Origin of the sequence: Psychrobacter piscatorii, from assembly GCF_001444505.1 — a bacterium.
In the GTDB taxonomy this organism is placed as follows: Bacteria; Pseudomonadota; Gammaproteobacteria; order Pseudomonadales; family Moraxellaceae; genus Psychrobacter; species Psychrobacter piscatorii_B.
On record NZ_LNDJ01000085.1, the window covers coordinates 1 to 57,671 of the forward strand.

Genomic DNA, 57,671 nt, shown 5'->3' on the forward strand with positions numbered 1-57,671 from the left:
CGAATGTTCAACACGCCCTAGTTATATCGTCGAATCTTGATCGTTTATTTATAGCGATTTGTCGATAGGACTATTTTTAATACTTCATTTAATATAGACAGCATATAACCATAACACAAGCGATAGCAATGACTCGAATGGCGCGATAATAGATAAAAGTTGACCTCATTTGTGATAAGTGCAACTATGATTCAGACTGGATAGGGTACAGAGGGTTTTATGGAGTTTTGGCATGGGTTTTTGCTAATCACTAGCGTTCACTTGCTGGCGGCCGCCTCACCAGGGCCTGATTTTGTGTTGGTCTCGCAGCAGACATTAGCCAAGGGTCGGCGTACTGGTTTGATTTGTAGTTTGGGTATTACCTTAGGATTATCGGTACACATTATCTATTCGGTGCTGGGACTGGCGACGGTGATTGCGCATTCGCAGCCAATATTGACCGCGATTAAATGGCTGGGTGGCGGCTATTTGATCTATCTAGGGTGGCAAGGCATTCAGGCCAAACCTAAAAAGCCAGTAGAACTAACAGCGTCAGTAACGCAAGAGAACGCACCTATTGATCATTTACAAGCAAAGCAAGACGCCTCTACTCATACCAAATTTACAACGCCTAACGATACTTTTACCACATTGCGTCGCGGGTTTTTCTGCAATGTCTTCAACCCAAAAGCGCCTGTCTATTTTGTGGCGATTTTTACCCTTGTGCTATCCCCAGACATCCCACTTTGGCAATTGGCGATTTATGGCGTCTGGATGATGGTCTTACAGATGGCATGGTTTAGCACCGTGGTGATGCTACTCTCTGTCCCTGCAATTCACCGCCGCTTTCAGCGTTTTGAGCATTGGATCGACCGTGTGTTGGGGTCTGCGATGATCGTATTGGGGCTCAACCTGATCTTGCGTCATCGATAACTCATTTGCGAGCGGTGAAATCTGCTACACTGCTGACTTATATCCATATATCGTAGCCTGACATTATGACAAGTAAGCCCATGACCCGTAATCCTGCCAATAGTAAACACAGAAACCGATCGCCTGCGACCGCCAAAAAACTCGGTCAATTGCATCCGCGCAATCCACATCAAGGTCGTTACGACTTTGCCGTATTGACTCGCGCGTTGCCTGAGCTTGCTGAGCATACCATCACCAACCCCAAAGGCGAGCCGACGATTAATTTCTCGGATCATCAAGCAGTTCGTGTGCTAAATAAAGCATTGTTGGCGCACTATTACGGCGTTAAGTTTTGGGATATTCCTGACGGCTATCTATGTCCGCCAATTCCTGGCCGTGCCGATTATATTCACTATATTGCGGATTTACTCGCGCAAACCACGCACGTGAATGCCGACAACACACCGCCAACCGGTAAAGAGATTCACGCGCTAGATATCGGTACGGGTGCCAGTGCGATCTATCCGATTGTCGGTAGTCAAAGCTATGGTTGGCGCTTTACCGCAAGCGATATTGATCCGGTTTCGGTCAATACTGCCGCCCTCATTTGTGACGCCAATCCTAAGCTAAAAAGCGCGGTCAAAGTAAAGCTACAGCCTGAGCCTAAGTTCATCTTTAAAAACATCATTGGTCGTCAAGATTACTTCGATGTGGTGGTGTGTAACCCACCGTTTCACGCCTCATTAGAAGAAGCGATGGAAGCCAATAGCCGCAAGCAGCACAACCTGCAACGCCATCGCGGTAAAAATGAAAGCGAGCAAATCAGCCGTCATTCAACCAAGTCAGGTAACGCGGCGCAAAACCTAAACTTCGGTGGTCAGCATAAAGAATTGTGGAGTGAAGGTGGCGAAATTGCGTTTTTGACCAAGATGGCAAAAGAAAGCCAAAGCTTTGCAGAGCATGTTGGCTGGTTCACGACGTTAGTATCAAAATCTGAAAATGTGAAACCTTTACAACTACTATTAAAGCAGCTTAATGTCGCGCAGATGCGTATCATTGAGATGAGCCAAGGTCAAAAGAGCACTCGTGTACTCGCGTGGCGCTTTGATACCGACGAAGAGTAGTCGTTGAATACATAATACGCCTAAGTTTCACGTGAAACAAAAAAAACACCGCTTTGATACTCAAGGCGGTGCTTTTTGCATAAAGGCTAAGTGAAACTCTAAATAGATTAGCCAAAGAACATGACTTTGATACCAATCGCAATCAGTACCACACCGCCCAATACTTCGGCTTTATCCTCTAGCCATGTGCCTGAGCGACGTCCCAAATAGACCCCGAGCCAGCCAAACACAGCCGTTACAACCGCGATAATCAAGCAGGCAAGCCATGCGTTTAACGCCAATAAATTGAGCGTAAATCCTGCTGCCATGGCATCGATACTGGTAGCAATAGCAAGGGTAAACATGGTGCGATGGCTAATGACACTACCGCCCACGTCAATATCTTCTTCGTCATCCTCACCACTGAGCACTTCGTACAGCATCTTGCCACCCAGAGCAATCAAGATGATACCGCCGATCCAAGGCGCGGCCGCCGCCAACCATCCCAACAGCGCTGCACCCAATAAATACCCAATGAGCGGCATCACACCCTGCGCGATACCGAAATATAATGCGGCATAAATAGCGAGATGACGTGCATATTGCTGGCTTTGTTTCTGTGACTTTGCGCCCATTCCTATCGATACTGCAAACGCATCCATCGCGAGTGCAATCGCGAGCAGCACTACTTCAATCATGGTATTTTCTCTTAACTCGAATAGCAGGTATGATTAACTTTATAAAAAAGGTTTCATGTGAAACAAAAATACCGCTTCGATAGACGACGCGGTATTTTTATACGTTGTTACTGATCAGTTTCAAAATTAGATATCTAGATTTGAGACGGTTAACGCATTTTCTTCGATGAAAACACGACGCGGCTCGACATGATCACCCATCAAGCAGGTAAACATATGATCAGCGGCAATCGCATCTTCGATAGTGACACGTAGCATACGACGGTTTTCTGGATCCATCGTCGTATCCCATAGCTGGTCGGCGTTCATCTCACCTAGACCTTTATAGCGCTGGATAGCCAGACCACGACGCGCGTCGAGCATCATTTGCTGCCAGAGATAATCGAAGTCACGTACTGGGATATCTTTAGTCGTGCCCGCACTTGCTTCACGGCGGATAAAGGCATCACTCTCAAGCAGGGTGTTCCACTCTCTTGATAGACGTAATAATTTGCCATACTCACCTGAGTTGATGAAGCTAGCATCTAACAGATAATGGTGCGCCAGTTGATGCACATATACCGTGACGCGTGGTAGCCATTGCGCCTTAGTAGATATAGCCTCATTGTCTGATGCTTCGCCTTCTGCGGTGCTTGCGGCCTCAGTGCCAATTGCAGGTGTCATACCCAATAGATCGGCAGCCGCTGAATCCATATTTTTTGGCTGCGGTGCATGAATATTGACCAACTCAATCTCAGGATTTAACTCACTACCAAAGACGTCAAGCTGAGCCTGCATGGCTTTTTGCCAGTCCTGCATCGCAGACTCATCATAAGTCATATCAACGGATAGCTTTGGCGTGTGCGTCAACGCATCCAGGATGACCGCTGGGAAGCGAATCTGCAAACGCGCTTTGATCAGCTGAGTTTGGTTATAATCATTAAGCAATGATTCAAGCGCTTGCCCAGTAATAGCGGGCGCATCAGCACTGATGTGTAGCTTGGTGTTGTCAATTGTTGACGACAATAGATACGCTTTTAGCGCCTCATCATCTTTGAGATACAGCTCTTGACGACCTTTTTTGACTTTATATAGCGGCGGCTGGGCGATATATACATAGCCACGATCGATCAGCTCAGGCGTTTGACGGAAGAAGAACGTCAGCAGCAGGGTACGAATGTGTGAGCCATCAACATCGGCATCGGTCATGATGATGATTTTATGATAGCGTACTTTATCTGGATTATACTCATCAGGGCCGATACCACAGCCGAGTGCGGTAATCAGGTTACCCACTTCAGCAGAGGATAGCATTTTGTCAAAACGTGCACGCTCAACGTTCAAAATTTTACCTTTTAGTGGCAAAATCGCTTGAGTTTTACGGCTACGGCCTTGCTTTGCTGAGCCACCTGCAGAGTCACCCTCCACAATATATAGCTCAGATAGTACTGGATCTTTTTCTTGGCAGTCAGCAAGTTTACCAGGCAGACCTGCAATATCCAGAGTCGTCTTGCGACGAGTCATTTCACGTGCTTTACGAGCGGCGTCACGCGCCCGTGCTGCTTCCATAATTTTGTTGGCAATGGCTTTACCCGCCGCTGGATTCTCTAGCAGGTAGTCATTGAACTTATCATGCATCGCTGATTCGACAGCAGATTTCACTTCACTTGAGACCAGCTTGTCTTTGGTCTGGCTTGAGAATTTTGGATCAGGCACTTTCACCGAGACAATAGCCGTTAGACCTTCACGAGCATCATCACCAGTCGCAGCGACCTTTTCTTTTTTGAATAAATTCTCACGATCCATATAGCTATTTAAGCCGCGTGTCAGGGCTGAGCGGAAACCCGATAGATGCGTACCGCCATCTTTTTGCGGAATATTATTGGTAAAGCACAGCACTTTTTCGTTATACGTATCGGTCCACTGTAGCGCGACTTCGACACTGATACCATCGTCTTGCTGACTGGTAAAATGGAATACTTCATTGATACCGTCTTTGCCTGCATTGATATAGCTGACAAACTCTAGTAAGCCGCCTTTGTGCTCAAACTCATGACGCTTATCAATACGCTCATCGGTCAGAACGATACGCACACCGGAGTTCAAAAATGACAGCTCGCGTAGGCGTTTTGCCAAAATATCATATTCAAAAACCGTACCGGTGAATACGTCGCTACTTGGATAAAAGCGGATTTGCGTACCGGTTTGATCGGTCGCTTCCATCTGCTGAATATCAGCGTCAGGTACGCCATCAGTATAGGTCTGATGGTAATGATAGCCTTCACGCCAGATATTCATCTCAAGCTTTTTAGACAACGCATTGACGACCGATACCCCAACACCGTGCAGACCGCCTGAGACTTTATAACTGTTATCATCGAACTTACCGCCTGCATGCAGGACTGTCATGATGACCTGCGCCGCTGATACCCCTTCCTCTGGATGAATATCGACTGGTACACCGCGGCCATTATCCATCACACTGACAGACTCGTCTTCGTGAATGATGATATCAATCTGATCACAGTGACCGGCCAGCGCCTCATCGATAGAGTTATCCACGACCTCAAAGACCATATGATGCAAGCCTGTGCCATCGTCAGTGTCACCAATATACATACCAGGGCGCACGCGTACAGCCTCTAGCCCACGTAGTACACGGATATCCTTAGAACTATAATCAGAAGGTAATACTTCTGAAACTACAGTAGACACAGCGGCTTCAGTAGCACTGTCGTCTATCAATTGCTCGTGGTCAATAGGTAATGAATCACTCATTTACATTCCTTAATCTAGCCATAATCAGCCGTTTTTATCAGCGCACTTATAAAAATGCACCTCATGATGGCATCTTAAAACCAACTTCTATTATTCATCACTTAGAGTGCATATGAGCGGCTAAACCACTAACCACTGCTAACCTCAAAAAGGCTGCATAGAGATAAAATTGGCAAATTACTTATTAGTAATAGTCTTTGTTTTTCTAGCCATTGTTAAAACTATTGAAATAAATAAAATATTTAATTATCAATTACTTATAAAGAAATAAAAAATAGAAATCTGTTATATGATGCTATCGAATAAATTGCTGAGAACAGGACAAAAATAAAGGGTTATTTTAGCATTTTTTTGTCTGTAAGTCACTGTTTACTGGGAGTTTTACGACTTATGAGTCAGTGTCTTTGCCTAATAGCTAGTATAAGTAATAGTTGTGACTGTGATACTCAGTAAAGGACGCATAAAAGGAGTTATAAGTACGCAGGAAAATGCTTAAAGTGATGATAAGCGACTAAGAATTAATCAGCAGGAATTAATCAACAGACAGTATCTGGCCTTGTTTCACGTGAAACAATCTAGGTTTTGACCACAACTCATTAACCAGAGGTACGATATCATCCGTCAAGCTGGTCATGAACACCTGACAAGGCAGCTGCGCTAATGTTGATAAAAGAATACCTATCGCTCTATCATCTAACTCTGCGGTGATGTCATCTAGTAGCACGACAGGGGTCGCTCTCGATGTTGAGCTATTATCGAACGAACCACTATCTTTATTATCATTGAGCAGTAATGGTAGTTGTGATAAGCGTAGCGCAGTAATAAGCAGCTTCTTTTCACCGCGGGACAATACATTGGCGGCTTGTTCTTTTAAAGCGGGTAATTTACTGGGTGTCTCAGGGTCTGAGGATGACACTTTTTTATTGGTAGGTTGGTTATCTATAGTGTTGTCAGAGCGCCAATGTACGTGGATATCAGCCCGATGATTGCCTATACGGGTATATCCTAACTGTAAATCCTGCTCTAATCGCTCATTAAGCTGTACATCAAGCGCAACATGAGTGTCATAGCCAGCGTTATAACTTAGGCTCAATTGCTCAGCATAAGACGGCAACAATTGCAGAACACTTTTAGCAAAATAAGGCTGCCACTCAGTAAATACTTGCTCACGATAATGATGTATCAATGCCGCATGATTACTTAGTCCTTTATCCCAAGACTTTAGCTCAGCTAGCTGGACTTGCGTCAATTGACGAGTCTTTTTTAGTAAACTATTGCGCTGTTTTAACAGGCGTTGATAGGCGACCCATTGTGGGTGAAAACCTTGTTTCATGTGAAACACCAACCAATCTAATAGCTGGCGACGACTGGCACTACCCTGCTCTAACATATCCATCGTTGAGGGATCTATCAATAGCGTGGGCAGTTGCTCGGTCAATATACTTTGATTGTAGACAGTAGCTTGATTAAGACGCAGAATGGTTGTCGCATCTGTTTGTTTTTGAATGGCTAACGTACGACTATCATTGAGCCTAGCATATACGGTTGTATTATTCTGATGGTGCTGTATATAACGTTTTGGCTGGTGATGGCGAAAGCTTTTGCCTCTCGATAATAAGAATATCGCTTCAAGTAAAGAGGTTTTGCCGCTACCATTTGCACCGATGACAACGTTGCAAACGGTCGACTGCAAATTAACTTGTGTGAGGTTGCGCAGATTTGATATTTGTAGACGTTCAATCATGATATCGATAGCCGCCCATTATTTTCAGCTTTCAAAGCAAGCAAAAGTTTATTTAAATTTAAGCTGTCCACGTAAATACTTAAAAGATGCTAGCGCGGTTCAATGCTGTATGATGTGCAAAAAATCAGACTATATACGCATCGGCATGATGACGTATTGATGGAATTCATCATTAAGCTGATTGACCAACACTGAAGCATTCGATTGGCTCATATGCATCTGCAAATCACCTTGAATAACACTTAGCACATCTTGTAGATACGCAGCATTGAATGATAACTCCATTGGTTCGCCCTGATATTTGGCTTGTATCATCTCCACGGCTTCATCTTGCTCAGCATTATTGGCACGTACCTCTACCATACCATCACTGGCAAAATTAAAGACCACACCGCGCGACTTCTCATTACTCAAAATCGCAACCCGGCGTAATACGTCAGTCATTTTTTCTTGACTAAATAACGCGAGCTTATCTGTATTGCTTGGCATGACGCGGCGATAATCAGGGAATTTGCCATCAATCAAACGGGCAGTAAACGTCACCATTAGGTTTTGGCTGACTTGCCCTGCACTATCTACATCGCCAAATGGTAAGCTCACTTGCAAAAACTCACGCCCAAAACTCAGCGTAACTGCATTGTCCTTATCCCCTAGCATTTTGCCAAGCTCAGTCGCCAAACGCTCAAGCTCGATCACTGCCTTACGTGGCAAGATAGCCTGCATGCTCAGATCAGCACTCACATCTATAACGCTACGTGCCAAGGCCAATCTATGTCCGTCAGTCGCAACGGTCGTCAGCTGCTGCTGTGAAACATCAAACAGCATACCCGTCAAATAATAACGTACATCTTGAATTGCCATCGCAAACTGAGTTTTGTGAATCAAATCTGTCAAGCGACTACGGCTGATGTTCAACGGCGTGATATTTTCAGGATTGCCCAAGCTTGGATAGTCTTCACTGGGTAAGGTACCTAGCGTGAAACGGCTCTTGCCACTGGTAAGTAGACAACGCTCATTCGCTTGAGTCGCTAGGTTAACTTGGGCTTGTGCAGGTAAAGACTTACAAATATCTTTTAGTTTTGTTGCAGGTAGCGTCGTTGTTCCTGCTTCAACACAAGCACCAGCAGGCAATTTCAAGGTCGATGTCAGCTCCACTTCTAAATCTGAGGCTGTCAAGATAAGCTCGGACTCTGATAACTGCAGCTTAATATTACCCAATATCACCATATTATGGCGTTTATCAGCGGCTTTGGCGATCAAGTTGATAGCTTTTAGTAACGATTCTCGATTGATCGATAATTGCATGCTTAGTTACTCTTATTTGAATGATTTTTTATAAAAATTTGACGTAATCGTCTAATAATACCTTGTCTACCGACTATAATCTACAGAGCATCTATCTGCTTATATTTTCAATATTATAAACGATATTTTCTCCCTAAAATACAGTGAAGACTTACTCTACTAACCTGCCTGTAACATCAACGCTAGCGTCTTATAATCCTTGTCAAACGCTGGATCTGCTGCTCGTAATTCATTTACTTTATCGCAAGCGTGCATCACTGTAGTATGGTCACGTCCACCAAATGATTGACCAATTTCAGGAAAACTATCACCTGTTAACTCACGCGATAAGGCCATCGCTATTTGGCGAGGTCTGGCGATGCTACGCGTACGTTTACGCCCCATAATGTCTTTCACCGTTACATCATAGTATTCAGCGACTATTTTTCGGATATTATCCATATTTACGGCTTGTACACGCATAGCGACGATGTCTTTTAACGCGTATTGCACCATCTCAAGAGTAATCTGTGCACCTGTCAAATTAGCATTTGCAAAAACTTGATTGAGAGCACCCTCCAAACGTCTGACATTGGATACCACGTTTTGAGCGATAAACAATGCACATTCTTTAGGCAGCACCATGCCATAAGAAGCGGCTTTTTTCTGCAAAATTTGCACGCGAGTATCAATCTCAGGAGGGTCAACTGCGACTGTCAATCCCCAAGAAAATCGCGACCTAAAACGCTCATCAAATTCCGTCATTTGTGATGGATGACGATCAGAAGCCAAAATCAGTTGTTTGTCACCACTGGTAAAGTCTGCAAATAACGTCAAAAACTCATTACTACTTTTGGTCTTTCCGGCTAGTACATGGATATCATCCACAATCAATAAATCTACTTTTTTTATTTTCTTTTTAAAATCTTCTATTTTATTATTTCTTAATGAATAAACTAATTGGTTTATAAATTTTTCAGAAGTAAAATAATAAAAACTTTGATTATTTTTTAGATATCGATGTGCTACAGAATGCATTAAATGCGTTTTTCCTAATCCAGAAGGTCCATATATAAATAAAGGATTGTGCCGATTTTTTGATTGTTTTTTACCAAGCTCGTAACAAGCTTTGTAGGCCAGATTGTTCGACTTACCAGTGACAAATGTCTCAAAAGTAAAGTCAGGGTTGAGATAGCTCAGTGATTTAGCATCAGCCGAGTCGTTTAGTTCTCCCTGACGCATATTAGCGTCGATATCTGCTTTTGAATTATTGTGGTGAATAGATTCAAATTTATGTTCAGGCAGGGTAGGGGAGGGATTATCTTCTACAAATAATGAGCCTGATTGAGAGTGATTACCACCTTCTACATCACGTCCAGCATTATCAACGCGTACGACAACTTCCTCAATGCTCCCTTGACTGTGCTTAGCGACCAATTGCTGAATATCTTGAAGATGGTTCTTTTTGATATACGTCACAAAATAATCATTAGGTGCAAGAATGACCAGAGTCTGTGCTTCTTGATGAGCTGACAGAGGCCTCAGCCACATGGTGAACACGTTGTCTTTAACGTTATAGCGCAAATCGTTCAGACATTTATCCCAAATATTTGCTGTGTCTATCATGAAAAATACTAACCCTGTAATTTGAAATAATAGTTATATGTAGTGGTCTGAGCACTCTACTAACTCTAAGCTCTCATAGCAGTTATTTGTCTCAAGAACTAAGTAGAAATGACATACCAGATCACGTATTTAGATAGGGGCTAATCTAACACAGATACCCTGTGGATAAAACCTTGTTTTTTGGGGATAAAACTGTGGATAGTTTTGGGGATAACTCAACAAGGCAAGTTATCCATATTTAACCCACAGGTTATCCACAGTCTTACCCATAGCGTAGTAAATTGATAATGAAAGAGAAAACTAAGTTAACCACAGATATATAGGCGCCCAATAACAACAATACTTATATATATTAATTAATAATTATTATAGAGCTCACTAAAAACTGTGGATAACTTTAAAAACTACGGTTATTTATCTGACAAACTGTAACAGTAAAAAAGAGTGTTTATCAGCAATATGTATTAATCTGATAACAGAAGACTTAGCCTTTGAAGACAGCTAAAATTAGTTTATTGACCATAAGTATGCAGAATGGTATAATCCTCCGTTATTACGAATTTAGTCCATTATTTTGATAGGTGAGTTATGAAACGTACATTCCAACCAAGCGTGATCAAGCGTAAACGTACTCACGGTTTCCGTGCTCGTATGGCAACTAAAAAAGGCCGTCAGGTCTTAGCTCGTCGCCGCGCTAAAGGACGTCATCGTCTAACTGTATAATCAGTAAGTAGCGATAAGCATGGCTAATGGTGCTTGTTGTGTTCTTATTGTTTATAGATTGCAATAGTCAATCATCACAACTGACATTTAGCCATATATTAAAAGCGCCCACATCGGCGCTTTTTTTGTTTTTACATTTTGCTATTATCTCTAATATCTCTAATATCGCTACTCCCTATCATATTAGGTCATACTATGCCCCAGTCTACTTCAGCGACACCTACAGCCAATTTTACTAAAGAGCAGCGCTTGCTAACGCCACAAGCATTTCGTGAAGTGTTTGACGCACCTGAGCGTAAGATACATCAGAGCCATTTGATGGCTTTTGTGAGACACAGTCCCTATGATAAGCCACGTATCGGTATGGCAATTACTAAGCGTAAAGTGCCTACTGCTGTCGTTCGAAATTTGATTAAACGACATATCCGTGAGCAGTTCCGTACAAAAGCTTTTAAATTAGAAAATAAAGATATTGTTTTTATAGTAAAAAAATCGATAAAGGATATTGATAATAAAGAATTAAAAAATGAAATAAATAATATTTTTAAAAAAATAGAAAAAAAATAAAATGAAAAAATTATTAGTTTTAATGAATAAAATAATTTTTAGTTTTGTATTAAATGTAATAAAGTTTTATCAAAAAATAATTAGCCCTATCATACCTGCTCGCTGCCGTTACTATCCCACCTGTTCAAACTATGGTAAACAAGCTTTGGCGTGGCATGGCACTCGTGTAGGTAGTTGGTTGCTGTTAAAACGTCTTAGTAAATGTCATCCGCTTGGTGGACACGGCATTGATTTTGTCCCGCTCCCTTTATCTTCTTATCGGTATCAATACTTGTCCTTTACTGATATATCTAATAGTACCGCTCAAGGACTGGGCGTTTACCGAGATCGTCAGGGGTATGTGCCACGTCTTAACTACTTAATGAAGACAACATAAAAATCATAACTTCGGGCTTTAGATATCATCTTCAATGACTTACCCACAAGTTATCCACACTCTTGGTATCATTTGAAGCAGATTTTTAGTAAAATGATGCACATTTTATGTAAATGACTCTCAACGCAGTTATCGATCATGGAGATAACTATGCAGTACAGTCATGACACATGCCCTAATTTTTAATCTAGGAAAGGTTTATGCAAAAGATATTTCGGGTGATGATCATCATTGCGATGCTAATTACCGCTTATCTGCTGATTTTGGCATGGCGAGATGATTATGCCGATGCACCAGCTGTAGAAGCGGTGCCAGAAACTACAAGTTCAGTAGGTGCTGACATTCCTTCTACCACTGGTGCCGCAGGTGATATTCCGGTTCAGACCCTACCTGTGGATAACGCAGCTGTGACAGCGACCCCTGCAAAGGATACAGGATTAATCACGGTAACGACCGATCGCTATGATATTAAAATCAATCCAGAAGGCGGTGATATTGTCTATGCTGCGCTCAAGCAATATGACGCGACGCTCGATAGCGATAAGCCTTTTGTATTGCTAGAAAACAACAGCAACCGTGTATACGTGGCTCAGTCTGGCTTGATTGGTCAAAATGGTATTGATACGGCAGAGGGTCGTGCGATTTATAGCCACACCGCCAACAATTATGTGATGGAAGCAGGACAACAAACACTGTCAGTACCACTTACTTACAAGAAAGATGGCGTGACAATCACCAAGACCTTTACCTTTACTGAAAATAAATATCCGATCGATATTAGCTACAAAATTCAAAACGCCTCCACCAATGCGTGGCAAGGTCAGATGTTTGCGCAGCTAAAACGTGACGATAGTAAAGATCCTGGTATGTCTGATAAAGGCGCGCTGAGCATGGCGACTTATCTTGGTGGTGCTTGGGGTACGCCAGATGATCCATATAATAAACTGAAGTTTAAAGACTTCAGCGATGGCGAGCTAACGACGACCAGCGATAAAGGCTGGGTTGGCATTGTACAGCATTATTTTGTCTCTGCATGGACGCCTGAAAACTTCACGGGTAAATTCTTTACCCGCGAGACTGGTAACGACTACTTTATTGGCTTTAACAGTCAGCCAGTCAATGTCGCACCAAACAAGCAAGTGACATTGGACGCCACACTGTACGCAGGTCCAAAAGTACAGTCTGAGCTAAAAGATGTGGCAGTGGGTCTGAATAAGACGGTTGATTACGGCTTATTGTGGCCAATCTCGAAGGTCTTATTTGCTATCTTAGAAGGTGTGCATAAAGTTGTGGGTAACTGGGGTTGGTCAATCATTATCCTCACCATTTTAGTCAAAATTGCTTTGATGTGGTTCTCTAATAAGAGCTACTACTCAATGGCAAAAATGCGCGCTATTGCACCGAGACTAAAAACGCTAAAAGAAGAGCATGGCGACGATCGTATGAAAATGTCGCAAGAAATGATGGCCATCTACAAGGAAGAGAAAGTCAATCCGATGGCGGGTTGTCTACCTATCTTGATGCAGATGCCAATTTTCTTAGCTTTGTACTGGGTGCTCGTAGAGAGTGTCGAGCTGCGTCATGCGCCTTGGATTTTGTGGATTCGCGACCTTTCTGCAATGGATCCGTGGTTTATTTTGCCGCTATTGATGGGTGCATCAATGTTCATACAGCAGCAGTTGAATCCGCAGCCAGCAGATCCAATGCAAGCAAAAGTGATGAAGTTCCTGCCAATTATCTTTACCGCATTCATGCTGTTCTTCCCAGCAGGTTTGGTATTGTATTGGACAGTGAACAACTTGTTCAGTATGACTCAGCAATATATTGTAAATAAGAAAGTCGAAGAAGAGCAGAAACGTCGCACGGTAAAAATAGTTGACTAATTGACGCTCTATCAGAAGGATAAAAACAAAAACCATCGCGCAAGCGGTGGTTTTTTTATAAGTGCTAAAATGTTATCCACAGCTTATCAACATCAAAGAGAAAATATCAACGATTAGGACGCGTTTCAAAGTTTACTTTGTCACTATGAGCACAGACGTCTATAATGGGATTTTTAGTTATTGAGAGTTATTGTGGATTCCTTAGAGATGGCATTAGCCACACCTAATTCTTCTGAAAAATCTAATACATTGGGACTCGCCACGATTGCTGCGATTGCAACGCCACTCGGGCGAGGGGGTGTGGGAGTTATACGTCTGTCAGGTAGCCGTGCTTATGCCATGGCCTGCGCGCTGACGGGTAAATCTGCTTTTACGCCGCGTATGGCTAGCTTCTGCCGCTTTTATCAGGCGGATGGCACCGTTATTGATGAAGGGCTCGTACTGTTCTTTAAAAGTCCGCACTCATTCACGGGTGAAGATGTGATTGAGCTGCAAGGGCATGGCGGCGTTATTTTGCAGAACCAGTTGCTTGCACGTGTATTTGAATTGGGTGCCAAACAAGCGAGTGCCGGAGAGTTTTCTTATCGCGCTTTTGATAACGATAAGTTGGATTTGGTGCAGGCAGAGGCGATCGCTGATGCGATTGATGCGACCAGTGCGGCGGCCGCGAGTAGTGCGATTCGTTCACTAAGTGGTGAGTTCTCCCAAAAAATAAACCAGCTATTAGAACAGTTGATTCATTTGCGCTTGCACGTTGAAGCTGCCATTGATTTCCCTGATGAAGAAGATGTCGATTTTTTATCTGACGGCGTGATACAGAGCAAACTTGAGCAAACGCAAGATAAGATACAGCAAGTCTTAGCCACAGCAAAGCAAGGTCAGCTCTTACGTGATGGTATCCATGTTGTCCTAGCAGGTAGGCCAAATGCTGGTAAATCAAGCCTGCTAAATCGTCTAGCAGGGCAAGAACGTGCTATCGTTACCGATGTCGCTGGCACCACGCGTGATACGTTACAAGAGACGGTCGTGCTCAACGGTTTAACACTACATCTTACCGATACGGCAGGCCTACGTGATACAGAGGATACCGTAGAGCGTATCGGCATTGAACGTGCCCGTACCGCCATTACCCAAGCTGATATGCTGCTGATGGTTTACGATGTGACTCGCGATGTTGAAGAAGAAAGCACACCGTTGCAATTGGCTGAGCAGTTATTCGGCGAGCTGCCAGATGCCAAACGATTACTCATCATTGCCAATAAAAGTGATCTACTGAGCGATGATAGTAGCGAAAAATCTGCCTCTACGATGCAAGCCGAAATCAAAGATAGAGGCTACGAACAAGTTAATGTTTCATGTGAAACAGGCGCTGGTATCGATAATTTAGTCGAAGTACTATGCGCTAAGGTAGGTTTTCATCCACCAGAAAATAGCTTAATCGCTCGTACTCGTCATATAGATGCTCTCAGACGGACAGCCAACTATTTAACAGAGGCGCATGAGCAGTTAACGGTATTCCAAGCAGGTGAGTTGGTTGCTGAAAGCTTGCGTCAGGCCCAGCAGAGTTTGGGTGAGATTACAGGTGAGTTTAGTGCTGATGATTTGCTTGGCAAGATATTTGGTAGTTTTTGTATCGGTAAATAACGGTTGAATAACTCTATCTATTACTCAATACATTTGTCTATCTCATAAGTTTTGCTTTTATTCTTAGTCGTAAAATAAGGAATTGCTATGCACTGCCCGTATTGTAATGCATCAGAGACAAAAGTGATTGACTCACGTCTTGCTGCAGAAGGTGCGCAAGTGCGTCGCCGCCGTTCATGCAACAGTTGCCAAGAGCGTTTTACAACGTTTGAGATGGTAGAAGTGGTGATGCCAAGGATTATCAAATCCAGCAACAAGATTGAACCTTACGACAATGAAAAGCTGCGTCGGTCTATCTTGTTGCCTTTGCAAAAGCGCCCCATCACTATCGATGAGCAAGAAGCAATGATCAGCCGAGTTGAAAAACGCGTCAGACAGATGGGTGAGCGTGAAATCAGTAGTAAAGTCTTGGGCGAAATCATCATGAGTGAACTAAAAACTTTAGATGATGTTGCCTATGTGCGCTTTGCTAGCGTCTATCGCGACTTTCAAGACATTGATGCTTTTCATCAGGAAATTGCCAATATCCGTCCAAATGACAATTAAGCTGGTACATCAATAAATATGTCTAACTATTAAACTGATTTTGAGTTCAAAGCGCCTAAATTATTAAATAAAATTCTCTGTAATTATAACCAATCATTTATAAGCCTACTGTTATGCCAACTATAAATCACTCTCAAGATGCGCAAGATCGCTACTTTATGATGCTTGCTATCGAACAAGCTAAGCTCGGTTTATATACTACTAGGCCAAATCCAGTAGTAGGTTGTGTCATCGTCCAAGCTGAAGAAGTGGTCGGTCAAGGGTTTCATCCGAAAGCTGGTGAGCCACATGCAGAGGTATTTGCGTTAAAAGAAGCAGGCGATCGAGCAGTGGGCGCAACGGCTTATGTGACTCTAGAGCCATGCAGCCATACAGGGCGTACACCGCCGTGTGCGTTGGCACTTATTAAAGCTAATGTAAATCGTGTTGTGATTGCCGGTCTAGACCCCAATCCACAGGTGGCAGGTCGCGGGGTAAAGCTACTTAAGCAAGCTGGTATTGAAGTGACGGTTGGCATACTGACGGAGCAGGCAGAAGCATTAAATCGCGGGTTTTTAAAAGCCATGCGGACTCAGATGCCATATGTCAGATTAAAAATAGCGACTAGCCTAGACGGTCGTACCGCGATGGCATCTGGTGAGTCAAAATGGATTACATCAAACGCAGCCCGCGAAGATGTGCAAAAGATACGCGCACGAAGTGGGGCAATCATAACCGGTAGTGAGACAGTGATAGCTGATGATCCGCAGCTCAACGTGCGTTCAAATCAACTAGGCGTATTACCCGAAAAAATACCATCACCTCAGATTGTAGTGCTCGATAGACGTCAGCGTTTAGAGCACAGTGCTCAGTCTGATTATCAATTGTGCCGCCGTACAGATACGATTTATTGGCGCACAGATGATCTCACTGATTTACTAGCAACATTAGTCAGAGACCATCAGTGTTATGATGTCTTGGTGGAGGCGGGTGCTGGCGTTGCGGGAAGTTTTTTGAGTCAGCAGCTGGTCGATGAATTGATTGTTTATCAGGCGCCTTGTCTACTTGGTGATCAAGCGCGACCAATGGTCAATTTCAACCCTATCTCACTGGCTCAACAGTTGCGCTTCGATATTTATAATTATGAGAAACTTGGTTCTGACCTTAAATTAACGCTATTGCCTTTGTAGGTTTCTTATTTGTGATTTTGTTATCCGCAAAATGCTTATAATGTGAACTATATGTGGATAAGTACGTTACTATTTTAAATGTTCCACATGAAACTGTGTATAACTTTGTTTCACATGAAACATGAAAAGCTGATTATTTTTGTGTCTTTATGATAAATTATATATTAATCAATAACTTATATTTTTTAAATCTTGCGTTGCGAGCGCTAAACTAAATTTAGCATCATTGTGGATAACTCTATAATTAATAAAGACTTTAAGAATATTCTATTGACTTATACTTACTTATCCACAATCTATCCTATGACCGCCTGCATTTCCCGTGTGTTTCACTGCGAAGTGTACTCAGAAAGACAGTACTAAGAAATTTGGTTAAGTATTTGATAAATAAAGTGATGTGTTTATAGCAGCATTATAATAACGAGATGAGGATGATATGTTTACTGGAATTATAGAAAGCGTTGGAACCGTAAAATCGATGCAACCAACGGGCGGTGATATACGCTTAACAATAGAGTCTAACGACCTAGATTTTAGCGACGTAAAGCTCGGTGATTCTATTGCATCGAACGGTATCTGTTTGACTGTTGTAGAGCTAGGTAATAACCATTACTCTGTTGATGTTTCACGTGAAACTATTGCTCGAACAGCGCTAGAAGCATTAAAAGCAGGTCATACGGTCAATTTAGAAAAAGCGATGCTACCAACGACTCGTTTTGGTGGCCATATTGTTGCCGGTCACGTGGATGGGGTAGGCGTCGTCAGTAAACTACAGCAAGACGCACGTTCTATTTATATTGAGATTGAGATACCACAAGAGTTGGCGCACTATACAGCGACCAAAGGTTCTATCACGGTAGATGGGATTAGTTTGACTACCAATCTGGTACGTGACAATATCGTTTCTTTAAATATTATCCCGCATACCGCTCAAGTGACCAATATCGCTAAGCATTGGTTGGTGGGTAACAAAGTCAATATCGAGGTGGATATCGTTGCACGCTATTTGGAGCGTTTGCTAAATAAATCACAATCTGGTGGTATGAATACTGCAAATCCTCAAAGCCAAATTACAGAAGCTTTTTTAGCAGATAATGGCTTTATGAAATAACGTTTGAGGCTGTACTTACCTGTTTAGATATTCACCCTGTCCATATTACGAAATCAAAGTATAGTCAATCCACTATAAAAGCGTTATACCGTTAACCTCGCTTGAAGTATGACATATACATCTGCACTCGGTTGCCTTGTACCGCTCTTATAGTGGATCAACTATAATGTTGAGAGGGTGATTTTTTTATTAACGTTTAGGGTATAAAGCTTTGTAGAACGGTGTCTAGATCCTTTTTACGGATAGGCTTGGATAAAAACTCATCCATTCCCACTTGCATGCACGCCTTGCGATCCTCTTCTGTATTATTCGCCGTTAGTGCGACAATAGGTATATCGTCGCCTTGTGCGCGGATTGCCTGAGTAGCTTGTAGACCGTCCATGACTGGCATCCGGCAGTCCATCAAAATCAGGGAGATCTCTTCACGCTGGCTGGCTAATATATCAAGCGCTTGCTGACCATCTTCTGCAACGATACTTCGATAGCCAAGTTTACTCAGCATTTTGCAGGCTATTTTTTGATTGGTTGGGCTATCTTCCACCACTAAGATAAGGGGTGATAATGGCTGCGAACTTTCTTCTTGAGCAGTTGTCTCGCTAATGTTCTCTTTAATATCTTGTGTTTGTGTTAGCTTTTTTCTAGCTGGCATTGTCAAGCGCAGGATTTCAGAAAGTAATAGCGCACTATCTAAAGGTTTTGCCAAAAAGCCATCACATTGATCGAGTAACATAGAGGGTATACGGCGCTCAGATTTCATACTAAATAGTATTTTAGGTAAGGATGTATTAGCGAGTAGGCTATTTAATGCCTGCCGTCTATCGATGCTAGTGACTATGTGATTGCTGTGCGTTAAATGGGGTTTTGTGAGGTCAGCCTGCTCTTGTGATAATGAGTTTTGATATTTCGCTGAGCTGTCAGTATCGGGCTTATTACCAACTAAGATCGCGCTGGTATCATAGTACTCATAATCTAGTAGAAGTATGGGTGCCAAGCTTTGCTGATCTTGACTTAGGCGTTCTGTTAATTGCTCTATAGTCGCTAGGTCTACAGCAGTATAAATAGTGCTAGATATCGCTAAGTGCTCACAAAGCCGCTGTAAATGTTGCGCGACAAGCGGCTGGTGGACGACCGCGATTAGGCAAATATGATTTAGGTGCTGACTAGGATGATATACCGACTGATAGTTTGGGCGTCGGCAAGGCAAATAAAGGTTGAACACGCTACCTTCATTCACGGTACTGGTTAGTTCTATAAAGCCGCCTAGTAATCGCGCAAAGCTATTGACGTTTTTCAGTCCCAACCCTGCATCGATAGCATTTTGCGCTACTGGGTTGATATCTTGGCTATGGGGTTTATTTAAGTACGACAAGAGCTGATGCTGTTTGGCAGATGTGATACCGATACCAGTGTCCTGCACACTAAAGCGCACCCAGCAACTCACTGCATCTGCGGTAAGGTTTTTATTGATAGACTGTAATGCCTCTTTGTTAGCCTCTGACATTTGCTCGTAGTCAGTTTGTTCTATAATAAGTGCGACATGTCCGGAGGGGGTGAATTTTACGGCATTATGCAGTAGATTCAGCAAAATCTGCCGGAGGCGCACGTCATCAGTACCAATAGAGCGTGGACAGTCTGGGGCAAAAAAGTAAATCAGCTCAAGCCCTCTTTGCCTCGTATCATTTATGATTAGCTCATTAACTTCCTGACCAAGCTTATAAATATCGACGGGCTCAATATTAAGGCGGGTTTTTCTAACCTCGATATTTCCTATATGTAGCGTCTCGTTGAGTGCGGTGAGCATGTTCTGACTGGTGGTAATCAAAGTATCTAATGTTTTGTTTTGTCTTGCATTCAATGTGTTCGGATCGATTGGCTCAAGGATATCGATCATAGCTTCTAGCGGTATGCGCAACTTATGACCGATGACAAACCTAAGTTTATTGAACTCATCAACCTTTTGCTGTAGCTGTTTATTTTGCTGTTGCAACTGCTCGTTCTGATTAACCAGCTCATTGATATCATTAAGCATTACCGTAAAACCATGAACTTGTCCATGCTCACCGAACCATGGAGTGGCATGCAACTGGTAGTTTTGTTTGTTTTGTATTCCATAGACGATCAATGTACGCGAGACTTGTAAACCAGCTAGCGTTTGAAGTATGTGCTGAGTAGCCTCGTCTTTGCCCATGACGAAATCAGTGATTATATGCCTGTGTCCGTTTTTGGTAGAAGGTGTAAATATTGTTTCAAAGCGTTGGTTATAGAAACTAATCTGACCATGACGTAAGCTCATCAGCATTGGCAGTGGTGCCTGATCAACCAAGCGCTCCAAACGATGATTTAATGTTTTGATACGTCGATAGTCGTTGTGTAGCTGATAACTGACGCGGCTCAGTGCATGACCTAGCAGCAAAAACTCAGTGGTGGACTTTTCTTGTAAAAAGGGCGGCGGCGTATAAGACTCTTTTGCATGAACACTCAAATTATCAGTGTAAGCTATTAGCTGCTCCCAGTTGGTTCGACGGTGGAGCATATAAAATAAAGCAATAAAAAATAGTATCAGAGCCACCGTTAATGGTAGCCAATAACGGTACGAGGTCCATTCGACAGTCAAAGGCTCATAGCGCAACACAATATAAACCTGATGACCACTTTCGAGCTTTATCGTTCCTGTTAAAGCACTACTACTGACTGTATAAGCACTTTGATTGTCCTTAGAAAAAGTGGCGGCATTGACTGTTGGAAACGTTACTGTCGTAAAAGCTGATTCATGAGGTCGAGTCTTACGATGGATATAGGTTTGCCCAGATGGCATCATCAAAATAAGCTGATAACTGATATGGTCAAAAGCAGGCTGTTTTAGGATTTTTTCTATTTCTACATCGATAGGCGCGGCATGCTCAGTAATACTGTACTGTAATGCATGAAAAGTATCTATACTGTGTTGTTCGCTATGATGTCTCAACCCATCAAAAAACGTGACATAGTACAGCAATAGCATGACCAGCAAGGTCGATGCATAGAAGATCAATAATCGCTGTAAGGACTTAAACTGTTGCATGAGAGCATGGCCCTATATCGACACAAAAACATATAGTGAAATCATCAACGTTTCTTATAGTAATTGATTTATTTAAAACCTTGGTACTGATACCTTTTTATTATCTATAGCAGAATAATAGTGTGTTATTTATAGAGTATTGCTGAAGAAGTATTTTTATTCTATAAAAAGGTCGATAACTAGAGCAATGACACTTTTTATATTATAAAGGCAAAAAGCGTCATTAGTCATACTGGATTGAGACTACCACAATTATGGCACAACGTCGTAAACTCACCTATAATGGGCAAATTAACCTTATATAATGCAAGACTATGACTACTGCCACTTTTGATCTGTCTAATACATCTATAAACAATAATAAACTATCTACCGAGCGACTAAGGGTGGTATTTGCAGGCACGCCTGAGTTTGCTGCCATTAGTCTAGAAGCGCTCATTCGCCAGCAAGACGCACTTAATATCGATATTGTCGCGGTATATACCCAGCCAGATCGCAAAGCAGGACGCGGCCAAAAGCTATCAGCCTCTGCTGTCAAAGAAGTGGCATTAGCGAACGATATTGCGGTAGAGCAGCCAGTCACCTTCAAAAAATCCAGCACAGAGGGCATGGCAGCACGACAGACGTTGCGTACGTATCAGCCAGATCTTATGATTGTCGCCGCTTACGGTCTGATTTTGCCTATCGGTGTATTGACCACACCCACGCATGGTTGTCTAAATATTCATGCCTCATTGTTGCCACGTTGGCGCGGTGCAGCACCTATTCATCGTGCATTATTAGCAGGTGATGATGAGACAGGTATCACCATCATGCAGATGGATAAAGGGCTTGATACTGGTGATATGCTCTATAAGGTGAGCGCTAGTATAGAGCCTGATGAGACGGCAGCGAGCCTACATGATAAGATGGCAGCGCTTGGTGCGACGGCTATCGCTACAGTATTAAAAGAGTTATTACATTACCAAGCACAGGCCGTTGCCCAGGATGACAGTCAGGCAAATTATGCCGAAAAGCTCGTAAAAACTGAAGGTGAGGTTGACTGGACACAACCTGCTGCTACCATCGAGCGTCAAATTCGTGGATTGACCCCGTGGCCAGGCGCTTATACTTTTCTAGAAGGGCAGCGTGTCAAAATACTCGCTGCACTACCCATCAATACCACACAAAAAACAGATAAGCCTGCGGGTACAGTCGTGAGTGTCGGGCGCAAGGCAATTTTGGTGGCTTGCGGTCAAGAGGTTGAACAACCAAATGATAAAGCCGCTCATGACGCACAACTCAGCAACACATTGGCGATAACTAAATTACAGTTTGCTGGTGGTAAGCCGATGACCGCGGAACAGCTTTGTCATGGTAATCAGCTAAACGACGGTGATAAATTCACAGCAGAATTAAAATAGCTTCATCTAAATAGCTTTAACGACATTTAACCCTACTAGCACAAGACGCGATCAATCATACGTCAAGGAACTACAACTTCATGAGACAAACCAATAGCGCGTCTAAAAAAAATGCACCTAGAAATAATGCACCTAGAAACAACAAGCTCAAGCCATCAAGCAATCTAATCATGAATGGCAGCGTTCGCGTTCGCGTGATTCGCACCTTGCTTGCTATTCAAAATGGTCAGTCGCTCTCAAGTGTCCTTGATCCATTACTAAACAGTCTACATGACGGTGATAAAGGTTTTGCGCATGCCTTGCTGCTCACAACGTTACGCCAATGGCATGCCCTTGCACGATTGCTCGACACGTTAGCGGACAATCCTATTGATGAGGTCGAGGTTCGTACTACGATTCAAGTGGGTTTGGTGCAGTTACTGTATTTGGAAGTGGCAGATCATGCCGCAATTCATGAAACGGTCGAAGCAGCAAAAGAGATTGAATTTGCTCATGCGACAGGCTTAATCAATGCTATTTTGCGCAAAGTCGCTAAGAACCCGAGTAAATTTCGTAAAAAGTGCGATAAAAAACACAGCTTACCGAATTGGCTTGCCTATCAGCTTAAGCAAGATTGGAGTGAGCAGTACGATGCGCTGACCCAAGGCTTACGCCAAGTGGCACCGATGTTTTTGCGAGTCAACTCTGCAGTTACTTCAGTAGAGGATTATCAACAGTCGCTGTATGGCGCAGAAATTGATGCAGATATCGTTGAGCTAACGACTGGTTTTAACGTAGCAAACTCGTCAGAGACTACTACAATACTATCGACCAAAGGCTTAAGACTGCATCAGACTACCGCTGTCAATGCTTTGCCTCATTTTTCCGAAGGCATTGCCAGCGTGCAAGATATGCATGCTCAGCTTGCGGCACCTATCATCAATAAAGCGTTAATGGCAAAGCTCAACGCTGAAAAATCTGATACGGAAAATACCAATAACGAGATACATATTTTAGATGCTTGCGCGGCGCCTGGTGGCAAGCTTGCCCACTGGTTGGAGTTACTCAGCTCAAATGACTCTTCATCGTTGTTTCACGTGAAACAAGATGATGCGGAAGCAAAGCCTTTAGCTTCTAAACTCAAGCTGACGGCTATCGATAATGAAGCACCGCGCATCGAACGCATCTATGACAATCTACAGCGTCTTAATCTAAAACAGCAAGACTTAGAGCAAGCTGAAAAAAATATCGCCCTTAACGTTGTCTGCGCTGATGCCACCAGATGGCAGCATGGCAAAAACAAAAAGGCGGCTACTAATGAGCCAGTATTCGATGCAATATTGTTGGATTCTCCTTGTACCGCGACGGGCGTGATTCGTCGTCATCCTGATATTAGTATTTTGCGTACCGAAGAAGACATCGAGCAAACGACACTGCTACAAGCAGATATCTTGCATAACTTATGGCCACAATTGAAAGCTGGTGGTTATTTGCTGTATGTCACGTGCTCTATCTTAAAGCAAGAAAACGTCGAGCAAATGCAGGACTTTATCACTCATCATAATGATGCGGCAGTGATTGAGTTTACCGAGGCTTGCAATTGGGGTATCGCGCAAACGATTGGTCGCCAATGCTTGCCAATCGATAGCGAGAGTGGCGATGGTTTTTATTATGCGTTATTGCAAAAGACTGCTGAATAAACCGCTTTTAACTATTGAATAACATTATTGTAGACAGGACAATCTAATGAAATATATCAGTACTCGTGGTCAGACAGCACCGATGGACTTTAGTGATGTGCTATTAATGGGCCTTGCGCCAGACGGTGGTTTGATGCTGCCTGAGCATTACCCAACCGTTGACGGCGCTGTTCTTGATGAGTGGCGTACGCTGAGCTATCCACAGCTTGCAATGGCGATTATGCAGCGCTTTGCTACAGACATTCCTTATGCGGATCTAAAAGACATTATTGAACGCACTTATACGGCTGATATATTTGGCTCTGATGACATTGTTCCTGTCCGCAAGCTCGAAGACAACTTATACATTTTAGGATTATCAAACGGCCCAACGCTGGCATTCAAAGACGTGGCTATGCAGTTCTTGGGTAATGCCTTTGAATACGTCCTCAAAAGAAAAGAGGCACGTATCACCATTATTGGTGCAACCAGTGGCGATACGGGCAGCGCGGCGGAATACGCATTGCGCGGTAAAGAAAACGTCGAAGTCTTTATGTTGTCACCGCATGGCAAAATGAGCGAGTTTCAGCGGGCGCAAATGTACAGCTTGACCGACGATAATATTCATAATATCGCGATCGATGGTATGTTTGATGATTGTCAGGATATCGTCAAAGCGCTGCAACAAGATGCTGACTTTAAAGCTCAGTATGACTTGGGCACGGTCAACTCTATCAACTGGGGTCGCATCCTCGCGCAGATCGTTTATTACTTTAAAGCCTATTTTGCGGTGACGACAAGCAATGATGAAAAAGTCAGCTTTAGCGTGCCTTCAGGTAATTTTGGTAATATTTGTGCCGGTCACATCGCTCGTGAAATGGGTCTGCCCGTTGAGCGTTTGATCGTCGCCACCAACGAAAACGACGTACTCAATGACTTTTTCAATCAAGGAGCGTATCAGCCACGTCCCACTGAAAAAACCTATGTCACTTCAAGTCCATCAATGGATATCTCAAAAGCCTCAAACTTTGAACGTTTTGTTTACCTATTGCTGGATAAAGACAGCGCACGCGTTCATGAGTTATTTGACGGTGTAAAATCAGGTCAAGGCTTTGACTTGTCTGATTTGATGGAGGCGGTCAATACGCGTTATGGCTTTGCTGCTGGCAAATCAACCCATAGCGATCGCTTAAACACGATCAAAGCATTGTATGAACAGCATGGCGAACTTGTCGATCCACATACGGCTGACGGTATCAAGGTTGCCAAAGAGCTACAGCGTGAAGGCGAAGTCATTATCTGTGCAGAGACCGCATTGCCTGTTAAATTTGCTGACACTATTATTGAAGCAGTAGGGCAAATCGACATCGAGCGTCCGGCTCACACGGAAGGTTTAGAGAGCCTGCCACAACATGTGACTGTACTAGAGAACAAAGCTGAATTGGTTGCGAAGCAAATTCGTCAACATGTTGAACCAAATCCAGCATAAGCGATAAACGTTTTGAGTTCATCTTCTATAGATAGAAGCGTTTGTATAAAAGTTACACCATTGTAATAAAGTGTTTATGATTGTGTTATGGTATAGATAATTGTAGTATTAGAAACAGCGTCGGCGAGTCATTATGTTGCTAGACGCTTTTTTTGGAATATTTCTAGCCAATTATACTGAACAGCTGCCCTATCGTTGTTATGATAAAATCACCTATAAACTACTGATAATCTAAGTTATTTTTATAAAATAATTTATAGATTTGGTAAAAAACGAGTGTGGTTTATTGTGACCGAAACAGTGGTACCTATTGTGGATATAACAATGAAGATGAGCTTAAAAAAGACAGCAAAAGCACTGGTAAAAGGATTATTAGTTACGACATTTAGCAGTGCCATGTTGATGACCACAGCCCACGCCAATAATCCACCACCTACCATAAAAGCAGATGCACCCAATCGCTATATCGTTAAAAAAGGCGATACGCTATGGGATATCTCAGGTCGCTACCTCGACAGTCCATGGCGCTGGAAAGAGATTTGGGCCACCAACAAGCAAATCAAAAATCCAAACCTTATTTATCCTGATGATATTCTTATTCTGTGTGTCATTCAGGGCAAGACTTTGGTGGGGGTTGATACTGGCGAGGGCTGTGCAGGTATCGAAAAGCAGCTAACAGGTAATGTGGTTGCCAGCACCGTCGCGATCACCTCGACTGCTAATAGTATCCCGCCTGTACCATGGTCTGCTATTCAGCATTGGCTGGATAAAACCCTCATTGTAAATCCAGAAGATTTCAATACCACACCGTATATTTTGGCATCCAAAAACCGCAATCTAATCACCGCAAGCGGGGATAAAGTCTATGCCAAAGGTGTCCCGCTTATCGTGGGTCAGCGCTACGGGGTATACCGTGAGGGTGACCTATATGTGGATCCCAAAACTCAAGAGGTTATCGGCCTAGAAGTCACACAAGTCGCGACTGGCCTAGTAACATCCACAGAAACCAATGGCGTCACTAGCCTGCAGCTGACGGACAGCTACGACAAAGAAGTACGTGAAGGCGATCGCGTGTTTGTAGAGTTGGACAACGCTATTCCACCTGTCTTTTATCCAACGCCTGCCAACGTCAGTCGTGGTGGTATGATTGTGCGGGTGATGGACTCAATCAGCTCTGCCGCTAAAGGCAGCGTGGTAGCGATCAATTTAGGCAGCTTGCATGGTGCCAAACCAGGTGATGTACTGACCGTTTATCAAAAAGGCCCGCTGGTCAGGGACGTAAGAGACAATGACATGCCGGTACGCTTGCCAAATGAGCCAAGCGGTATGGTGATGGTGTTTAATACCTTTGACAACATCAGCTATGCTTACGTACTTGACTCTGAACTACCACTCAATGTTGGCGACCAACTATTACCGCCTCCTTATTTATAAATGTATCAGGCTCTTTAGAGCGTGCCACTAGCTTGATTGCGAGACAGACGACCATGACGGCAGTCACTAAGCCCCTATCTGATAATCAGCGCGCCATATTGGGGCTATGGTATGAGGTGAATGCATCATTGTCTGCTTATCATAAGCTCATAACGACTTATGGTGATGCGCAGCTTGCTTGGCAGGCTACAGTAGGCGCTTGGAAGCAGTTAGGACTTCATCATACCCATCTCAAACGCCATGAGCAGCCAGAGCAAACACGTGCTGCTATTGATAAGATACAGCAAGCGCTTTTGGATGGGCGCTATGGTTTATTGTTTGCCGGTCAGCCCGACTATCCTGCTCAGCTTCTTCATATTTATGATCCGCCGCCATTATTGTTCTTTCGAGGAAATAGCGCGCGCCTGCATCAAGCTCAAATTGCTATCGTGGGCAGCCGAAAACCAACAGCCCATGCCCAAAAAATCACGTTCGATATGGCGCAATATCTGGCACAGGCAGGGTATGTCATTACCAGTGGTCTGGCAATAGGCGTGGACAAACGGGCTCATCTAGGAGCTTTGGCGCAGACTGATCTTGACTATCAAGGTCGTACTATCGGCGTGATGGGGACAGGGATTGATGTGAATTATCCCAATCATCGTGACCAATTATTTGCTCAAATCATCGAGCAAGGTGGCTGCATTATTAGTGAGCTACTACCGCATACTCAGCCGCACAAACATACCTTTCCGCGCCGTAACCGTCTGGTTGCTGGGCTGAGTCTAGCCACGATTGTGACCGAAGCGACGATCAAAAGTGGCTCGCTCATTACCGCCCGTTTAACCTCTGAGCAAGGCAAACAAGTCTTTGCCATTCCAAGTCATATTGATAATAGCAATGCCGAGGGTTGTCATCATCTGATACGTGAAGGCGCAACGCTGATTTATCATCCTCAGCAGGTGTTAGAGGACGTCAATGGTCAGCTTGATTATGGCAAGCGCTCGTATAGACCAACAGATATTATAAGCGCTGATAGCCACCAAGTGGAGGTCACTCAGTCATCTGTCGCATCAAATGTAAAGAGAAACTCTGTCACAATGGTCAGTCAGCCAGAATCTTCTCATATAAAATCCCCTCGTAGCGCGATCGTTGTTCCTGATCACTTAACACAGGTTTATGAGCAGCTCGATTGGCATGGACAGGATTTAGATGCGCTTGTTATTGCCACTCAGCTTGCGCCGTCACAACTGATTGGACAGCTGATGGAACTTGAACTAATGGGCGTCATCAGTGTGCAAGGCGGACGCTATTTACGTGTATAGCGTATCGATACTCCTAACTGCCACATAAGAATAAGTAGAATGGGTTCTAAATATCGCTACCTTAGTCAGACTGTCTCTTGTGCTATTATTAGTGTCTCTATTCCAGCATGAATCATGTAAGCTATGAGCCAATCTATACCTTTTGTCACTGACTCTGCCACACAAGCTGCAAACTGGCTTAAAGAAGCAAAGCTACTTGCATACCCAACAGAAAGCGTTTGGGGTATTGGTTGCGACCCTTATAACAAAGCCGCTGTGCAGCGTATCTTGGATATTAAACAACGTCCGCAAGCCAAAGGCATGATCGTCATTACCGATAGCGTAGAGCGTTTGTCACCTCTACTAGCCCCTTTAAATAATGCCCAGCGCCATCAAATTATCGATAGCTGGCAGTCAGATGTTAATGACGGCGAGCTACACAATCGCCAAGCGCATACTTGGTTATTACCCATTCCTCAGACACTTTCGACCACGATGCCCTCATGGATAATGGGTGAGCATCAGACCATTGCAGTCAGGGTCATCGCCCATCCTATCATACGAGAACTGTGCCAACAGATGGTCAGCGCAAATAACCCATTTGGCTTCATTGTTTCGACTAGCTGCAACCCGTCAGGTCAAGCGCCTGCTAGCACCTTTGACACTGCCTATGGTTATTTCGGTGAGCAGATTGGCTATTTTCAGGCTGATACTCTAGGTTATATCTTACCCAGCCAAATCCGTGATGCAACGACAGGCTCAGTCATTCGTTAGTAGGCAATAAACGACCTTTCATACCATTATAGCCTAGTCTTTTGTACTGTCTTTTTTGTGCTGTCGCCATCGATAAACCATATTTCACTAGCTGAAGGTTACTATAGTTATGGTTCTGTAGCCATAGCAAAATATACCGTCTCAGCGCTAGCTATCGCTAAACCCGTTTCCTTAGTTCCCGTTGCTTTACTAAAAGTATGTAAAAGTTATTTTGATAAAAACGACAAAAAAGTAGACGATAGTTAAAAGGAGCTGATTTTTATTGAGCGATGAATCTTTCAGCAATAGGTCATCGCTGCGATATTTGATGCACATAGGGAGTAGGGTATGAAGGTTTTAATTAGTGGTGGCTCAGGGTTTTTGGGTAGTGCATTTAGCCAAGAGTTAATCGAACGGTATCGCACACAAGGTAAAGAGGTGATGATTACTTGGCTGACCAGAGATAGCAATCAAGCTCATCCTGATGACATTAATATGATGACTTATGACGAGCTTAAAAAGTCTGACATGAGCTTTGATGTCATAATGAACTTAGCTGGCGCAGGTATTGCTGACGCGCGTTGGAGCGATGAGCGCAAAGAGCAATTAATAGCCAGTCGTATTAAGCCTACTCAATCGATATTAAGCTACATCGAACGTACTGCAACAAAGCCAAAACTAGTAGTCAGCGGCTCAGCAATCGGTTGGTACGGCACGCAAGGTGATAAGCCATTAACTGAACACAGCAGTTTTGAGACAGACTTTGCCCATCGCTTATGTGAGGAGTGGGAGAGCTTGGCGCTCAAAGCGACTGATTACGATGTCCCTGTCGCTATTGTACGAACAGGCGTTGTGATACATCCTGAAGGTGGTATGGTGGCAAAATTACTATTGCCATTTAAGTTTGGCGTTGGCGGGCAGTTGGGTGGTGGTCAACAAATTATGAGCTGGATTAGCCGTGACGATTGGGTGGGGGCGGCGATTTTTATTATTGAGCAGCATCTTTTCAGTCAATTTGGTCATAAACAAAGAGTTTCAAATAACGATAATGTCATAGAGACAAGAAGTGATACGCCAGCCTTTGTCTATAATCTCACGGCGCCCAATCCTGTGAGTAACCATACTTTTACTAAAACGCTTGGCTCATGGTTACATCGGCCGACACTTTTTACCTTGCCAGAGTTTTTACTCAAGCTCATGTTTGGTGAGATGTCGACGCTACTAATAGATGGTCAAAAGGTGCTGCCACAAGCGCTATCAGATGCAGGTTACACATTCAAGCACGTGACACTCAAACAAGCATTAGAGGATCAGAAGTAGTTACATCATGATTGTTTCATGTGAAACATAAGAAGGTCTGCTTGTATTAAAATTCACTAGATTGTATTTCTGTCTAAGGGCAATCCATGCGTTACGCATTTTTCATCACCATTTTTTTGCTCTTGCAGCTGTTTAGTGCGGGCGCTGCTCTAAGCTTACAGTGGTGGTTACAGCCTTGGATCACGCCAACGCTTCAGATCGCTATATGGTCTGCTATATTTATTATTACTAATGGATTGTTGATATTAAGTATCAAAAGAGTATTTGCCAATAGCTACCGCTGGGTTAGCGGTTGGATGTTGGTTATGCATTTTATGCTGCTCACGGCATTGCTGATAAGCCTATTCTATGGTGGATACTGGCTAGTAACATCACTCTTAGGCGCCTCGTCATATGAATCTAATATGATTTTTATTGGCCTACGAGCGCTTGCATTGGTGATATTCTTAGGGTTGTTCGGTTTCGCATTATATAGTGCTTATGTGCCAGTCGTACGTAAGCTGTCCATTAGTATCAACAAACCGCTCGCTAAACCACTGCGCATAGCGGTCGCGAGTGACCTGCATCTAGGACGACTATTTGGCGTAGCAGCGATAGATAGGTTGAACCGTCTAATGATTGACTCGCAGGCTGATATGCTGCTTATGCCAGGCGATATCATGGATGACAATACAGACGCATTTAATAGCTATAATATGGCGAAAAACTTAGCTGAGCTATGCAGTAGCCTGCCATACGGCGTCTATGCAACATTGGGTAATCATGATTTGTATGGGCACGAACAGCCAATCAGCCAAGCGTTAGTCGATGCAGGCGTACATTTATTAAATGATGACGTGTTTGGTATCGAACATGAGGGTCAGCCTATATGGCTGGTTGGACGTTTTGATAATCATAAACGCCAGCGTGTCGCGACAACTGACCTGCTCGCGAACGTCGATACTTCACAGCCAGTGATACTGCTGGATCATAGACCAAGCGATATTGATGAGCACAGCCAGTTGCCAATCGATCTACAGGTATCAGGACACACTCACAATGGACAAGTATTCCCCGCCAACTTTATCGTGAGCGCCATCAACCGATTAGGCTATGGGTATGAGGCCATTGGCAGAGGACATTTTGTGGTGTCCTCGGGTTATGGCTTTTGGGGTATTCCGTTTCGATTGGGCTCACGTTCAGAGATTTGGTTAATTACCGTTTCTGGTCATACTAATAAATAGCTAGTTCCAGCTAACCGCTATGCCACGAGCCGCGATCTTGTACTAATAACATCACGGACGAAGCCGCCAAAACCATGAATAATATTTTTTGTTTCCTGCCCAAGTTTTTGATGCACGCTCATAAAATGAATAAAGCCGTGCGGTGCGCCCAGCACAGTATGGGTCTCAACAGGGACTTTATAACTCTTTAGCTGTTTGGCATAAGCAAATGCCTCATCACGCAATACATCGAGTTCAGCGGCGATGATATAGGTGGGACATACTTTGCTGTTATCACCAAGCATTGGCGAATTGAGTATATGTATGCGTGGCAATGGACTATTCTCAAGACAAGCGGCATCAAATACTGCCACATCAGCGTGATCCAATAGCAGGCCTTCACCATACAGCTCCCAACTCGGATAATCTGTCTCGATATCAGTCACAGGATACAGCGGCATCTGTGCTAGCGGCGCAGGTAGCTTCTTTAATAGATCAAACATTTTCTGACCATCTGCACCCAAATCTAACCAAGCGTTTTCGTTTGGTGCGGTGAGTTGCTGTGCAATCAAGGTAGAAAGGCCACCACCTGCGCTATCGCCTGCAAGAACGATGCGTGACGGTAAGGCACCTAAGGTATGGCAATGCTCAGCCAACCAAGCATAAGCGGTGATACAGTCTTTTAACGCAGCGGGTGCAGGACACTCAGGAGCTAAGCGATAATCCACACTGATCACGGGCCAACCAGTCTGCTCACAGACTGCGTGACAGAACTCGTGATGTGTATCGACATTACCGATACAAAACCCACCACCATGAAAAAACAACATGGCTGTTTGGTCAGGGTTATGAGCACGTCTTTTTTTAGCGCCAATACTCTTGGTACCTGCCTGATAGCAGCGAATGGTCATATCGCCATCATCTGCGTTGGCTATGGTTTTATCTTCCCAATTGACAGGTGTTTTACCCTTTTTGATAAAAGGTTTGATGTTACTTAGCATACTGCCACCTGCTTGGTGCCATACGCTTGGTGCTTGCATCGCCACCGCATCCGCAGCAAACCTTTCACGGAGTTCATGCATGGGCGTCAGCTCTAATGGCGTCTTAAGATGACTATTCACCGCGAGGATCAGGCGCAAATGAGCATTGGCGTGCAGATATTGTTTTGAGTGAGGCCCTTTTAAGTAACCAATCAAACCTTCTAATACTGGTGTTGGTAGATAGCCAAGACCTTTCATCGCATAGTGCAGAGTGTGTGGTTGGCAATGTGTCATTGGGTTATAACTGAGCATTTTTTCTTTGACGCTCAAACGCTTTTTTTGTACCCCGTTGTCTTTCACTTCACCAACCATCTCATCGTTCGACGCCAAATGCAGCGCCATCAATGTTTTATTCAGTAAGGTATTGATTGATGATACTGTTGAATTAGACATAATATCTCTCATAACTGTTTTTGGGTGTTTACTGTTACACCAGCGTACACTTTAAGATAAGGAATAATATTTGTAGCAATAATAAGGCAGTAGTGCGTAAAACAGGGTGTTATTTAGTAATGGCGTGGGTAGCAACGGTAACCTATTTAGAGTAATTGACGGTTTTTTGTACGTTTTGTTAACGTATATTGAGACCAGTTGACACAGAGAAAAAATTCTGAGTACTTGTTTTAAAGAAAGATCTAACCATATTTGTCGTAAATGCGAAAAATTCCTTTACTTTAGGCTTGAAATTTATACTTACTACCTTTATCAAGCAGCTATTAGAGCGTATTAATAAAAAAAATGAGTGATAACCGTTAAGTATCTGATAAAGGCCTGATACAGCCAGCGATTGGCTGATTTATTGTGTCTTATCTCAACTATTATTGACATTCCAAGGAGCTATCATGAGAGAGCAAAATACCAACCAAGAAAACTTTGATCAAACAGTGGCACATGACAATGTTGATCACAAAGACAGCATCTTAGAAGAAACCATGAACGAGTTTGATCCACAGAACAACTCAGGTGAAGAAGCCACCATCGAAAACGAGATCGATCTTGATACGTTCAAAGCGCGTATCGCTGAGTTAGAAGGTGAAGTGAAGCAAGCCAAAGAAAGCACTGCTCGCGCCAACGCTGAAGCTTACAATGCACAAAAGCGCGCCGAGCAAGAAGCGGATAAGAGCAAAAAATTCGCTCTTCAAAAATTTGCAAAAGAGCTACTCGATATCGTCGATAACTTAGAGCGCGCTATCGAAAACGCAGACGCGAATGACCCAGTCGCTGAAGGGGTGCAATTAACTCACAAAGCATTGGTCTCTGTACTTACACGTCACGGCGTAGAAGTGGTCGATCCAGAAGGTGAGAAATTCAACGCTGATTTCCATGAAGCAGTGGGTATCGATCCAGAAGCAGAAGCTGACACCGTCGGTACAGTCCTACAAAAAGGCTATAGCTTAAACGGTCGTCTACTACGTCCAGCCATGGTACGTGTTGGTCAATAATATTTTTGGGGCTAAACCCTACTAATATGAAGGTTTTTCACAAAAAATCACATGAAAGACTGTTTTTGCTTGATTATCGCCTTGAAAAATACAACAAGCAAACCGATATATAGCAACAAGTGACCGACTACGGTCTGGATAAATAAGTATTTATAGTTAAAAATAAATTAGGAGCAATTGATTATGGGTAAAGTAATTGGTATTGATTTAGGTACGACTAACTCGTGTGTAGCAGTAATGGAAGGTGACAAAGTTAAAGTCATTGAAAATGCTGAAGGTACGCGTACCACACCATCAATCGTCGCTTATAAAGATGACGAAACATTGGTTGGTCAGTCAGCTAAGCGTCAAGCGGTCACCAATCCAAGCAACACTTTGTTTGCGATTAAGCGTTTAATCGGTCGTCGTTTTGATGACAAAGTCGTGCAAAAAGATATCGGTATGGTACCTTACAAAATCGCTAAAGCAGACAACGGCGATGCGTGGGTAGAAATCAACGGTAAAAAGCTTGCACCACCACAGGTTTCTGCTGAAATCTTGAAAAAAATGAAAAAAACAGCAGAAGACTATCTTGGTGAGAGCGTGACTGAGGCAGTTGTAACCGTACCTGCTTACTTCAATGACTCACAGCGTCAAGCAACCAAAGATGCGGGTAAAATTGCAGGTCTTGATGTAAAACGCATCATCAATGAGCCAACTGCTGCGGCACTTGCTTATGGTATGGACAAAAAGCAAGGCGATAGCACCGTTGCTGTATATGATTTGGGTGGTGGTACTTTCGATATCTCAATTATCGAAATCGCAGACGTCGATGGCGAGCAACAGTTCGAAGTACTAGCAACCAACGGAGATACGTTCCTAGGTGGTGAAGACTTTGATTCAGCATTGATCGATTTCTTAGTGGCTGAATTCAAAAAAGAGCAAGACGTTAACCTAAAAGGTGACTCTCTTGCGATGCAGCGTCTAAAAGAAGCGGCTGAAAAAGCGAAGATTGAGCTATCAAGTGCACAAAGCACTGAAGTGAACTTGCCTTATATTACTGCTGATAGCAGTGGTCCTAAGCATTTGGTTGTGACCATCAGTCGCTCAAAACTAGAGAGCTTAACGGAAGAGTTAGTACAGCGCACCATGGGCCCTTGTAAAACTGCCCTTGAAGATGCTGGCCTAAAAATTGGCGATATCAACGATGTAATCTTGGTTGGTGGTCAGACGCGTATGCCACTAGTACAACAAAAAGTACAAGAGTTCTTTGGTCAAGAGCCACGTAAAGACGTGAACCCTGATGAAGCTGTGGCAGCTGGTGCGGCAATCCAAGGCGCGGTATTGTCTGGTGATAAAACTGACGTATTGCTACTTGATGTGACGCCATTGACGCTAGGTATCGAAACGATGGGCGGTGTTATGACGCCAGTTATCGAGAAAAACACCATGATTCCTACCAAGAAATCACAGGTATTCTCAACCGCTGAAGACAACCAGCCAGCAGTAACGATTCAGGTATATCAAGGTGAGCGTAAAATCGCTAACCAAAACAAACTGCTTGGTCGTTTTGACTTGACGGATATCCCACCAGCACCACGTGGCTTACCACAAATCGAAGTGTCTTTTGACATCAACGCTGATGGTATCATGAACATCTCAGCAACTGATAAAGGTACTGGTAAAGCACAAAGCATCCAGATCAAGGCGGATTCTGGCTTGTCGGACGAAGAAGTCGAGCAAATGGTTCGTGATGCAGAGGCTAATGCTGCTGAAGATGAGAAGTTCGCTAACTTAGCGCAAGTTCGTAACGAAGCAGATGGTCGTATCCATGCCGTACAAAAAGCGCTGAAAGAAGCAGAAGATAAAGTCACTGATGAAGAAAAATCAACAGTAGAGTCTGCGATCACTGAGCTTGAAGCGGCGGCGAAAGAAGACGACCATGACGAAATCAAAGCCAAGCTTGAAGCGCTAGACAATGCATTCTTGCCAGTTAGCCAGAAGATTTATGCTGACAGCGGCGCAGGTAGCGAGGGTATGGATCCAAGCCAGTTCCAACAAGGTGCTGACGCTACTGGTAGCAACCAAGCGGATGACGACGTTGTTGATGCTGAGTTTACTGAAGTAGACGAAGACAAAAAGTAAGCAATTACTTGATGTTCAAGGCTGATTTAATCGTTAATTAGATTAAATTAGCTAGATCAAAAAAACGCATCTTTCGAGATGCGTTTTTTTATGCCTGATATTTAAGTATATATTTTCAAGCGTGCCATTATGGCAAACGCGCATCAATCATTAGTACGTCATAAGTCAGATACACGCAAGGTTGACCGTCCTCATCTATGCCCGAAAATTGCTGCCAATAATCATGCTCGAATGCTTGCAAGCGGGTTTTGGTCCAGACAAAAGGCTGTGTGTTAGATGTTTGTTCACCAATCGTTTGCTTGCCACAGGTTTGATTGCTATCTATTTGATTGGTAGACACACCTGTCATCTTCATATGTTTGAGCACATCATAAGGCTGGGCGAATGGCACATTGAAACGCTGTGTTGATAGCTTTATGTGTTGAAATCCCGCTTGATCTAGCGCTGATTGCCATTCACTAATATCTGGATAATGCAGTCCTTGTCCTGTTAGGGTTTTTATTTGCAAGAAATTATCTGGGGTAAAGGTGCTTAGTAATAATTGTCCATTAGGTTTTAGCCGTGAGGCTGACTGTGCAATAAAGCTAAGTGGATTGTCAAACCACTGAATCGCATTGGCACTGATGACTAAGCTATGCTCACCGCCTAAATCCGTGGTTTCCGCATCGCCAATAAGGATTTGTGCTTGTGGCAACAATTCCTGTAAATGAGTGGCTTGCTGCTCACATAACTCGTTGATAGACCATCGCTCACTTTGTACATATGTTGCCAGTAGCTGCGTTAGTTGTCCCGTGCCTGCACCGACCTCAAGCACACTGTCTTGATTGGTATTATCGATAGCCATTAATAAGTGCTGACAAACCTGCTGCTGAATATGAGCATGTTTATCGTACTGACTGGCTTGAGAAAAATGCCGCGCAATGGTCTGCTTGCGGGCACTTAGCTCAGAAGTAGTGAGGGGATGTTCCATAATCGTTCTTTCACATAAAAGTTTATAATGAGCATCAAAAACTGCTATCGTCATATGGATAATTGCATGATTAGGCGCTCGCACTCAGCATGGGTAATGGCTGCGTTGAGTACCAAGCGAATACGTGACGTATTAGTAGGAACGGTCGGTGGCCTGATAGGCAGCGCGTAAAATCCAGCGTCTTGGAGTTGTTTTGCCTTTGTCATCGTACGAGCATTATCACCTAAAATATAAGGCACAATGGGTGACTCGTAAATAGGATCTTTTGCTGCCGATGCCACGCGATATTCAGGGCTAATGGCTTGGCTCAGTTGTAATGAAATCTGCGCCAAATGCTGTCGCCGCGTCTGTAGCTGTGGCATTTTTGCCAAAATAAACCGTGTCCAAGCATGATTGATTGGTGGCAACGCGGTACTAAAAATCAGCGGACGCATCTGATTGATGAGCCATGATTTGACCACCTCATCACATAGAATATAAGCGCCAACCGAGGCAAACGCTTTACCAAACGTACCCACTAGGTAGTCAATCTCAGTGAGCGTATCTGTTTCTTCGGCTAACCCTAATCCTTGCGCGCCAAGGACACCGACGGCATGGGCTTCATCGACATACAGCTCAATACGACTGTCAGTGGCTTTTAGCTTAACTAAAGCGGGTAGATCAGCACGATTCCCGTCCATGCTAAAAATACTTTCGGTGACGATGATGATACGCTCCACATCCTCCTCAACCTGCGCGAGCATAGTAGCCAAATGCGCATAATCATTGTGTCGATAGCGGCGATACAGACAGCGTTTGCTTTCGCTGAGTCTAATACCATCAATCATACTGGCATGTACCAGCTTGTCTGCCAAAATAACCGTCTTCACTGGTAGTGCAGTCAATGCAGGTAAGATCCCGATATTGGCGTGGTAGCCACTATTTAATACCAACGCAGATTTCGTCGCGGTTTGATTTATTCCAGCTGCGGTTTCATACCACGCTTGTAGCTCATCCTCTAACGCCTGTAGCTGTGTATCATTGCCAGTTAATAGACGCGATGATGTTGCGCTCATTTTGGGCAAACAGTCCATTGATTGCTGAATAAATTCAAAAAACTCACGCTGCAACTCAGCATCACTGCCCAAACCTAGATAATCGTTGCTAGCGATATTTAATAGGGTATTGTCATCAGCGATTACATACCGTCCGTGGTGTTCGATATCTGGTAATTTGCGATACTGCTGTTTATCTTTGAGTTGTAAGAGCGCAGTTTGTAGCTGCGCGTCGATAAAAGCTGACATGCAGAGCCGTCCTTTTTCTTTATTCGTCAGTATATGCGGAATACAATGAGTAGGGATTATTGCACAAAAACGGGATGTGTAACAAAAAGTTTCATATATCAGCCTTTGTAACCCGAGCACTGACAAATGCTTTCAAATCTTAACTCTCATACCATTAAACACTGACAGAGTGTCTGAAATAGTTTGTTACTATGTACCCATCGTTAGCAAACAAGGCGATACGGCCAAATGGTCAATACAACTAAATAACTTGTTTGTCCAAATTTACTTGAAGGAGCTAATAATGAAAACTCTACAAAAAACTATACTTGCACTAGCAACTGGTTCTTTACTTACTGTAGGTGCAAACGCCGCTGTTAACTATGGTAACGGCTACACAGGTCAACCGTATGTTGGTGCTAAGATTGGTCAATTTGATCTAGATATCGACAATGCTGATGATCCAACTGCATACGGTGTTTATGCTGGTTATAACTTCGATCCTAACTTTGGTATGGAAGTTGAGTATGTTGGTTCAGATGATGCTGACTATAGAGGCGGTGATATTGATGCCAAAACATACGGCGCTTATGGTACATACCGTTACGCATTTCCAAACACTGGTTTATACGCAAAAGGTAAACTAGGTGTAGCAAAAACTGAAGTGGAAGCATCTAATACCGTTGCAGGTTTATATGATGGTTCAGATGACGATACCAACCTTGCTGGTGGCGTAGGTCTTGGTTACGCAGTAAACTCTGACTTCAGTGTAGAAGCTGAATACGACATGCTAGGTAGCGATGCAGATCTTATGACTGTTGGTGCACAACTAAAATTCTAAGATAATATAGCGTATTTATACCTATAATCAAAAACGAAGAAACGACCATTTTATATGGTCGTTTTTTTATGTGGCAAAGGTCATTCGGCGCTTTTTGATTTCATCTAAGATATGGGCGTTGTGTTATGAGTGGTATATATTGATGATTTTTAAGAGGTTATAAACGCTCAAAGTATGCTACATTGAAAGCTAGGATAGCAAGCTAGGATGATTCAAACAGGGTGGGTGGCAATGATGGAGATGTTTTTAATGATTGAGCCTTGGCATTGGTTGGTACTGGGCTTTTTGTTGCTGATTGTTGAGATGTTTGTGCCCACATTCGCCAGCCTGTGGTTTGGTGCTGCTGCCATTATTGTTGCAGCATTGGCTTGGCTCTTGCCGATTTCTCTTTTTGTGCAAGTTGTCATTTGGTTGGTGCTGTCGGCGGTATTTTTAGTGGCATGGTTTAAGTTTATCAAGCCTTTATCAGTGGACCGTACCAAAGCTGGATTGGGCGGTGGTGTCATCGTGGGTGAGACAGGGATGATTGTGCTATCACCGCAGCCCGAGCGCGCAGGTATCGTGCGCTTTAGTGTCCCTATCGTTGGCGCGGCAGAGTGGATGTGCCGCACCACAGGAGAGGAGATTGCAGTTGGTGAGCGGGTGGTGGTGACAGATATCGTGGGCAATGAGCTGATCGTCAGAAGTATGCAGTCGCCTACGCTGAGCCAAAAAAATAGGCAAGTTTGACTGCCAGTCAAATACAATTATCAATTATAGGGATGAGTTATGGAAAGCTTTAGCATTGTGATGGTGGTGTTAATTGCACTGGTAGTCTTTACTGTGTTTAAAGGGGTGCGCATCGTACCGCAAGGTTATAAGTGGGTGGTGCAGCGACTGGGTAAATATAGCCAGACGCTAGAGCCTGGTCTCAACCTTATTATCCCTTATGTCGATGACGTCGCGTATAAAGTCACCACCAAAGACATCGTACTTGATATTCCATCGCAAGAAGTCATCACCCGTGATAACGTCGTCATCATCGCCAACGCTGTCGCTTATATCAATATCGTCCGCCCCGATAAAGCGGTCTATGGTATCGAAGATTATGAGTATGGTATCCGTAATCTGGTACAGACTTCCCTGCGCTCGATCATCGGTGAGATGGATTTGGATAACGCACTATCTAGTCGTGAGGAGATTAAAACCAAGCTCAAGCATGCCATCTCAGAAGACATCGCTGATTGGGGTATCACACTCAAAACAGTCGAGATTCAAGATATCAATCCCTCAGACACGATGCAAGCGTCAATGGAAGAGCAAGCCGCAGCAGAGCGTTTGCGCCGTGCGACAGTGACGCGTGCCGATGGACAAAAACAAGCCGCTATCTTAGAAGCTGATGGTCGTCTTGAGGCTTCACGCCGTGACGCTGAAGCACAAGTGGTACTAGCTAAAGGTTCTGAGGAGTCCATTCGTCTGATTACCGCTGCGATGGGCGATGAAGAAATGCCGATTGTTTATCTGCTCGGTGAGCAATACATTAAGTCGATACGTCAGCTTGCAGAGTCCGATAACTCAAAAATGGTGGTACTGCCTGCAGATATCTTGAGCACGGTCAAAGGTATGGTTGGCGATAAATTAAAGCTGTAAATATTTCAAAAAATATCTAAAAAAGACCTCGTTTGAGGTCTTTTTAATGGCTAATAATTGGCTGCCAAATCGTTATATCAGATAACTTTTGAGAAGCGGTTTTTGTGTTTTTTTTCTAGATATTCATCAAATACCATGGCGACATTGCGACCAAGCAAGCGGCCCCTAGGTAAGACACGAATGCCTGCTGCATCCATATCAATCAGTCTATCTGCTTGCATCTCGCCCAGCTGTTGAATCTCATCAATAAAATAGGTAATCGCATCAATACCGAATTTTTGATTCACATCTTTAAAATCAAGATAGTCGTGGCAGAGCAGGTTCATGATGACATATTCACGTAAGCGATCTTTGATGGATGTCTTAATATATTTTACTGCGGGCATGACCGTAGGATTGGTTTTGGCAGCATCAATCTTAGCTTGATAGTTTTGCAAATCAGTATCATTTTGCAGGATATAGCGCGTATTGCTATTGGCAATTTGACTGATGGATGAGACACCAAAGCCCAATAAATCACAGTCACCCATGATGGTGTAGCCCTGAAAATTACGATGTAATTTGCCTTCGCGCTGAGCAATGGCCAACTCGTCATCAGGCTTGGCAAAGTGATCGATACCAATATATTGATAACCCGCTTCGGTTAGCGTGTTGACGGTGTTGCCGAGCATAGCGAGCTTAGCTGCTGGGCTAGGTAGGTCTTCATCTTTGATCTGACGTTGGGCTTTGAAACGCTCAGGCAGATGCGCATAGTTAAAGACAGACAGACGATCTGGTGACATCTCAATGATACGGTGTACGGTTTTGTCTAACGTAGCAGGCGTTTGATGCGGCAAACCATAAATCAGATCGATATTGATGGAGTGAAAACCAAGCCCTCGCGCCTCTGTTAATACATTCTCAATAAGCTCTGCTGAATGTACGCGATTGACCGCAATTTGTACCGTTTCATCTAAGTCTTGCACGCCTAAGCTGATACGGTTGAAACCAAGGTTGCGTAATACCTTGAGCGTATTATCACTCAGCTCACGCGGGTCGATTTCGATAGAGTAGTCGCCTTCATCATCACTCAAAAACTCAAACTGAGTCTGTAAAAACTCCCACAGTTGTACCATTTCTTCATCACGCAAAAATGTTGGCGTACCACCGCCCAAATGCAGCTGCTTGACTAAAGGTTTATCGCGGCCTTCTGGTACAGAGAGCAAGCGGCGTTTAAGGGCAATCTCAGCCATTAAATACTGCAGATAATCACCAGAGTCGCTATTTTTTTTGGTAATAATCTTATTGCAGGCGCAGTAATAGCAAAGGTGACGGCAAAACGGAATGTGAAAGTATAAAGACAACGGCGCGCGTGACTCACGATTCTGCAAGATTTTCGTCTCAAGACTAACTGCCTCAAAACCATTTACTCCAATATTCTCAGGTATCGGCGTGAACTCTAGAGCAGTTGGATAAGAGGTATAACGTGGTCCTGAACGATTGTACTTATTGATGATGGCCTCATCAAATGCTGGTAGCTGCTTATTGGTGATACTGCCGCGGGTACTGGCATAAGGGTTGTCTGGTTGCATAACAGGACGCGTGGTCGACGGCGGCGCTTCCGCATCATTGTAGGGCTGCGGGTTAGTTTGTGCTGAATAATCTGTCATGCGGTATTCCTCGTTTTGACCCATAGTGGCTATAGCATCGCTTTTTTGTGCTGCCAGATGATAACGTTTGCAGTAACAGCTTGGCTATTATAGCAACTGTCTTAAAATATGGTCATTATTATACCAAATCCCTACTTTTAGTATGGTATATCGTGATGGTTTTTAGCATTAATATTGTCGGCTTTGGTTTGAGATGATTGTTTTAATGTCCTACCTATATTTTTTATAAAACACGACATTTGCACGCTGATAAATAATACTTTATCATCGATTAATCTCTAATATTAGGAAACGCTGATGTCGTTTGCTCAAGTCTATACTCGCTCAGTTGTCGGTTTGCATGCACCTAAAGTCATCATCGAAGTTCACTTATCGCAAGGGTTACCAGCACTAACCATCGTTGGTCTACCTGAAGCGGCCGTGCGCGAGAGTAAAGACAGAGTACGCTCTGCCATTCTTAATTCAGGTTTTCAGTTTCCTAATCGGCGTCTAACGATTAATTTAGCACCCGCTGATTTACCCAAAGATGGCGCGCGTCTGGACTTGCCGATAGCCATTGGTATATTGGCGGCAAGCGGACAACTTGAGCCAGAAGTATTATCGGGATTTGAGTTTATTGGCGAGTTGGCACTCAACGGTGAGCTGCGGCAGGTAACTGGTAGCTTGGCTGTCGCTCGCGCGATTAAGGCAGAACGACTCGTGTTAAAGTTATCACAGTCTATGAACATAAATGAACAAACGCCAAGTGAGCAGAGCCATTTAGTGCAGACACCAAAGCTCATCGTACCAGCTGATAATGGTCGTGAGGCCAGTCGCGTTGATGGTGTGACGATATTGGCAGCACAGAGCCTCAATGCCGTCTGTAATCACTTGCAGTCACTGGCTGATCCAAGCGGATCTTATGACTGCTTGGAGGTGGTAACGCCCAGTCCAGCACCGCAGCATGTAGGCTATCAAGTGGATTTAGCCGATGTAAAAGGACAGCACCATGCCCGCCGCGCGCTAGAGATAGCAGCAGCTGGCGGTCATTCGTTATTGTTTACAGGGCCACCGGGTTCTGGCAAAACGCTCATGGCCTCACGTTTGCCGACGATATTGCCTGATCTCAGTGATGAGGATGCGCTCGAGGTAGCTAGTACGTATTCAGTGGCAGACAGTGATTACGATTACGGCACACGTCCCTTTAGGCAAGTGCATCACACCATATCAGCCGTGGCGTTGGTTGGCGGCGGTTCACGGCCCAAACCGGGCGAGATTACGCTTGCTAATAAAGGGGTGTTATTCCTTGATGAGTTACCAGAATTTGATCGGAGCGTGCTTGAAGTATTACGCCAGCCGTTAGAAGCCAAACAAATCACTATTAGCCGTGCTAACTCGCAAATGACCTTTCCAGCCAACTTTCAATTAGTCGCTGCTATGAATCCGTGCCCGTGTGGTTATGATGGTGATACTTCAGGTCGCTGCCGCTGTCGACCTGAGCAAATCAAACGCTATCAAGACAAACTCTCAGGGCCACTATTAGATCGTATTGATTTGCATATTACCGTACCAGCATTGCCGATTGCTGACTTACAAAGCGCGCAGGCAGGAGAAACATCCAAACAAGTACGCGAGCGAGTAGCAGCCGCGCATCAGCATCAATTAAAACGACAACGAAAAGTTAATAATGAGCTAAGCCCGAGCGAAATCGATGAATATATCAAATTAGGCGACAGCGAAAAGCAACTATTGCAACTTGCTCAGCAGCGCTTGAATTTATCCGCACGCGGCTACCATCGAGTGTTACGAGTCGCGCGTACTATCGCTGATTTGGCCAACAGTACAGATATTAATAGCGCCCATGTGTCAGAGGCGCTCAGCTATCGTAGTAAGGAGTAGTCTTCGTTTAAGCCAACTATCACATCCGTTTGATAGATGCTTTTGTGGGTTAGATGTTATCTTTCATAATCCAAGTAACCAAATCCGCAAAATTATCAAACGCCTCGGTTGGGCTGAGCTCACGAATGTCTTGCCCGTAGTTATAGCCATAGGATAGTCCAAGCGTGTCCATATTGGCGTTTTGCCCCGCTAACATATCGTTTCTAGAATCCCCAATCATCACTGACTGCGCGACACTAACATTGAGAGCGTCGCAAACGTGCAATAGAGGCGCTGGATCTGGCTTTTTGGTGGGTAGACTGTCGCCACCCATCACTTCACTAAACAGATCTTGCCAGCCGAATGTTTGCAATATTTTGGGGACAAAACGAATGGGTTTGTTGGTGACTAGAGCGAGTGTGTAGCCAGCCGCGTGAAGTTTTTTAAGGCCGCTATCGACATCGGGATAGGCAACGGTTTTGCTACCACCAATCTTAGTATATGCCTCAAAAAATATCTGCTCCGCGTAATCAGCCTCAGCTTGGGTCAATGCGCCCTCTGGGACAGTCACATCACCGACCAAAGCACGCTCCACAAGCATTCGTGAACCATTGCCTATCCAATTGCGTATCGTCTCGATAGGGTAGGTGTCTTTACCAAGCGTGGTCAGCATCGCATTGGTTGCGTCGGCCAAATCAGGCACGCTATCAATGAGCGTTCCATCAAAGTCAAAAATTAAAAGTTGCTTATTCATTGTTCCTCACTATTAAAAGTCATTATATTTATTATGTTTGATATTCTGTGTTATACCTTGGCACGGTAGTATTTTAAGACTGGTCAATTTAGTGATGTTATATTCTCAAGGTGATGAGCATTAGCAATTACTCGACATCTTTATATAGTCAATCCACTAAAAAAGCGTTACAGCGTTAACCTCGCTTGAAGTATGACGTATACATCTGCACTCGGTTGCCTTGTACCACTCTTAAATTGGATCAACTATAACGCGCGCGGTGTTCTTTCTTCATTCTTAGATAATCTTCGTTCTCACGGCACTCGTCCCATTTAATCTTAAAAATACGTGCTGATTCTGCCTTGATCGGGTCTTCGGTTTGTCGTGGTAACTCTTCGCGGCCATGGGCGCCGCTTTGGCCTTTTTTGTCATCAGGTACTGGCCCTTTGTATTTTTTACCGCCCTTGTGATTGGCATAGCGACGCGCGCGGGTATAGCCCATTTGAATAAATTTGCGCGCCATATCTGCACCGACAAAATCATCGTCAGCTAGATAATCCAAAAACATCTGGTAAATCGTCTCACTACTCTCTTTTGCAATATCAGGCGTGGCAAAATGCCAATGCGGGAGTATTTCAGACTTGTAAGGCTCTACCAGTAATACGCCTTGCTCACCGCGCCCGACGCGATATAGCTCAGGATGCTCACGTAGATCAAGATTTTTATAATCCAAGTCGTAATCGAATTCTCTCATATCTGCCACCTAGGCTCTGTACTATGATGGGTATCTATTCATTCATAGTTACTGAGTATACTGAGCCAAGCGGTGTAGAAAATAGCACAAAAATGTTATGCAACCGTGAGTAAAGCGAGCGATGAGTATAAATAACAGACATAAAAAAAGCCCCAAACAACTTTGTTTGGAGCTTTTAGAATTTGATTAACGAATGGTGGCTCGAGGCAGGATCGAACTGCCGACACACGGATTTTCAATCCGTTGCTCTACCTACTGAGCTATCGAGCCGTCTTCGTTGAGGCGCTATTAAACTAAATATGAGCACGACTGTCAAGTGATTTTTGCATTATATCGAATAAAAGACAATAAATAATCAGATATTAGCAAAATGAGACGTTTTGAACGCCGTTTTAGTCTTTTACTCGCAGTAATTCATACTCGCTCATAATACGGTGAATATCTGCATCCGCAGGGATGAATTCACGCACGCCTTTTTTGACCTCGGCATCATAGACCAGTTTAATAAATTTGGCATCGATGGCACGTTTACGATTCTCTGGATGTACCGTCAGATATTGCAAACGCTTGGCATCGGTCTGCCCATCATCAAAACAAGCAACCGCAGCGATAGGCTTATCATTGAACATACCAACATAGAGATATTGTCCACGTTTGAATCCTTGCGCCACTATGTTTAACACCTCAGCACCATCAGGCTGCGCATCATCACTATCGTACAATGCCTGCAAGCGTTCTGCTAGCTCGTTATCGCGAGCAGGTTTTTTGATAAGTGGCGCATCCAAGCTATTAATGGCGATCGCTTCTAAAGGCATAGCAGTTCCTATAAACAGAGGGTTTTTATAGTATAAAGTCAGTGTGACACCACACTATGTCATGGAGAGTAGTGCCACAAGGTAGACATTGTCAATGTTCGAGCGAGTCATGATTGATAATACTGAACACACTATTTTAGCAGAATGACGTAAATTTGTGCGTGGTTTAGCGCTTGGTCGTGGCAGTAAATGTTAGGGTTTGCTATGATGAGGCTAGATAATATGTGGGACACATCAACCCTAATATATTGATATCTTTTGTATATATCACTTTTTCATACATTTTTTGCTGACGCTGATGGCAGCGCTAGCCTCAATGTAACAGACAGCAATGGGCGATGTTTCACCCTATTTATAATTGACCGCTTTTCACTGATAAAAAACCGATAGAGAATAGCCATGACAGCCAATGCAACTGAGCAAAATCAAGCAACAAACCTAAATTTATATGGTCGCCCTGAGCGCATCGCGACCGTTGAGCGCATCACTGCCGAAACGCAAATCACTTGTACCGTCAACCTCGATGGTACAGGCAAAGGCGTGGTAGATACGGGCGTACCGTTTTTGGATCATATGATTGATCAGATCAAGCGTCACGGTTTGTTTGACTTGGACATCAAATGCAACGGCGACACTTTTATCGATGACCATCATAGCGTCGAAGATACGGGTATCACCCTTGGTCAAGCCTTCAATAAAGCCTTGGGCGACAAAAAAGGCATCCGTCGTTATGGGCACTTTTATGCGCCATTAGATGAGTCGTTGACACGCGCTGTGGTTGATCTATCAGGGCGTCCAGGGCTGCACATGGATATTCCATTTACGCGCTCGCACGTTGGCCGCTTCGATGTTGACCTATTCAGTGAGTTCTTTTATGGCTTCGTCAATCACTCGTGGATGACGGTGCATTTAGACAATCTCAAAGGCAAAAACAGCCATCATCAGATCGAATCAACCTTTAAAGCCTTTGCTCGTGCGCTGCGTATGGCCTGCGAATATGATGAGCGTGCGCTCAATACCTTGCCATCGACCAAAGAGGCTTTCTAAGGCGCATATAAGGCTGTTCTACAAGGTTACTCAAGAGGGTCAGTTAAGCTTGGGGTACTGGTTGTACAGCCTGCGCTTAACTTCCTTGTAGCAAAACCTTATCTACACCTTAGTAACAGAAAATAGTATATATAGTATAGTAGTCAAAATATTTAAAAACGAGAACCAATTGATGACCAAAGTAGCGCTATTAGATTATGGCATGGGCAATTTGCATTCCGCTGGCAAGGCACTATCGGTAGTCGGGGCAGATGTCTCTATCACCAATGATTCAAAAGTTGTCGCGGCAGCAGATAAAATTGTCTTCCCTGGTGTTGGCGCGATGCGTGATTGTATCGCTGGTATGTATGAGGCAGGCATTGATGACGTGGTACGCGATGCAGTGTTTAACAAGCCCGTGATGGCTATCTGTGTGGGGATGCAGGCGTTGTTTGAGCAATCGGCTGAAAATGGTGGTACAGATTGCCTTGGCATCTTAAACGGTACGGTAGAAGCGTTTGACCCTACGTGGAAAGACAAACAAGGCGCAACGATAAAAGTACCACATATGGGCTGGAATACGATTAATGGTATGGATTTTGACCATCCGCTCTGGCACGGTATCGAGGACAACGCGCATTTTTATTTTGTGCACAGCTACTACTGCTCACCTAGCGACCGCAAGCAAGTGGCCGCGGTATGTGACTATGGTCAACCGTTCTGTGCCAGTGTCATCCAAGACAATCTATTTGCCACCCAGTTCCATCCAGAAAAGAGCCATACCGCTGGCTTGCAACTGCTAAAGAATTTTGTCGAGTGGAATGTGTAGTTAGGCAGTAAACGTAAATTGCACATTTGCTTCAGAATAGGGTAGATTATCGCTTGTATAATCTACCTTTTTTATTCTCCACTATTGTCATTCTTAACTATCAATTTTTAGTTATTATTGTTTAGTGATACGCTCAATCATTTTCTGCTCGCTTATATTTGGAATACTCTAGTGGACTTTACCGCCTTTAAAATGAATGTTGTTGAAACAACTGGCCTTGCCAAAGATGCCTTACATATCTATGTTGGGGTTGGTGTCTACTTGCTTTGTCTGTTTGTGCTGCGTCCTATCATCAAAAACCACAATATCAGAGCGTTTATCGCATTGATCGTGGTCACTGGCGTGGCGTTATCAGGTGAGTATCTGGACAATCGCCATATCATCATACCAAAAGGCCTCTTGGCATTAGAAATGGTGGATATAAAGGCCAGTCTGCATGATCTGATGAATACGTGCCTGCTGCCTTTCGTGCTATTTGCTTTAAATAAGTGGACAAGGATTTTTCAAGCGAGCAGCTCACCAAGTAAGCTACTAAAGAAAACCCGTTAAAACAGTTTTTCAATCCTGCTTTACAAAACTTACGAAACATAAAAACTCTCATCTATTTAATGCTGACTTCATTTGTTACCTTAGATTTATCATTTCTAGCTACTTAATAAATAGCTACTCAATAAATATAAATCATAAAAAAGGAAGCCACTATGAATATGCAAGATCTATTAGATAAAGCCAAAGACACCTTAGACAACGCCAAAAATACTCTAGGCTTAGAGCCGCAAGAAACTGAAGCAGGCATTTATATTCCCTCAACATCATCGCTAAAGATAGCTGCGCCGAATAAAACCAACTACGATCATACTAATTACGATAATCCCTATACGGGCGATAAGAGAATCATGATGGTCTGTACCGAAGAGCAGTACATGACTATGGAGAACGGCAATAAATTTGATACCGGTAATCATCCGGTGGAGATGATGGTGCCGTTATTACATTTTAAAAAAGCAGGCTTTGATGTCGATGTGTTTACGCCAACAGGCGAGGCGGTCAAGGTCGAGCAGTGGGCGATGCCAGAGGACGATGACGACGTTAAACAAATTTATAGTGAGTATGAGTCCAAGTTTAACAATCCCAATAGTATCGCTGACTTTGTCAAAAATGACATGGCCAAGAGCGACGATTATGCAGCGATTTTTATTCCAGGTGGTCATGGCGCGATGCTAGGCTTGCCAGAAGACAAAAACCTTGGCGCATTGCTACGTTGGGGACACGATAATGATCTCTTTACCTTAGCGATTTGTCATGGACCTGCCGCTTTATTATCCGCTAACCTAAACGGTTCTGATAAGGCAGATGATAAGTCTGAGCGCGACTTTATCTTTAAAGGTTATAAGATGGTAGCGTTCCCCACTGGTATGGATAAGCAAATGCCAAAAATTGGCTATCTGCCTGGTACGATGCCATGGTACTTTGGGGATAAGCTTGAAGACCTAGGCGTCACTATTAGCAACAAACTGGCCACCGGTAGCACTCATCAAGACAGAAAACTGATCTCGGGGGATGGACCATTAGCTGCCAATGAGTTTGGTAAACTGAGCGCTACTGAATTACTAAAAGCGCTTAGCTAAAAGGTTGGCAAGCCGTTCACTTGAAATAAATCATTTCATAGCATAAAAAAACGGACTATTAATGAGTCCGTTTTTTTTCAAGCGGGTAATCTAATTTGGATAACCTCGAATAGGAGCTATAGGATAAAAAAGAACTAAATTATCCATTTTTCTTCTTCTACATTGATCCAAAAATTCTATTAATGAATCTTCGTTTTTTAAAAATTCATTGAGCTGTTCAAAAGAAATTTCATAATAGATCTCTTGCAAAAGTACCAGTTCATTGACTTCCACTGACGGAATTACAAGGGCTGACGATGACTTATGCAAGAAGTCTAATATTCTTCATACTCAACATACCTATGATTTGGCGGACTAACTGGAAAAGATAAGTAATATTTATTGGTAGTGGTTTCTCTACCTAACGAGTATCTTTTTTCTCTACTGATTTTCAAATTTTCAAATTCGTAACGCATAGAGGTCTCACGTAAAGTCATATTATGAAGCTAACCTACTTCTCATCATACAGCTCACGCACGACTTCACCAATCACTTTGATTCCATCCGTCAGCGTCTGCTCATCGGCGGCGATACTCATACGAATACACTCGTGTGCATGTTGGTAATCGCTGACATCCACACCAGGGAAGAAGTACTCACTTGGCACAATCAACGTGCCTTTTTCTTTTAGGCGCTCGTATAGCTCAAGGGTCGTAATCGGCAAGTCTTTAAACCATAACCAAAAGAATATCGCGCCTTCAGGCTTATGAATCATAAGCGGATAATCGCCCAATGCTTCTTTCAATAGCGTCACCGCGAGTGTTGCCTGCTGTTGATAAAACGGCTTAATCTCATTATCCGATAACTGCTTGATACGGTCGTTTGCGACCAGTGGCGTGGCAATCGCTGCTCCAAAACGTGTCGGCGCTAGATTGACCACGGCATTCATCGCGCTGACCGCCTCAATCACTTTAGCATCAGCGACGATAATACCGGTACGCATACCGGGCAAGCCAATCTTCGACAGGCTAAAACACAGAATCGTATTGTTATCCCAGTTCAAATTGACATCAGAGTAAATGATATTCGGGAAGGGCATACCGTAGGCGTTATCAATAATCAGCGGAATGTCATAACGCTTAGCAATCTCGGACAAATGCGCCATTTCATCATCGGTCAGCACGTTGCCAGTCGGGTTGGTCGGGCGTGAGCAACAAATCGCGCCAATACGACCTTCCTTGAGCGCTGGCAGGTTTTCCAATGCCTCAAAATCCACGCTATATTTAAAGAAGCCTTCTTCGCCATCATGCGTCACTTCATCGATATGCGGTAATACGGCGGTAAAATGCTGACCTTCCACATGCACATCACTATAACCAATATACTCAGGGGTCAATGGTAGTAGAATGGATTTGTCGACAGATTCACTATTCTCCTCAGTGAAAGCACCACCAAATAGATTAAACAGATAGAAAAACGCATTCTGTGAGCCATTGGTCAGAGCGATGTTGTCCGCCGTGAGATTCCAATCATAATGACGGTTAAAGAAGCCAACCAAGGCGTCAATAAAGCCTGCATCCCCTTGCGGATTGGAGTAGTTCGCCATGCTAATAATCGCGCTACTATTGGGTACGCCTGCGTCGTTATCAACACCCAGCGCCTTATACGTCTCCAAAAACAGCTCGTTGACGGCATCAATTTTGGCAGGGTTACCACCGCCCAGCATGTTGACTGGCTGATCGCTTTTTAGCGCATCGCCCAGATCATCCATCAACTGTGAGATGCCCGTAGGCTGGGTAAATTTTTGACCGAACTTTGAGAATTTCATAAGGTTACCGTGAATGTTTAAAGGGTTATTTGATGAATAAAGTTGGGCTAGTATAGCAAATGAGAAGTATAAAATAAGCAAAGTGCGGGGCAGATATTAACTTATATGTCTATACAGGTTGTGAAGCAACAACGCCCTCTATGTGAATAGAAGGCGTTGTGGTTTGAGGTTTTTAGACAATCGTAATATTCGTTCATATGTTGAGCCTACTGGCTAAGCACAAGAGAGTCCTCAATTAAAAGTCGTATATAAAATTTTATTTCTTGACAATAGTTTTTTAAAGCAGTACATTTTACTAACTAAGTTAGTAAATCTATTACTAACTTAGTTAGTAAAATGTACTAACATAAACTTCAACATACTATACTAAGGTCTAAATATGGATATACCTACTCATCTAAATCACAAACCGATCGTAAAGCTGGAAAACTATTCAAAAATTGATGGCGCATATAGAAATGATACAGATGTCCAAGGTTTATCGCTTGGAGTATCGCAGTGGAGTGATGAAGATTTATCAGTTAAAGTTTGGCGTCATTCGGGCAAAAAGTGGTCTCGAATGTCTGAAGAATTACCACTACATCGAGTTTTAGATTTGGCTAGTTTAGTTTGCTCAGCTTTATCCTATGCGCAAAGCGATATACTACTAAGTGATGATAAGTTTAGTATTACGACAAGTAATGATGCAGATTTGCTAAATAATTTAAAACAAAAGCTGCATCCTGAATATGTAAAAAATAACTTAAATGAGCCTCTGACACGCTTATCACGTTTGTTAAAAAACCTAGGTTATTAGTCAATTTATAGAAGCTGCGGGTTTAATTAGAAATTAAGGTAAACGGATAATATGAAAGTACATTTTTATGATAGAAGTTTATGGAATGATTTTTACAAATACCTGTCAGCTATAGGACTAGTAACGAGTACTACCTTCTTGTTCATCACTACTTCTGATAATTTCAAGATTATTACAGGAGGAGTCTTATCTATAGCAATATTCACAGTGTTTCTAGCTTTATGGTTTAGAGCCAATAGTTTGAAATACGTAAAAGTAAAAATTGATTCAACAAGTGTAGAAATTAAAGAAGGTGATTTATTTGAACAAGAAGGTTTGATTGCTATAGGTTTTAATGAATATTTTGATACAGTTGTAGACGACAAAATAATATCTAAAAAATCTTTGAATGGAATTTTCATTGACACATATCTAATTCATACTGGTAAAGAAGTTGACGAACTTGATGTACTCATTGAGAACGGCGTAGAGAACGAACACAAAGCTAAAGGGAAAAAGCGTAAAGCAGAAGGGAAGTTACAACGATATAAGCTAGGAGCAATTTATCTACTTGACGATAGATATATTTTAACTGCATTTACAAAATTTAATGATAGAAACGAAGCTAGGCTTACTATGTCAGAGTACTTAGAGTTTTTAGTCAATTTCTGGGATAACGTTAATTCTATATACGCTCAAAGGTCAGTAAGTGTTCCTATATTTGGTGGTGGTATTACTAGGTTTAAAGAGCATAAAACTATTTCAGATGAAGAGCTACTTAAAATCATGCTTTGGACTTTTAAAATTAGTGAAATGCGGTTTAAACATCCTGCTAGGCTTACGATAATAATTCATCCTGAGAAAATAAAAGCAATTAATTTAAATGACATTAAAGGACTAGGCAATGGCTTATAGAAATGGGACTTATGTAGCGTTTGATGGTTTAGATACTACAAACCCTACAATTGGAGATATAAAGTACTTCAATATGCTCAAGATGTGGAAAAATATAAGTAGCAAATCATTAATTGATTTCAAATTTAGTGACAGCCATCAAAAAACATCTCAAGTTAGGGACACCAGTAGTAGGAATACGCTAGAGAGAGTGCTCTTAGAGCGTCTGAAAAACTCTAAAAATATGGTTTTAATTTTAACTGAAAAAACTAGACATGACAGAGAAATGTTGAACTACGAAATAGAAAAAGCTATAAAGATGGATTTACCAATTATTGTATGCTATCCAAAAGTACGACAACCTATATTTAATCCAAAATATTACTCAGATTATTGGCCTCTAGCTCTAGCCGAAGGTATTAGAAAAGAAGAAGTTCAGTGTATTCATATACCTTTTAAAAAGAAACCAGTTTTAGATGCTATTCCAAGATTTCATATCCATAGCAATGAGAAGTTAGAATCTTTAGGTTTTTATAATAGAGATGCATATGATTTTTTTAATATTACATGGGAATAGTATATGTTAAGAATATATCGTTTTAAGACAATATTAAGGTAGCAGGAAACACTCAAATGACAATACCCACTTCGCCTAGACTGGTTAGTTATAGTGGATAGAAATTTTCCGCTATAACTAACCCTTGTTAAACTTTTAACCCTAAATCATCGCCCTGACCCGTGCCATAATCCCGCGCCCAATCACCAATCTCACATAAATAATGGCAATGGCAAACAGCAAGACGACTAACGCCGCACCGCCAATAGCCAAGCTCATCCACGGCACACTAAACTGTAGATTAAACCACTGCGTGATGGCTGCCCATGCGCCAACGCTGGCGATAACAACGGCAAAGGTCGCAGCACTAATACCAAGCACTCCCAATTCTAAAATATTGAGCATATACAGGTCACGCTTTTGCATACCGAGCAGTCTAAATGACGCGCTGTCCTTCATACGATCTTGCGAGGTAGACAGCAGCGAGCTGATCAGCACCATGACCCCAGTGAGCAGGGCAAGCAAGGTAAACACATAGACCAAGCGGCTCATTTGTACCACCAGCTCTTGAATTTGCTTGGCAATAGCCGTGCCATCGATGGTCGTGACTGCAGGGAACTGGCGTACCAGTTTGCCTTGTAGCTCTGGAATGGTATCTTCTGATACATGCGCGGTGGCAAACTGAATCTGCGGGGCAGCGGACAGCACCGACGGCTCAAACAGGAAGTAAAAATACGGGCTTGGGCCACGCTCATAGCGCGTGCGAATACTGGTGATCTGCCCGACGATTTCGATACCCTGAATATTAAAGCGCACCTGATCGCCCATGCCGACATTGAGCATACTGGCGGCAGTGTCCAAGATAGACAAGGGTTTGATTTGTTCATTTGTCGCATCGATAGGCGTATATAGCGCATCGTCTGTGAGCGATTCAGTGATGTACTCAGTATCCATGACCGTATCGGCGTAGCTTAAGTTAAACACCCGCGTAGGGTCATCAAACCCATCTTCAGGCTCGATATCTTTTGCCGGTACATCGTTCGCCGTCTCTACACGGGCGCGAATGACGGGGTAATAGGTGACAGGCGCCTCAATGATTGCATCAATATTGTCATGTTGATCGCTTTGCACATCCAGCAAAAACAGATTGGGCGCGTCTTCAGGATAGGCATTGATAAACTGCGCATTGATACTGTGATTGAGTGTGGTGATGAGCGTCAGCACCGCGACCGATAGCGATAAAGTGACAAAGAATAATGCGGATTGATTGCCTTTGCGCGCCAGATTATGAATGGCGATACGCTGCATCCAGCTGACTTTGGTATTGCTCGCTAACTTATTAAGCAGCCATAGCCACCCACGCGCCAATAACCAAAATATCGCCACAAAGCCAATCAAGCCGCCCAGTAACTGCGCGCCTAATGACAATGAGCCAACTTCATAAGCAAAGAAGGCATACAGCCCTGTCATCACCAAGCCATACCACAGTAATGGCACGCGTCGATACCACGGCAGGTTTTGCGACTGCGTGCTTGCCCCTTGATTGAGTAGGGTCGCGGGTTTGGTGGTGTTAAGCGCGCTTAAACCACGCTGCGCAATCAGCAACGTGAGGGCTAAGGCAATCACAATGGTCTTAATCGCGCTAATTGGATTGATAGATAGACCCACGTCAGCAGGTAAGATAGCCGCGAGATACGGCTGACCAATTTTAATCAAGCCCAGACTAAGGACAATCGCGGCGATACAAGCAATGACAGTTGTGACGATAAGCAATTGATAATAGCTACGTTTGAGTGAACCAAGCGGCTCGCCTAACGCCAAACGAATGGCATTATTGGACTGCTGCTTGCTGACGAACGCACTAATGACACCGTACATGGCGACTGCAGAGAGTAGCAGTACGGCAATGACCAGTAGCTTTAAAAACATCAATACATTATCAGAGATACGTGAGACCGAAGTATCTGCTGACTCGGCATCAGAGAGCTCGATATCAGGATAACTGGTCAGTATACCAGTGAGCTTTTTACGCTGCGTCGTTATCAGCTCAGGGTCACCTGCCATCTCGATACGATAGTTTATGCGGCTGCGCTGACCAAGTAGATTGGTCGCCTCTAACGCATCTTGTTTCATTAAGACCCGCCCACCAAAACCAAAGGCGGTTAAAGGTCTGTCAGGTTCTTTGGTCAGCACATCACTGATCGTAAACTGTGCATCGCCAATGTCGATACGGTCGCCGACACTAGCATTTAGGCTACTGAGCACTTCTGGGGCGACGACGATAGTGTCAGCGGTTAGTTGCTCCCACAGCGGCTTTCCTGAGGCAAGCTCAGCGGTACCGTATAAAGGGTAAGAGGGCGACACCGCTTTAACGCTGGCAAGCAAGGTTTGCTCATCGGTGACGAGCATGGCGCTAAACTGATAGTCATATACGGTCTGCGTATCGGGGATGGTTTCTACTTGCGCCAATACCTCGCTTGGCCAGTCTTGCTTACTGTTTAAAATCAAATCGCCACCAACGAGTGCGCGCTGATTGTCATTGATATAACGATCGACAGACTGCTGCACAGAGTCGAGGGTCAGGTAGGTTGCAAGTGACAAGGTCAATGTGAGTAGAAACAACACTGGATACACCCAGCGCTGCCACCAACTACGGCTGAGTGCTTGCGAGCCTAGTGTTTTGGTGAAAAGTTGATTGAGGATACCGCTAGAATAACTGGTCTCTTGACGCATACTGGTATCAGTCTTTTTTATATCAGTTGATGTGTTGTCTGTCAGCTTTTCATTCATGTCGGTACAATCCGGCCGTCATGCATGGTAATGACGCGATCTGCCATCTCGGCAAGCGCAGGATCGTGAGTCACGACCACTAGTGCAGAGCCAACTTGCTGGCGTAAGTCTAATAATAATTGCATGACTTGATCGGCATTTTGCTCATCGAGGTTCCCTGTTGGCTCATCGGCAAAGACAATCTTTGGATGCGATACTAGCGCTCGTGCCACCGCTGTACGCTGCTGCTCACCACCTGATAGCTGATTGGGTAAGCTATGACGGCGATGACCCAAATCAACCGCATCAATCAGCTCGTTGACTCGTGCTGGGTTTGGACGTCTGGCAATATCAAGAGGAAAGGCGATGTTTTCGGCGACTGTCAGTGTTGGCAGTAGATGAAATGACTGAAAGACAAAACCCATGTCCTGTTGACGAATGACCGCAAGTGAGTCTTCATCCAAGCTGCTGAGCGTTTGATCTGCCAGCGACACCGTACCACTATCGGGATAGTCTAATGCTGCGAGCAATCCTAGTAAGGTCGAT

The 57,671-nt window shown here is 43.6% G+C and carries 47 protein-coding genes and 1 tRNA gene (1 of these 48 running past the window's edge); 31 read left to right on the forward strand and 17 right to left on the reverse strand.

What is annotated here, in order from left to right; genetic code table 11:
- Nucleotides 1-219 precede the first annotated feature (219 nt).
- Both AS194_RS09180 and rlmF read left to right on the forward strand, forming a co-directional pair.
- Nucleotides 220-912, forward strand: coding sequence for a LysE family translocator (locus AS194_RS09180; RefSeq protein ID WP_058025214.1), 693 nt, complete (start codon nt 220-222; stop codon nt 910-912).
- A gap of 65 nt (nt 913-977) precedes the next feature.
- Nucleotides 978-2,015, forward strand: coding sequence for a 23S rRNA (adenine(1618)-N(6))-methyltransferase RlmF (rlmF, locus tag AS194_RS09185; protein ID WP_058025215.1), 1,038 nt, complete (start codon nt 978-980; stop codon nt 2,013-2,015).
- A gap of 107 nt (nt 2,016-2,122) precedes the next feature.
- Here rlmF and AS194_RS09190 read toward each other — a convergent pair whose 3' ends face one another.
- The 5 genes from AS194_RS09190 to dnaA form a co-directional block, all read right to left on the reverse strand.
- Complete coding sequence (locus tag AS194_RS09190; RefSeq protein WP_058025216.1) at nt 2,123-2,692, reverse strand: manganese efflux pump MntP family protein; 570 nt, start codon at nt 2,690-2,692, stop codon at nt 2,123-2,125.
- A 126-nt stretch (nt 2,693-2,818) separates the two neighbouring features.
- The gene (gyrB, locus tag AS194_RS09195; RefSeq protein WP_058025217.1) at nt 2,819-5,449 is read right to left on the reverse strand and encodes a DNA topoisomerase (ATP-hydrolyzing) subunit B; all 2,631 of its coding nucleotides are present in this window, start codon (nt 5,447-5,449) and stop codon (nt 2,819-2,821) included.
- A 532-nt stretch (nt 5,450-5,981) separates the two neighbouring features.
- The gene (gene recF / locus AS194_RS09200; protein ID WP_058025218.1) at nt 5,982-7,193 is read right to left on the reverse strand and encodes a DNA replication/repair protein RecF; all 1,212 of its coding nucleotides are present in this window, start codon (nt 7,191-7,193) and stop codon (nt 5,982-5,984) included.
- A gap of 129 nt (nt 7,194-7,322) precedes the next feature.
- Complete coding sequence (dnaN, locus tag AS194_RS09205) at nt 7,323-8,498, reverse strand: DNA polymerase III subunit beta (RefSeq protein WP_058025219.1); 1,176 nt, start codon at nt 8,496-8,498, stop codon at nt 7,323-7,325.
- A gap of 159 nt (nt 8,499-8,657) precedes the next feature.
- On the reverse strand, nt 8,658-10,103 hold the full coding sequence (gene dnaA, locus AS194_RS09210) for a chromosomal replication initiator protein DnaA (protein WP_058025220.1): 1,446 nt from the start codon (nt 10,101-10,103) through the stop codon (nt 8,658-8,660).
- 588 nt (nt 10,104-10,691) lie between these two features.
- Here dnaA and rpmH point away from each other — a divergent pair.
- The 8 genes from rpmH to AS194_RS09245 all read left to right on the forward strand — a co-directional run bounded on the left by rpmH (nt 10,692) and on the right by AS194_RS09245 (nt 18,122).
- A complete protein-coding gene (rpmH, locus tag AS194_RS09215) occupies nt 10,692-10,826 on the forward strand; it encodes a 50S ribosomal protein L34 (protein WP_007394757.1) in 135 nt (44 codons plus the stop codon).
- A 195-nt stretch (nt 10,827-11,021) separates the two neighbouring features.
- A complete protein-coding gene (gene rnpA, locus AS194_RS09220; RefSeq protein ID WP_058025221.1) occupies nt 11,022-11,393 on the forward strand; it encodes a ribonuclease P protein component in 372 nt (123 codons plus the stop codon).
- 1 nt (nt 11,394) lies between these two features.
- The gene (yidD, locus tag AS194_RS13520) at nt 11,395-11,769 is read left to right on the forward strand and encodes a membrane protein insertion efficiency factor YidD (RefSeq protein ID WP_083499653.1); all 375 of its coding nucleotides are present in this window, start codon (nt 11,395-11,397) and stop codon (nt 11,767-11,769) included.
- A 200-nt stretch (nt 11,770-11,969) separates the two neighbouring features.
- Nucleotides 11,970-13,652: a membrane protein insertase YidC gene (yidC, locus tag AS194_RS09225; protein ID WP_058025222.1), complete on the forward strand. Its 1,683-nt coding sequence runs from the start codon at nt 11,970-11,972 to the stop codon at nt 13,650-13,652.
- 207 nt (nt 13,653-13,859) lie between these two features.
- Complete coding sequence (gene mnmE, locus AS194_RS09230) at nt 13,860-15,296, forward strand: tRNA uridine-5-carboxymethylaminomethyl(34) synthesis GTPase MnmE (RefSeq protein WP_058025223.1); 1,437 nt, start codon at nt 13,860-13,862, stop codon at nt 15,294-15,296.
- Between the two features lie 87 nt (nt 15,297-15,383).
- A complete protein-coding gene (gene nrdR, locus AS194_RS09235; RefSeq protein ID WP_058025224.1) occupies nt 15,384-15,842 on the forward strand; it encodes a transcriptional regulator NrdR in 459 nt (152 codons plus the stop codon).
- Nucleotides 15,843-15,955: 113 nt separating this feature from the next.
- Nucleotides 15,956-17,011, forward strand: a complete 1,056-nt coding sequence (gene ribD, locus AS194_RS09240) for a bifunctional diaminohydroxyphosphoribosylaminopyrimidine deaminase/5-amino-6-(5-phosphoribosylamino)uracil reductase RibD (protein ID WP_058025225.1) — start codon at nt 15,956-15,958, stop codon at nt 17,009-17,011.
- 436 nt (nt 17,012-17,447) lie between these two features.
- Entirely contained in the window at nt 17,448-18,122 is a 675-nt protein-coding gene (locus AS194_RS09245) for a riboflavin synthase (RefSeq protein WP_058025226.1), read from the forward strand.
- Between the two features lie 196 nt (nt 18,123-18,318).
- Here AS194_RS09245 and AS194_RS09250 read toward each other — a convergent pair whose 3' ends face one another.
- Nucleotides 18,319-21,183 carry a response regulator gene (locus AS194_RS09250; protein WP_058025227.1) on the reverse strand — a complete coding sequence of 955 codons (2,865 nt, stop codon included), beginning with the start codon at nt 21,181-21,183 and terminating at the stop codon, nt 18,319-18,321.
- 314 nt (nt 21,184-21,497) lie between these two features.
- Between AS194_RS09250 and fmt the strand changes: the two genes are divergently transcribed.
- The 8 genes from fmt (at nt 21,498) to AS194_RS09290 (ending at nt 31,746) form a co-directional block, all read left to right on the forward strand.
- Nucleotides 21,498-22,586 (forward strand): methionyl-tRNA formyltransferase, encoded by a 1,089-nt coding sequence (gene fmt, locus AS194_RS09255; protein WP_058025228.1) that lies wholly within the window; start codon nt 21,498-21,500, stop codon nt 22,584-22,586.
- A gap of 80 nt (nt 22,587-22,666) precedes the next feature.
- Nucleotides 22,667-24,265 (forward strand): transcription antitermination factor NusB, encoded by a 1,599-nt coding sequence (locus AS194_RS09260; RefSeq protein WP_058025229.1) that lies wholly within the window; start codon nt 22,667-22,669, stop codon nt 24,263-24,265.
- 46 nt (nt 24,266-24,311) lie between these two features.
- Nucleotides 24,312-25,733: a threonine synthase gene (thrC, locus tag AS194_RS09265; RefSeq protein ID WP_058025230.1), complete on the forward strand. Its 1,422-nt coding sequence runs from the start codon at nt 24,312-24,314 to the stop codon at nt 25,731-25,733.
- Between the two features lie 324 nt (nt 25,734-26,057).
- Nucleotides 26,058-27,167: a LysM peptidoglycan-binding domain-containing protein gene (locus AS194_RS09270; protein WP_058025231.1), complete on the forward strand. Its 1,110-nt coding sequence runs from the start codon at nt 26,058-26,060 to the stop codon at nt 27,165-27,167.
- A gap of 53 nt (nt 27,168-27,220) precedes the next feature.
- Nucleotides 27,221-28,471, forward strand: a complete 1,251-nt coding sequence (gene dprA / locus AS194_RS09275) for a DNA-processing protein DprA (protein WP_058025232.1) — start codon at nt 27,221-27,223, stop codon at nt 28,469-28,471.
- Nucleotides 28,472-28,594: 123 nt separating this feature from the next.
- Nucleotides 28,595-29,224 carry an L-threonylcarbamoyladenylate synthase gene (locus AS194_RS09280; protein ID WP_058025233.1) on the forward strand — a complete coding sequence of 210 codons (630 nt, stop codon included), beginning with the start codon at nt 28,595-28,597 and terminating at the stop codon, nt 29,222-29,224.
- A 327-nt stretch (nt 29,225-29,551) separates the two neighbouring features.
- Nucleotides 29,552-30,523, forward strand: coding sequence for an epimerase (locus tag AS194_RS09285; RefSeq protein ID WP_058025234.1), 972 nt, complete (start codon nt 29,552-29,554; stop codon nt 30,521-30,523).
- Between the two features lie 86 nt (nt 30,524-30,609).
- Nucleotides 30,610-31,746, forward strand: coding sequence for a metallophosphoesterase (locus tag AS194_RS09290; protein ID WP_058025235.1), 1,137 nt, complete (start codon nt 30,610-30,612; stop codon nt 31,744-31,746).
- Between the two features lie 17 nt (nt 31,747-31,763).
- Here AS194_RS09290 and AS194_RS09295 read toward each other — a convergent pair whose 3' ends face one another.
- A complete protein-coding gene (locus AS194_RS09295; protein WP_058025236.1) occupies nt 31,764-33,158 on the reverse strand; it encodes an alpha/beta hydrolase in 1,395 nt (464 codons plus the stop codon).
- Nucleotides 33,159-33,607: 449 nt separating this feature from the next.
- On the opposite strand from AS194_RS09295, the gene grpE reads away from it, so the two are divergent.
- Both grpE and dnaK read left to right on the forward strand, forming a co-directional pair.
- Nucleotides 33,608-34,207, forward strand: coding sequence for a nucleotide exchange factor GrpE (grpE, locus tag AS194_RS09300; RefSeq protein WP_058025237.1), 600 nt, complete (start codon nt 33,608-33,610; stop codon nt 34,205-34,207).
- 183 nt (nt 34,208-34,390) lie between these two features.
- Nucleotides 34,391-36,331, forward strand: a complete 1,941-nt coding sequence (dnaK, locus tag AS194_RS09305) for a molecular chaperone DnaK (RefSeq protein ID WP_058025238.1) — start codon at nt 34,391-34,393, stop codon at nt 36,329-36,331.
- A 127-nt stretch (nt 36,332-36,458) separates the two neighbouring features.
- Here dnaK and AS194_RS09310 read toward each other — a convergent pair whose 3' ends face one another.
- Nucleotides 36,459-37,301 carry a methyltransferase domain-containing protein gene (locus tag AS194_RS09310; RefSeq protein ID WP_058025239.1) on the reverse strand — a complete coding sequence of 281 codons (843 nt, stop codon included), beginning with the start codon at nt 37,299-37,301 and terminating at the stop codon, nt 36,459-36,461.
- A gap of 50 nt (nt 37,302-37,351) precedes the next feature.
- Nucleotides 37,352-38,584, reverse strand: coding sequence for an 8-amino-7-oxononanoate synthase (locus AS194_RS09315; RefSeq protein ID WP_058025240.1), 1,233 nt, complete (start codon nt 38,582-38,584; stop codon nt 37,352-37,354).
- 283 nt (nt 38,585-38,867) lie between these two features.
- On the opposite strand from AS194_RS09315, the gene AS194_RS09320 reads away from it, so the two are divergent.
- The 3 genes from AS194_RS09320 (at nt 38,868) to AS194_RS09330 (ending at nt 41,033) form a co-directional block, all read left to right on the forward strand.
- On the forward strand, nt 38,868-39,404 hold the full coding sequence (locus AS194_RS09320) for a porin family protein (RefSeq protein WP_058025241.1): 537 nt from the start codon (nt 38,868-38,870) through the stop codon (nt 39,402-39,404).
- 231 nt (nt 39,405-39,635) lie between these two features.
- The gene (locus AS194_RS09325) at nt 39,636-40,133 is read left to right on the forward strand and encodes an NfeD family protein (protein ID WP_058025274.1); all 498 of its coding nucleotides are present in this window, start codon (nt 39,636-39,638) and stop codon (nt 40,131-40,133) included.
- 39 nt (nt 40,134-40,172) lie between these two features.
- Complete coding sequence (locus AS194_RS09330; protein ID WP_058025242.1) at nt 40,173-41,033, forward strand: SPFH domain-containing protein; 861 nt, start codon at nt 40,173-40,175, stop codon at nt 41,031-41,033.
- A gap of 77 nt (nt 41,034-41,110) precedes the next feature.
- Here AS194_RS09330 and hemN read toward each other — a convergent pair whose 3' ends face one another.
- Nucleotides 41,111-42,604 carry an oxygen-independent coproporphyrinogen III oxidase gene (gene hemN, locus AS194_RS09335; RefSeq protein WP_058025275.1) on the reverse strand — a complete coding sequence of 498 codons (1,494 nt, stop codon included), beginning with the start codon at nt 42,602-42,604 and terminating at the stop codon, nt 41,111-41,113.
- Between the two features lie 375 nt (nt 42,605-42,979).
- Here hemN and AS194_RS09340 point away from each other — a divergent pair, with 375 nt between their 5' ends.
- Nucleotides 42,980-44,560 carry a YifB family Mg chelatase-like AAA ATPase gene (locus AS194_RS09340; RefSeq protein ID WP_058025243.1) on the forward strand — a complete coding sequence of 527 codons (1,581 nt, stop codon included), beginning with the start codon at nt 42,980-42,982 and terminating at the stop codon, nt 44,558-44,560.
- A gap of 49 nt (nt 44,561-44,609) precedes the next feature.
- Here AS194_RS09340 and AS194_RS09345 read toward each other — a convergent pair whose 3' ends face one another.
- The 4 genes from AS194_RS09345 to AS194_RS09360 all read right to left on the reverse strand — a co-directional run bounded on the left by AS194_RS09345 (nt 44,610) and on the right by AS194_RS09360 (nt 46,841).
- Nucleotides 44,610-45,293, reverse strand: a complete 684-nt coding sequence (locus tag AS194_RS09345; protein ID WP_058025244.1) for a phosphoglycolate phosphatase — start codon at nt 45,291-45,293, stop codon at nt 44,610-44,612.
- Nucleotides 45,294-45,534: 241 nt separating this feature from the next.
- A complete protein-coding gene (locus AS194_RS09350; protein ID WP_058025245.1) occupies nt 45,535-46,026 on the reverse strand; it encodes a DUF4385 domain-containing protein in 492 nt (163 codons plus the stop codon).
- Nucleotides 46,027-46,220: 194 nt separating this feature from the next.
- Nucleotides 46,221-46,296 (reverse strand) — tRNA-Phe (locus AS194_RS09355).
- A 122-nt stretch (nt 46,297-46,418) separates the two neighbouring features.
- Complete coding sequence (locus tag AS194_RS09360) at nt 46,419-46,841, reverse strand: hypothetical protein (protein WP_058025246.1); 423 nt, start codon at nt 46,839-46,841, stop codon at nt 46,419-46,421.
- Between the two features lie 399 nt (nt 46,842-47,240).
- Here AS194_RS09360 and hisB point away from each other — a divergent pair, with 399 nt between their 5' ends.
- From hisB to AS194_RS09380, 4 genes are all read left to right on the forward strand, one after another.
- A complete protein-coding gene (gene hisB / locus AS194_RS09365) occupies nt 47,241-47,888 on the forward strand; it encodes an imidazoleglycerol-phosphate dehydratase HisB (protein WP_058025247.1) in 648 nt (215 codons plus the stop codon).
- Nucleotides 47,889-48,060: 172 nt separating this feature from the next.
- Nucleotides 48,061-48,696 (forward strand): imidazole glycerol phosphate synthase subunit HisH, encoded by a 636-nt coding sequence (hisH, locus tag AS194_RS09370; RefSeq protein ID WP_058025248.1) that lies wholly within the window; start codon nt 48,061-48,063, stop codon nt 48,694-48,696.
- A gap of 192 nt (nt 48,697-48,888) precedes the next feature.
- Nucleotides 48,889-49,245: a hypothetical protein gene (locus AS194_RS09375; RefSeq protein ID WP_227511624.1), complete on the forward strand. Its 357-nt coding sequence runs from the start codon at nt 48,889-48,891 to the stop codon at nt 49,243-49,245.
- Nucleotides 49,246-49,397: 152 nt separating this feature from the next.
- A complete protein-coding gene (locus AS194_RS09380; RefSeq protein ID WP_058025250.1) occupies nt 49,398-50,324 on the forward strand; it encodes a DJ-1/PfpI family protein in 927 nt (308 codons plus the stop codon).
- 490 nt (nt 50,325-50,814) lie between these two features.
- On the opposite strand, the gene AS194_RS09385 is transcribed toward AS194_RS09380, so the two are convergent.
- Complete coding sequence (locus AS194_RS09385; RefSeq protein WP_058025251.1) at nt 50,815-52,131, reverse strand: valine--pyruvate transaminase; 1,317 nt, start codon at nt 52,129-52,131, stop codon at nt 50,815-50,817.
- Between the two features lie 379 nt (nt 52,132-52,510).
- Here AS194_RS09385 and AS194_RS09390 point away from each other — a divergent pair, with 379 nt between their 5' ends.
- From AS194_RS09390 to AS194_RS09400, 3 genes are read left to right on the forward strand one after another with little or no spacing between them, the layout of a single operon-like run.
- Complete coding sequence (locus AS194_RS09390) at nt 52,511-52,927, forward strand: DUF6530 family protein (protein ID WP_058025252.1); 417 nt, start codon at nt 52,511-52,513, stop codon at nt 52,925-52,927.
- Nucleotides 52,928-52,978: 51 nt separating this feature from the next.
- On the forward strand, nt 52,979-53,821 hold the full coding sequence (locus AS194_RS09395) for a macro domain-containing protein (protein ID WP_058025253.1): 843 nt from the start codon (nt 52,979-52,981) through the stop codon (nt 53,819-53,821).
- Nucleotides 53,811-54,377 (forward strand): TIR domain-containing protein, encoded by a 567-nt coding sequence (locus AS194_RS09400; protein ID WP_058025254.1) that lies wholly within the window; start codon nt 53,811-53,813, stop codon nt 54,375-54,377. The genes AS194_RS09395 and AS194_RS09400 overlap by 11 nt, the downstream gene beginning before the upstream one ends.
- Nucleotides 54,378-54,518: 141 nt before the next feature.
- On the opposite strand, the gene AS194_RS09405 is transcribed toward AS194_RS09400, so the two are convergent.
- Together AS194_RS09405 and AS194_RS09410 are read right to left on the reverse strand one after the other, a co-directional pair.
- Nucleotides 54,519-57,146, reverse strand: a complete 2,628-nt coding sequence (locus AS194_RS09405) for an ABC transporter permease (protein WP_083499654.1) — start codon at nt 57,144-57,146, stop codon at nt 54,519-54,521.
- Nucleotides 57,143-57,671 carry the 3' portion of an ABC transporter ATP-binding protein gene (locus AS194_RS09410; RefSeq protein WP_058025255.1) on the reverse strand. The gene runs 188 nt beyond the window's last position, so the window shows 529 of its 717 coding nt (coding positions 189-717); its start codon lies off the right edge, out of view — the gene reads right to left on this strand; its stop codon occupies nt 57,143-57,145. The genes AS194_RS09405 and AS194_RS09410 overlap by 4 nt, the downstream gene beginning before the upstream one ends.

Coding starts and splice junctions, on each gene's coding strand:
- AS194_RS09180 (WP_058025214.1), top strand. CDS start 220: ATGGAGTTTTGGCATGGGTTTTTGCTAATCACTAGCGTTCACTTGCTG.
- rlmF (WP_058025215.1), top strand. CDS start 978: ATGACAAGTAAGCCCATGACCCGTAATCCTGCCAATAGTAAACACAGA.
- AS194_RS09190 (WP_058025216.1), bottom strand. CDS start 2,692: ATGATTGAAGTAGTGCTGCTCGCGATTGCACTCGCGATGGATGCGTTT.
- gyrB (WP_058025217.1), bottom strand. CDS start 5,449: ATGAGTGATTCATTACCTATTGACCACGAGCAATTGATAGACGACAGT.
- recF (WP_058025218.1), bottom strand. CDS start 7,193: ATGATTGAACGTCTACAAATATCAAATCTGCGCAACCTCACACAAGTT.
- dnaN (WP_058025219.1), bottom strand. CDS start 8,498: ATGCAATTATCGATCAATCGAGAATCGTTACTAAAAGCTATCAACTTG.
- dnaA (WP_058025220.1), bottom strand. CDS start 10,103: ATGATAGACACAGCAAATATTTGGGATAAATGTCTGAACGATTTGCGC.
- rpmH (WP_007394757.1), top strand. CDS start 10,692: ATGAAACGTACATTCCAACCAAGCGTGATCAAGCGTAAACGTACTCAC.
- rnpA (WP_058025221.1), top strand. CDS start 11,022: ATGCCCCAGTCTACTTCAGCGACACCTACAGCCAATTTTACTAAAGAG.
- yidD (WP_083499653.1), top strand. CDS start 11,395: ATGAAAAAATTATTAGTTTTAATGAATAAAATAATTTTTAGTTTTGTA.
- yidC (WP_058025222.1), top strand. CDS start 11,970: ATGCAAAAGATATTTCGGGTGATGATCATCATTGCGATGCTAATTACC.
- mnmE (WP_058025223.1), top strand. CDS start 13,860: ATGGCATTAGCCACACCTAATTCTTCTGAAAAATCTAATACATTGGGA.
- nrdR (WP_058025224.1), top strand. CDS start 15,384: ATGCACTGCCCGTATTGTAATGCATCAGAGACAAAAGTGATTGACTCA.
- ribD (WP_058025225.1), top strand. CDS start 15,956: ATGCCAACTATAAATCACTCTCAAGATGCGCAAGATCGCTACTTTATG.
- AS194_RS09245 (WP_058025226.1), top strand. CDS start 17,448: ATGTTTACTGGAATTATAGAAAGCGTTGGAACCGTAAAATCGATGCAA.
- AS194_RS09250 (WP_058025227.1), bottom strand. CDS start 21,183: ATGCAACAGTTTAAGTCCTTACAGCGATTATTGATCTTCTATGCATCG.
- fmt (WP_058025228.1), top strand. CDS start 21,498: ATGACTACTGCCACTTTTGATCTGTCTAATACATCTATAAACAATAAT.
- AS194_RS09260 (WP_058025229.1), top strand. CDS start 22,667: ATGAGACAAACCAATAGCGCGTCTAAAAAAAATGCACCTAGAAATAAT.
- thrC (WP_058025230.1), top strand. CDS start 24,312: ATGAAATATATCAGTACTCGTGGTCAGACAGCACCGATGGACTTTAGT.
- AS194_RS09270 (WP_058025231.1), top strand. CDS start 26,058: ATGAAGATGAGCTTAAAAAAGACAGCAAAAGCACTGGTAAAAGGATTA.
- dprA (WP_058025232.1), top strand. CDS start 27,221: ATGACGGCAGTCACTAAGCCCCTATCTGATAATCAGCGCGCCATATTG.
- AS194_RS09280 (WP_058025233.1), top strand. CDS start 28,595: ATGAGCCAATCTATACCTTTTGTCACTGACTCTGCCACACAAGCTGCA.
- AS194_RS09285 (WP_058025234.1), top strand. CDS start 29,552: ATGAAGGTTTTAATTAGTGGTGGCTCAGGGTTTTTGGGTAGTGCATTT.
- AS194_RS09290 (WP_058025235.1), top strand. CDS start 30,610: ATGCGTTACGCATTTTTCATCACCATTTTTTTGCTCTTGCAGCTGTTT.
- AS194_RS09295 (WP_058025236.1), bottom strand. CDS start 33,158: ATGTCTAATTCAACAGTATCATCAATCAATACCTTACTGAATAAAACA.
- grpE (WP_058025237.1), top strand. CDS start 33,608: ATGAGAGAGCAAAATACCAACCAAGAAAACTTTGATCAAACAGTGGCA.
- dnaK (WP_058025238.1), top strand. CDS start 34,391: ATGGGTAAAGTAATTGGTATTGATTTAGGTACGACTAACTCGTGTGTA.
- AS194_RS09310 (WP_058025239.1), bottom strand. CDS start 37,301: ATGGAACATCCCCTCACTACTTCTGAGCTAAGTGCCCGCAAGCAGACC.
- AS194_RS09315 (WP_058025240.1), bottom strand. CDS start 38,584: ATGTCAGCTTTTATCGACGCGCAGCTACAAACTGCGCTCTTACAACTC.
- AS194_RS09320 (WP_058025241.1), top strand. CDS start 38,868: ATGAAAACTCTACAAAAAACTATACTTGCACTAGCAACTGGTTCTTTA.
- AS194_RS09325 (WP_058025274.1), top strand. CDS start 39,636: ATGATGGAGATGTTTTTAATGATTGAGCCTTGGCATTGGTTGGTACTG.
- AS194_RS09330 (WP_058025242.1), top strand. CDS start 40,173: ATGGAAAGCTTTAGCATTGTGATGGTGGTGTTAATTGCACTGGTAGTC.
- hemN (WP_058025275.1), bottom strand. CDS start 42,604: ATGCAACCAGACAACCCTTATGCCAGTACCCGCGGCAGTATCACCAAT.
- AS194_RS09340 (WP_058025243.1), top strand. CDS start 42,980: ATGTCGTTTGCTCAAGTCTATACTCGCTCAGTTGTCGGTTTGCATGCA.
- AS194_RS09345 (WP_058025244.1), bottom strand. CDS start 45,293: ATGAATAAGCAACTTTTAATTTTTGACTTTGATGGAACGCTCATTGAT.
- AS194_RS09350 (WP_058025245.1), bottom strand. CDS start 46,026: ATGAGAGAATTCGATTACGACTTGGATTATAAAAATCTTGATCTACGT.
- AS194_RS09360 (WP_058025246.1), bottom strand. CDS start 46,841: ATGCCTTTAGAAGCGATCGCCATTAATAGCTTGGATGCGCCACTTATC.
- hisB (WP_058025247.1), top strand. CDS start 47,241: ATGACAGCCAATGCAACTGAGCAAAATCAAGCAACAAACCTAAATTTA.
- hisH (WP_058025248.1), top strand. CDS start 48,061: ATGACCAAAGTAGCGCTATTAGATTATGGCATGGGCAATTTGCATTCC.
- AS194_RS09375 (WP_227511624.1), top strand. CDS start 48,889: ATGAATGTTGTTGAAACAACTGGCCTTGCCAAAGATGCCTTACATATC.
- AS194_RS09380 (WP_058025250.1), top strand. CDS start 49,398: ATGAATATGCAAGATCTATTAGATAAAGCCAAAGACACCTTAGACAAC.
- AS194_RS09385 (WP_058025251.1), bottom strand. CDS start 52,131: ATGAAATTCTCAAAGTTCGGTCAAAAATTTACCCAGCCTACGGGCATC.
- AS194_RS09390 (WP_058025252.1), top strand. CDS start 52,511: ATGGATATACCTACTCATCTAAATCACAAACCGATCGTAAAGCTGGAA.
- AS194_RS09395 (WP_058025253.1), top strand. CDS start 52,979: ATGAAAGTACATTTTTATGATAGAAGTTTATGGAATGATTTTTACAAA.
- AS194_RS09400 (WP_058025254.1), top strand. CDS start 53,811: ATGGCTTATAGAAATGGGACTTATGTAGCGTTTGATGGTTTAGATACT.
- AS194_RS09405 (WP_083499654.1), bottom strand. CDS start 57,146: ATGAATGAAAAGCTGACAGACAACACATCAACTGATATAAAAAAGACT.